Source organism: Burkholderia sp. Ap-955 (genome assembly GCF_011753045.1).
GTDB lineage: Bacteria > Pseudomonadota > Gammaproteobacteria > Burkholderiales > Burkholderiaceae > Burkholderia > Burkholderia lata_D.
In genome coordinates, this window is the sequence record NZ_VWWH01000023.1 from 1 (window position 1) to 57,671 (window position 57,671).

The 57,671-nt window shown below is 61.6% G+C and carries 39 protein-coding genes (1 of these 39 running past the window's edge); 11 read left to right on the top strand and 28 right to left on the bottom strand.

Translation table 11 applies throughout. The features are described from left to right. Positions 1–286 (bottom strand): cupin domain-containing protein (locus F3J15_RS15240; protein WP_166892147.1); only part of this gene is annotated, 286 nt, incomplete at its 3' end. Positions 287–415: 129 nt separating this feature from the next. Here F3J15_RS15240 and F3J15_RS15245 point away from each other — a divergent pair. The 3 genes from F3J15_RS15245 to cysC all read left to right on the top strand — a co-directional run bounded on the left by F3J15_RS15245 (position 416) and on the right by cysC (position 2,560). Further along, on the top strand, positions 416–745 hold the full coding sequence (locus F3J15_RS15245; protein WP_166892150.1) for a carboxymuconolactone decarboxylase family protein: 330 nt from the start codon (positions 416–418) through the stop codon (positions 743–745). Positions 746–960: 215 nt separating this feature from the next. Then, on the top strand, positions 961–1,794 hold the full coding sequence (locus tag F3J15_RS15250; RefSeq protein ID WP_166892275.1) for a class II glutamine amidotransferase: 834 nt from the start codon (positions 961–963) through the stop codon (positions 1,792–1,794). A 169-nt stretch (positions 1,795–1,963) separates the two neighbouring features. Then, on the top strand, positions 1,964–2,560 hold the full coding sequence (cysC, locus tag F3J15_RS15255) for an adenylyl-sulfate kinase (protein WP_166892153.1): 597 nt from the start codon (positions 1,964–1,966) through the stop codon (positions 2,558–2,560). 141 nt (positions 2,561–2,701) lie between these two features. Here the strand turns inward: cysC and F3J15_RS15260 are convergent, their stop codons facing one another. The 23 genes from F3J15_RS15260 to F3J15_RS15370 form a co-directional block, all read right to left on the bottom strand. Then, complete coding sequence (locus tag F3J15_RS15260; protein WP_166892156.1) at positions 2,702–3,376, bottom strand: GNAT family N-acetyltransferase; 675 nt, start codon at positions 3,374–3,376, stop codon at positions 2,702–2,704. Beyond that, positions 3,373–4,701 carry an aminotransferase class I/II-fold pyridoxal phosphate-dependent enzyme gene (locus tag F3J15_RS15265; protein WP_166892159.1) on the bottom strand — a complete coding sequence of 443 codons (1,329 nt, stop codon included), beginning with the start codon at positions 4,699–4,701 and terminating at the stop codon, positions 3,373–3,375. The genes F3J15_RS15260 and F3J15_RS15265 overlap by 4 nt, the downstream gene beginning before the upstream one ends. A gap of 65 nt (positions 4,702–4,766) precedes the next feature. After that, complete coding sequence (locus F3J15_RS15270) at positions 4,767–5,684, bottom strand: UDP-3-O-acyl N-acetylglycosamine deacetylase (RefSeq protein ID WP_166892162.1); 918 nt, start codon at positions 5,682–5,684, stop codon at positions 4,767–4,769. After that, entirely contained in the window at positions 5,681–13,318 is a 7,638-nt protein-coding gene (locus F3J15_RS15275) for a type I polyketide synthase (RefSeq protein WP_166892165.1), read from the bottom strand. Before F3J15_RS15275 ends, F3J15_RS15270 begins: the two co-directional genes overlap by 4 nt. Positions 13,319–13,321: 3 nt before the next feature. Beyond that, positions 13,322–14,851 carry an LTA synthase family protein gene (locus F3J15_RS15280; protein WP_166892168.1) on the bottom strand — a complete coding sequence of 510 codons (1,530 nt, stop codon included), beginning with the start codon at positions 14,849–14,851 and terminating at the stop codon, positions 13,322–13,324. Next, complete coding sequence (locus F3J15_RS15285) at positions 14,848–15,639, bottom strand: SDR family NAD(P)-dependent oxidoreductase (protein WP_166892171.1); 792 nt, start codon at positions 15,637–15,639, stop codon at positions 14,848–14,850. Before F3J15_RS15285 ends, F3J15_RS15280 begins: the two co-directional genes overlap by 4 nt. Beyond that, entirely contained in the window at positions 15,632–16,837 is a 1,206-nt protein-coding gene (locus tag F3J15_RS15290) for a capsular biosynthesis protein (protein WP_166892174.1), read from the bottom strand. The genes F3J15_RS15285 and F3J15_RS15290 overlap by 8 nt, the downstream gene beginning before the upstream one ends. Before the next feature lie 618 nt (positions 16,838–17,455). Continuing rightward, positions 17,456–18,841 carry a hypothetical protein gene (locus F3J15_RS15295; protein ID WP_240158839.1) on the bottom strand — a complete coding sequence of 462 codons (1,386 nt, stop codon included), beginning with the start codon at positions 18,839–18,841 and terminating at the stop codon, positions 17,456–17,458. Positions 18,842–20,100: 1,259 nt separating this feature from the next. Next, a complete protein-coding gene (locus F3J15_RS15300; RefSeq protein WP_205190819.1) occupies positions 20,101–21,060 on the bottom strand; it encodes a phytanoyl-CoA dioxygenase family protein in 960 nt (319 codons plus the stop codon). A 111-nt stretch (positions 21,061–21,171) separates the two neighbouring features. Then, positions 21,172–23,472, bottom strand: coding sequence for a glycosyltransferase family 2 protein (locus F3J15_RS15305; protein ID WP_166892177.1), 2,301 nt, complete (start codon positions 23,470–23,472; stop codon positions 21,172–21,174). Between the two features lie 309 nt (positions 23,473–23,781). Next, positions 23,782–26,046 carry a glycosyltransferase family 2 protein gene (locus F3J15_RS15310; RefSeq protein WP_166892179.1) on the bottom strand — a complete coding sequence of 755 codons (2,265 nt, stop codon included), beginning with the start codon at positions 26,044–26,046 and terminating at the stop codon, positions 23,782–23,784. A 20-nt stretch (positions 26,047–26,066) separates the two neighbouring features. Next, positions 26,067–26,609, bottom strand: coding sequence for a dTDP-4-dehydrorhamnose 3,5-epimerase (gene rfbC, locus F3J15_RS15315; protein WP_166892182.1), 543 nt, complete (start codon positions 26,607–26,609; stop codon positions 26,067–26,069). Further along, positions 26,606–27,490 (bottom strand): glucose-1-phosphate thymidylyltransferase RfbA, encoded by an 885-nt coding sequence (rfbA, locus tag F3J15_RS15320; protein WP_166892185.1) that lies wholly within the window; start codon positions 27,488–27,490, stop codon positions 26,606–26,608. Before rfbA ends, rfbC begins: the two co-directional genes overlap by 4 nt. A 15-nt stretch (positions 27,491–27,505) precedes the next feature. After that, positions 27,506–28,396 (bottom strand): dTDP-4-dehydrorhamnose reductase, encoded by an 891-nt coding sequence (gene rfbD, locus F3J15_RS15325; RefSeq protein ID WP_166892189.1) that lies wholly within the window; start codon positions 28,394–28,396, stop codon positions 27,506–27,508. Positions 28,397–28,398: 2 nt separating this feature from the next. Next, positions 28,399–29,457, bottom strand: a complete 1,059-nt coding sequence (gene rfbB / locus F3J15_RS15330) for a dTDP-glucose 4,6-dehydratase (RefSeq protein WP_166892192.1) — start codon at positions 29,455–29,457, stop codon at positions 28,399–28,401. A gap of 207 nt (positions 29,458–29,664) precedes the next feature. Beyond that, positions 29,665–30,594, bottom strand: coding sequence for a glycosyl transferase family 1 (locus tag F3J15_RS15335; protein ID WP_166892195.1), 930 nt, complete (start codon positions 30,592–30,594; stop codon positions 29,665–29,667). Between the two features lie 119 nt (positions 30,595–30,713). Continuing rightward, positions 30,714–34,982: a glycosyltransferase gene (locus F3J15_RS15340; protein ID WP_166892197.1), complete on the bottom strand. Its 4,269-nt coding sequence runs from the start codon at positions 34,980–34,982 to the stop codon at positions 30,714–30,716. Between the two features lie 1,091 nt (positions 34,983–36,073). Then, positions 36,074–38,293: a glycosyltransferase family 2 protein gene (locus F3J15_RS15345; RefSeq protein WP_166892200.1), complete on the bottom strand. Its 2,220-nt coding sequence runs from the start codon at positions 38,291–38,293 to the stop codon at positions 36,074–36,076. Further along, the gene (locus F3J15_RS15350; RefSeq protein WP_166892203.1) at positions 38,260–39,132 is read right to left on the bottom strand and encodes a hypothetical protein; all 873 of its coding nucleotides are present in this window, start codon (positions 39,130–39,132) and stop codon (positions 38,260–38,262) included. The genes F3J15_RS15345 and F3J15_RS15350 overlap by 34 nt, the downstream gene beginning before the upstream one ends. Before the next feature lie 313 nt (positions 39,133–39,445). Further along, entirely contained in the window at positions 39,446–40,099 is a 654-nt protein-coding gene (locus tag F3J15_RS15355; RefSeq protein ID WP_166892206.1) for an ABC transporter ATP-binding protein, read from the bottom strand. A gap of 8 nt (positions 40,100–40,107) precedes the next feature. After that, a complete protein-coding gene (locus F3J15_RS15360; protein WP_166892209.1) occupies positions 40,108–40,902 on the bottom strand; it encodes an ABC transporter permease in 795 nt (264 codons plus the stop codon). After that, positions 40,892–41,998: a hypothetical protein gene (locus F3J15_RS15365; protein WP_166892212.1), complete on the bottom strand. Its 1,107-nt coding sequence runs from the start codon at positions 41,996–41,998 to the stop codon at positions 40,892–40,894. Before F3J15_RS15365 ends, F3J15_RS15360 begins: the two co-directional genes overlap by 11 nt. A gap of 2 nt (positions 41,999–42,000) precedes the next feature. Continuing rightward, the gene (locus F3J15_RS15370) at positions 42,001–43,185 is read right to left on the bottom strand and encodes a polysaccharide biosynthesis/export family protein (protein ID WP_166892215.1); all 1,185 of its coding nucleotides are present in this window, start codon (positions 43,183–43,185) and stop codon (positions 42,001–42,003) included. Positions 43,186–43,637: 452 nt separating this feature from the next. Between F3J15_RS15370 and F3J15_RS15375 the strand changes: the two genes are divergently transcribed. The 4 genes from F3J15_RS15375 (at position 43,638) to F3J15_RS15390 (ending at position 49,446) form a co-directional block, all read left to right on the top strand. Continuing rightward, a complete protein-coding gene (locus F3J15_RS15375; RefSeq protein ID WP_166892218.1) occupies positions 43,638–44,789 on the top strand; it encodes a glycosyltransferase family 1 protein in 1,152 nt (383 codons plus the stop codon). Between the two features lie 27 nt (positions 44,790–44,816). After that, positions 44,817–46,829, top strand: a complete 2,013-nt coding sequence (locus F3J15_RS15380) for a capsular biosynthesis protein (protein WP_205190820.1) — start codon at positions 44,817–44,819, stop codon at positions 46,827–46,829. A gap of 254 nt (positions 46,830–47,083) precedes the next feature. Further along, positions 47,084–47,896 (top strand): mechanosensitive ion channel family protein, encoded by an 813-nt coding sequence (locus F3J15_RS15385; protein WP_166892224.1) that lies wholly within the window; start codon positions 47,084–47,086, stop codon positions 47,894–47,896. Between the two features lie 122 nt (positions 47,897–48,018). After that, on the top strand, positions 48,019–49,446 hold the full coding sequence (locus tag F3J15_RS15390; protein ID WP_166892227.1) for a mannose-1-phosphate guanylyltransferase/mannose-6-phosphate isomerase: 1,428 nt from the start codon (positions 48,019–48,021) through the stop codon (positions 49,444–49,446). Between the two features lie 157 nt (positions 49,447–49,603). Here F3J15_RS15390 and F3J15_RS15395 read toward each other — a convergent pair whose 3' ends face one another. Beyond that, the gene (locus tag F3J15_RS15395) at positions 49,604–50,287 is read right to left on the bottom strand and encodes a DedA family protein (protein ID WP_069247209.1); all 684 of its coding nucleotides are present in this window, start codon (positions 50,285–50,287) and stop codon (positions 49,604–49,606) included. 173 nt (positions 50,288–50,460) lie between these two features. On the opposite strand from F3J15_RS15395, the gene mutL reads away from it, so the two are divergent. Then, positions 50,461–52,452, top strand: coding sequence for a DNA mismatch repair endonuclease MutL (gene mutL / locus F3J15_RS15400; protein ID WP_166892231.1), 1,992 nt, complete (start codon positions 50,461–50,463; stop codon positions 52,450–52,452). Next, entirely contained in the window at positions 52,449–53,429 is a 981-nt protein-coding gene (gene miaA / locus F3J15_RS15405; RefSeq protein WP_166892234.1) for a tRNA (adenosine(37)-N6)-dimethylallyltransferase MiaA, read from the top strand. The genes mutL and miaA overlap by 4 nt, the downstream gene beginning before the upstream one ends. Positions 53,430–53,434: 5 nt before the next feature. Here miaA and tetR read toward each other — a convergent pair whose 3' ends face one another. Further along, positions 53,435–54,067 carry a tetracycline resistance transcriptional repressor TetR gene (gene tetR / locus F3J15_RS15410; protein WP_166892237.1) on the bottom strand — a complete coding sequence of 211 codons (633 nt, stop codon included), beginning with the start codon at positions 54,065–54,067 and terminating at the stop codon, positions 53,435–53,437. Positions 54,068–54,130: 63 nt separating this feature from the next. On the opposite strand from tetR, the gene tet reads away from it, so the two are divergent. Next, complete coding sequence (gene tet, locus F3J15_RS15415) at positions 54,131–55,324, top strand: Tet(A)/Tet(B)/Tet(C) family tetracycline efflux MFS transporter (protein ID WP_166892240.1); 1,194 nt, start codon at positions 54,131–54,133, stop codon at positions 55,322–55,324. A 22-nt stretch (positions 55,325–55,346) separates the two neighbouring features. Here the strand turns inward: tet and F3J15_RS15420 are convergent, their stop codons facing one another. After that, entirely contained in the window at positions 55,347–55,742 is a 396-nt protein-coding gene (locus tag F3J15_RS15420) for an SgcJ/EcaC family oxidoreductase (RefSeq protein WP_166892243.1), read from the bottom strand. A 111-nt stretch (positions 55,743–55,853) separates the two neighbouring features. Next, on the bottom strand, positions 55,854–56,909 hold the full coding sequence (gene purM / locus F3J15_RS15425) for a phosphoribosylformylglycinamidine cyclo-ligase (RefSeq protein ID WP_006484927.1): 1,056 nt from the start codon (positions 56,907–56,909) through the stop codon (positions 55,854–55,856). Between the two features lie 250 nt (positions 56,910–57,159). Here purM and hda point away from each other — a divergent pair, with 250 nt between their 5' ends. Further along, a protein-coding gene (gene hda, locus F3J15_RS15430) for a DnaA regulatory inactivator Hda (RefSeq protein WP_006484992.1) crosses the window boundary here: on the top strand, positions 57,160–57,671 show its 5' portion. The gene runs 223 nt beyond the window's last position; 512 of the gene's 735 nt are visible here — the first part of the coding sequence; it begins with the start codon at positions 57,160–57,162; its stop codon lies beyond the right edge, outside the window.

Below are 57,671 nucleotides of genomic sequence, written 5' to 3' on the forward strand. Positions count from 1 at the left end.
TGCCCTGTTCACGCAGCGCCGCAGCCGGCCGCGACCGGCCGGCCCCTGCGTCGAGCAGGTCGTGCGCGCCACCCGCGGGCAGCAGCACGAAATCGCCGTCGGCGAGCTGCAGCGTGCGCCCGTCCGCGGTACGCAGCCGGCAGGTTCCGGCCAGCACCAGGTGAAACGCCGCCTCGCCGGACGGCAGCGGGTCGTGCGGCATCGCGAACGGCCCGTCGAGCAGGCAGCGCACGTCGAGCTCGACATGGCTGCGGCCCAGCGACAGGAGTTGACTCAACGCATCCATGAGACGATCGCGCTAAAAATTGACACTCTAGCGTATCGAAACCCTCAGCGCGAGCGATCAGAATAGCCCTGCATCGCCCGAGATCGCGGCAGCCGCCGCCCTCCTCACCCCTACTCGAAAGGACGCATCATGCTGAACTGGAACGAATACCGGAAGGAACTCTCGACGCGCATCGGCGAGATCGCCAAGCTGTCGCCCGATACGCTGGTCGGCTACAAGGCGCTGTCAGGTGCCGGCGCCAAGACGGGCCATCTCGACGCGAAGACGCGCGAACTGATCGCGCTCGCGGTCGCCGTCACGACGCGCTGCGACGGCTGTATCGCCGTGCACACCGCGGAAGCGGCCAAGCATGGCGCGACCAAGGAGGAAGTGGCGGAAGCGCTCGGCGTCGCGATTGCGCTGAACGCGGGTGCGGCGCTCGTCTATTCGGCGCGTGTGATGGACGCGCTCGGCGAGTGAGCTTGACGGCCGCGGCGCTGCCGTCGCGTGGCGGCGCCCGGTCGGATTGGCCGCAGGCCACCCGGTTGCGCATCGCGCATCCGGGCAGGCAAGGCAATCGATGTATGACGATTGGCCGGCGTACCTGCCCGAATGACTGGCCGCGTGCGCCCAGGCACGGACGCGCCGCGAAGTCGGCTACCATGCGCGAACGATTCATCGTGAAGGAGCGCTCCATGTGCCGCTGGCTCGCCTATACGGGTAATCCGATTCATCTCGAGACCGTACTGTTCCGCGCGAAGCATTCGCTGATCGACCAGAGCCTGCATTCGGAGCTGGGGGCGACGACCACCAACGGCGACGGCTTCGGCATCGGCTGGTACGGGCGCCCCGACGAACTCCCGTTCCGCTACCGCTCCGTGCATCCCGCGTGGAACGACCGCAACCTGCGCGAAGCCGCACGCGCGATCCGCTCGCGGATGTTCATCGCGCACATCCGCGCGGCCACCGACACCCCCGTGCAGGAAACCAACTGTCACCCGTTCCGCCACGGCCGCTGGCTGTTCGCGCACAACGGGCTGATCCGCGACTTCCACAAGCTGCGCCGCGACCTGACGATGAAGGTCGATCCCGCGCTGTTCCCGACGCTCGAAGGCTCGACCGACTCCGAACTGATGTTCCGTCTCGCTCTGACCTACGGCCTCGAGCAGACGCCGCTGCCGGCGCTCGAGCGGATGGTCGGCGTGGTGGAAGAAACCGCCGGGCGGCATCGCGTGGCCGATCCACTCAACATGACGATCTGCGCGACTGACGGTGAACGGATCATCGCGGTGCGCTATTCGAGCGAACGGCAGTCGCGCTCACTGTTCCACAGCACGTCGTTCAAGCACCTGCACGAGCTGTATCCGCACAACCCGCGCATCGCCGAAGCCGGCGACGACGCGTTCATGGTCGTGTCCGAGCCGCTCGTCGACTTGAGGGGCGCGTGGGAGGAAGTACCGGAGAGCATGGCGATCGTCGCGCACGGCGCCGATGTGCAGCAGCGGCCGTTCAGTCCGCGGCACAAGTAGCGCATTGACACCGTTGACCTCATCTAGACGGCGGTATCAGACACACACGCACGAAGCAATTCGTTAAAAAAGGAAGGGATTACAAACTTTCCGTCGCGTTACAATCCGCCCCAGGAGTAAACCGAACCCAAGAAAGCAACTGCACGATCGCCCGCACCTCACATCGGAAATGCCCCAAGATTTCAAGAATTTGTCACCCACCACGCCGACGAACGGTCGCTCCACCAGTCCGGACGGAAAACAGGATCGCGCCTTCGTGGTGTGGCTGACCGGTATCTCCGGTGCAGGCAAATCGACGCTGGCGACTCTGCTGCAGGAACACCTCGATGACCGCGGACTGCGCACCTACCTGCTGGATGCTGACCGCCTGCGCGAGGGGCTGAACCGGGATCTCGGATTCAGCGATGCCGATCGCCATGAAAATATCCGACGAACCGCCGAGGTGGCGAGGCTACTGGTGGATGCCGGATTCGTCGTCATCGCCGCGCTGATCTCGCCATTCCAGGAGGCGCGCGCCAAGGCGCGTGCGCGCTTTGCGGCCGGTACGTTCATCGAGGTCTTTGTCGACGCTGCACTCGAAGTCGCAGAGGCTCGCGACCCGAAGGGACTCTACGCGTTGGCAAGGCAAGGCGCGATTCGCCAATTTACCGGCATCGATTCTGTCTATGAGCCGCCGCAGTCCCCTGACGTTCATGTCAGGACGGCCGAGGCAAGTCCCTCGGAGTGTGTGGACGCGATCATCCGGAAACTGCCGCTGGACGGCTGACGCCGTCGCGGTCGAACGTCGTCCCGCGTGCGTCGGTGCGCCATTCGCGCGAACGGCCAGCACGTCCGCACATGATGCCAACGTACTCCGCCAGCCGTTCAGCCCGCGACACAAGTAAGGCGGCAGGCACGATACTCGCCGTCAGGCGCGGCGAGAAAACCGCATCCGGATCGAATCGAGTTCGGCGGGCAGCCGGCGCGAACGGGCACGCGGGCGCGGTAGCGCGGTGAACCCCAGCCGTTCGTACAGCGCGCGGGCCCGCACGTTGCGCGTCAGCACGTCGAGAACGACGTCGCGGCTGCCATCGGCCGGCAACGCGCCGGTATCCAGCGCATCGCGAAACAATGCGCTGAAGATCCCCGTGCCGCGCTGTCGCTCGTCGGTCGCGCAATGCGCGACGAGGATCTGCGAACGCTTCGGCGCCGGAATTTCCGTTTCGAGGATCAGCCCGCGCAGCAACTGCCCGATCGTGCGGCGCACGCCGAAAAAGCGCGAGAGTGCCCACACGACATGCACGTCGTCGAATGTCGTCCGTTGCCCGTCGTGAATCGCCATCACCGCCAGCACCGCACCATCGTCGGCGACCGCGACACGATGCCGGCGCCACGAGAAGCGCCCGTAACGCGACCGGAACGCCTGCTGCAGGAACGCGACGCAGCGTGCGTCGCTTTCGCCGAGAAAGAACCCGAATTCCGCCACGCCGGATGCAAAGACGAGCGGCGCGCACGCCGCCGCATCACCCGCGTCCGCCGCACGAAACCGCACGCGCTCGCCGGCGCGCGGCACCGCTTGCGCGAATACGCCGGCCAGCGTCACGCGCTGCGCCCCGCGAGGCGCGACAACACGGCGACCGTCCGGCTGATCTGCTCCGGCTCGTGCGTCGAGCAAATGAAGAAGCGCAGGCGAGCGGCCTTTTCCTCGACGGCCGGATAGAAGATCGGCTGCACGTTGATCCCTTCGTCGAACATCGCATTGGCCCATTGCGCGGCCTTCAGCGAGCTCCCCGTGATCACCGGCACGACCGCGAACCCGGCGCTCGTGCCCGTGTTCAGCCCGGCGGCGCGCGCCTCGGTCAGGAACTGCCGCCCGCGCGCCTGCAGTTGCGCGACGCGCTCCGGCTCGGCCTGCAGCCGCTCGAGCGCAGCCAGCGACGCTTCGGCGAGCGTCGGTGCGAGCCCGACGCTGTACAGGAAGCCCGGCGCCAGGTGCCGCAGCATGTCGACCAGCGGCTGGCAGCCGGCGATGAAACCGCCGCAGCCGGCCAGCGTCTTGCTCATCGTGCCCATCCACATGTCGACCTGGTCGGGCGCGACGCCGCAATGCTCGCGGATGCCCTTGCCGGTCGCGCCGAGCACGCCGAGCGAATGCGCCTCGTCGACCAGCAGGAATGCACCGTGGCGCGTCTTCACGTCGACGAAGCGCTGCAGGTCGGGGAAATCGCCGTCCATGCTGTACAGCCCTTCGATCGCGATCAGGACGTGCCGGTATTCGCGGCGCACGCGCGACAGCAGTTCGTCGAGCGCCTGCCAGTCGTTGTGCGCGAAGCTCAGCCGCTTCGCGCCGCTCAACTGCGCGCCCTGCACGATGCTGTTGTGCGCGAGCGAATCGTGGACGACCAGATCGCCGGGGCCGAACAGCGCGCCGATCACAGTCACGTTCGTCGCGTGGCCGCTCACGAACGCAACGCAGTCGTCGGTCTCATAGAACGCCGCCAGCGCGCGCTCGAGGTCGCGCTGCACCGGGCGCTCGCCCGCGACCATCCGGCTCGCGGAGGCCGACGTGCCGTAACGGTCGATCGCGGCTTTCGCGCGCGACGACACGGCCGGATCGCCGGCCAGGCCGAGGTAGTTGTAGTTCGCGAAGTTCAGGTACTCGCGGCCGCCGATCTGCGTCGTCGCACCGGCCACGCCTTCATGCACGCGGAAAAACGGCGAGTCGACGCGCAGCTTCTCGCCCATCTCGCGCATGATCCGGACCTGCTGATACTGCGGCATCGATTCGAAGCGGCTGCGAGCCGATGCGGTCTGCGCGGCCAGCGTGCCGGGCGCGCCCGGTGCCGCGGCCGCATCGGTCGCGCGCTCCAGTTGCCGTTTCAGCGCTTTCGCCGCCAGTTGCTGGCGAAGATGCTCTCCCAGTGCCATTGCTTCCTTCGCTTGTATCTCGAAAAGGCGCTATGTTACGCCGCGCATCATGAAAAAGCGTGGTGTCACGCGTCGGGAAACTCGGCCCATTGCCACGCGTCGGGTTCGGCCAGCAGCGCGTCCACCAGCCGGAAATTCATCTCGTGGCTCGGCCGCAGCGCGCTCACGCGCGCCAGCAGCGGCGCGCCGGCCAGCGCGAGGTCGCCGACCAGGTCGAGCACGCGATGCCGGACGAACTCTTCCGGCAGCCGCATCCCGCCCAGCACGCGATTGCCGACGATGGACGCCGTGCACGACGGCCGCGCGCCGCGCAGGATCGGCACGCCGCGCAGATAACCGGCGACGATCGCGGGTACCGCCCACTTCACGCGGCCGTACGAGCGTGATGGTGCGATTTCGGTCGCAAATGCGGCCGGCGTCAGCGCCCCGTCCCAGTGCATGTCGCCGAAGCCGCGCAGGTCGTTGCGCACGCTCAGTTCGTAACGCGGCGCCGGTTCGATCCGCATTTCGCGCCGCTGGTCGCCCTCGCCGTCCGTGACGACGACGGGCCGCAGCACGCGGATGAAGCGTTTCGGCGCATCAAGCGCGACACGGCCGCACGCGCGGATGGCATCCACCCAAGGCGCGGCACTGCCGTCGAGAATCGGCACTTCTTCCGCATCGATCTCGACGATCGCGTGATCAATCTCGCACGCGAGCAGCGACGCGAGCAGATGCTCGATCGTGCGAACGCCGACGCCGTCGGCGTTGCGCAGCATCGTGCACAGCGGCTGCGCGCGGCGCAGCGCGGGATCGACCGGCAGCGTCGCGAGCGTGCGCCCCTGCGCGACGCGACGGAACGCGATGCCCGTCACGCCCTCTTCCGGACGCCCGGGCAGGATCCGCACGCCCACCCGGCGCCCCGTGTGCAGCCCGTGACCTTCGATCGCCAACGGACGTGCCAGCGTGCCCTGACGCGTTGCCCAGCCGGACGGCGCGTTCATCGCGCGACCTCCAGCGTCGGCGACGCCTGGCCCGCCACGGGCGCCTGCCGCGTATCGAGCATCGCGCGCGCTTCGCCGTCGATCGCATGCTTCGCAGCAAGCGCCGCGACGGCCTCCTGCGCAGCATCCGTCGCGGAACCGGCATCCGCATCGGTCGACGCGCCGATCGAATCGACGATACGTCCGGCCAGCGTCGTCACCGACGCGCCCTCGGCGATCGCCATCACCGACAGCTTGACCTCGAACGCTTCCTCGACCGCGAGGCCGAGCTCCATCCCCATCAGCGAATCCATGCCCATGTCGAGCACCGACTTGTCGAGCGCGATGCGATCCGGCGTCATGTGCAGGATTCGCGCGATCTGCCCCTGCAGCGTCCGGGCGACCAGCGCGATCGCTTCGTCGCGCGGCAATGCCAGCACTTCTTCCCGCAACTGCGTGCCGCCGTCGCGCGCATCGCCGCCCTTCGCGTGCGATTGCAGCAGCGAATACCGGCGCGCCTTCGCGGCAGGCATCCCGCGCGCCACGGCGTGCCAGTCGAGCCGGACCACGGCTTCGCCTGCCGCGCCCGCCACCAGTGCACGCTCGAGCGCGACCATCGCCTCGTCCGACGTGATCGACGCACCGCCGATCCGCGACTGCAACGCCTCGCGCGTATCCGCGTGGCGCGCGAGGAAGCCGACGTCCTCGAGCGGCCCCCATGCCATGAACGTGCCCGGCAATCCCGCCGCGCGACGATGTTCGACGAGCGCCTCGAGGAAAGTGTTGGCTGCCACGTAGTTCGATTGCCCCGGATTGCCGAGATAGGTCGTCGCCGACGAATAGACCACGAACAGGTCGAGCGGCAACGCGCGCGTCGCGCGATGCAGGTTCCACGCGCCGGCCACCTTCGGTGCGAGCACTGCGGCCATGCGCGCATCGTCGAGATTGCGCACGAGGCCGTCGTCGATCGACATCGCGGAATGCAGCACGCCCTTGAGCGGGCTGCCGCGCCGGACGATCGCATCGATCATCGCCTCGACCGCCGCTGCGTCGGTCACATCGCACGACACGACATCGACCGTGACGCCGAGCGTCATGCGCCAGCGCTCGACTTCCTCGCGTGCGGCGGCAGCGAGCTCGCCGGAACGGCTCGCCAGCGTCAGCCGGCGTGCGCCGCGCTCGACCATCCAGCGCGCGCTCGCGAAACCGAGCCCGCCCGTGCCGCCCACCACCAGGTACGTGCCATGCGGATCGAGCACGAGCGAACCCGCGCGCGTGACGCCGCGCGTCGGGGCCGGCGTGCCGGACGGATAGGTCACGAGCACCTTGCCGATCTGGCGTGCCTGCTGCATGTAGCGGAACGCATCTTCGGCCCGTTCGGCCGGAAACGCGCGATACGGCAGCGGATGCAGCACGCCTGCCTCGAAGAGCGCCATCACTTCGCCGAACAGGCGCGCGGTCAGCTCCGGGAGCGCCCCCATCAACTGGTCGGCGTCAATGCCGAAATAGCTGATGTTGTTGCGGAACGGCCGCAGCCCGATATGGCTGTTTTCGTAGAAGTCGCGCTTGCCGAGCTCGAGGAAACGACCGAACGGCCGCAGCGTATCGATGCTGCGCACCATCGCTTCGCCGGCAAGCGAATTCAGCACGATGTCGATGCCCTGGCCGCCCGTCAGCGCACGAATCTCGTCCGCGAACGCGAGGCTCCGCGAATCGAGCACGTGGTCCGCGCCGAGCAGGCGCACGAATTCGCGCTTCTCGTCGCTGCCGGCCGTCGCGAACACTTCCGCGCCGAAGTGGCGCGCGAGCTGGATCGCGGCGATCCCGACGCCACCCGCGCCGCCATGCACGAGCACGCGCTCGCCGCGACGCAGGCGCGCGAGTTCGACGAGTGCGTAGTACGCGGTGAAGAACGTGGTCGGCACGGTCGCCGCTTCCTCGAACGACAAGCGTTCGGGTTTCAGTGCGATCGCTTGCGCGCGCGTCCTGACGCGCGTCGCGAACGAGGCCGGTGCGAAGCCGAGCATCGCATCTCCCGGCGCGAATCCCGTCACCGCGTTGCCCACGCGGACGACGCGGCCGGACAGTTCCATCCCGATCGTCGCACCCGCGAAGCCGGTCTCGACCGCCTCATCGGACAAGAGCCCCATCGCATACATCACGTCGCGGAAATTGAGGCCGGTGGCAACGGGCTCGATCTCCACTTCGTCGTCACCCAGCGGGCTTTCCGGCAACGCGAACCATTCGAGGTTGCGCAACGAGCCCGGCGCGTCGAACGCGAGCACGGCCGCACGCGCGATCGCGCCATCGTTGCGGGCCGCGGCCTGCGCGGCCGTCAGCATGCGCGGCACCTGCCGCCCGTGGGCGCCCAGGACGACTTCTTCCTCGACCGCTGCGCCGGTCAGCTCGCGAATCAGCGCGTCGGGGATCCGGTCCGCCGCGCGATCGACGTCGATCAGGCGGCACGCGAGCTCGGGATGCTCGTTCGCCAGCACGCGACCGAGACCCCACAGCGTGGCCTGTTCCGGATGCGCATTCGCGGTCCCGGCGAATGGCGCGCCGCCACGCGTGACGACGGTCAACCGCGTGGCCGCGTTCGGCTGCGCGCCGAGCGCGCGAACGAGTGCAGCAAGGGCAATCACGCCGTTACGCTGCGCGGCCATCAGGCCATCCCCCGTCGCCGATTCCGCGAGCGGCGTTTCCGGCGCGCAGAACACGACATGCGCCGGCTGCCCGGCCGGCAACGACGCGATCGCATCGGCCGCGTGCGTGACGTCGACGATATCGGCCGGATAGCCCGCGCGCGCCAGCGCATCGGCCAGCCGCCCGCCGAAACTGCCGGCGGCATCCGGTGCGTGCATCACGAGCCATTGCTCGCTGCGTGCAAGCGTATCGAGATCGCTCGGCTCCTCGCCGCGTTGCGCGACAATGGCGCTCGCGGGGTTGCGCGCGATGACGAACGTCGGCGTGCCGTCCAGATCGAGCGATTGCTCGACGTGCCGCACGACATCGACGAAGCCCGCGCGTTCGAGTGCTGCGTCGAGATCCGCCGGCGCCAGCGGCGCGGGCGCATCGACTTCCGTCGACGAAGCCTGCGCGCCGGATACGATGTCGGAGAAACGGCCGCGACGCGATTCGGCCAGCAGCAGCAATCCGCCCGGCGCCAACCATGACCGCATCGCATTCAGCGCGTCGGCCACATCGTGACGGCCGCTCAACGCGCGGTTCGCGACGATCAGGTCGTAAGGACCGGCTTCGTCGGCCGCCAGCGACAGCCGCTCGCCCGACTGCAGCGCAACCGTGCGCACCGCCGCTTCCGCATCCGCGTCGAACCCGGCCAGTTGGCCGGCAGTCCCGGCGATCGTGTGATCGCAGCGTGCGGCCGCGAGATGCATGCCGAGCGTCTGCAGCACGTCGCCGTCCATCGCGCCCAGTTCGAGCACGCGCAACCGGCGTGCCGGTTGCCATGCGTCGACCGCCTGCTCGACGCTTGCGATCAGCAACGCGTGCACGTGCTGCCACGTGGGCGATGCGGCAAGGAGTTGTTCGACCAGGCTGTGCCCGGTCGGCGACAGCAGGCGTGCGCCGTCCTTCGCGCCGTTCAGCACGTCCGGCAACGCCGCGCCGCAATGCGCGAGCAGCGTCAGTTCGGCCACGTGCCCCGGCGATTCGGCCAGCAGCCCGCGCCACAGCTCGTCGAGCGGCGGCAACGCCGCGCACGCCGCGTCGTCGCGCACGAGCAGCGCGCCATCGCGATGAGCGAGACCGTCTTCGACCAGCATGTCGACAAGACGTGCGGCCAATGCCTCACGCCCGGCCGCCGGCTGCCATGCCCCGCCGAATGCGCCGAGCGCATCGAACGCGCGGAGCGCATAGAGGCTCGCCAGCACGTCGAGCAGCGGCAGAATTTCGGTCAGATGCTGCGTCCGGCGGCCGTCGTGCCCGGCCGCATCGAGCCGCGCGACAGACTGTGCGAGCAGCGCGTCGGGGGCCGGTAAACCGGCTGCATTGATGTCACCCGGCAGCGGCACTTCTTCAAGGCGGTAGACGAAGCGCGCGGGCAGGTTCTGCCGGCGGCCGACGAGATCGACACGCCGGAACCGGCATGCGCCGAGCCGCGCGACGATCGCGCCGCGCGCGTCGAGGAATTCGAAATGCGCGACGATCGAATGCGGGCTGTGGCGGTCGATCCGTACGAGCACCCGCTCGACCGTGTCGCCGCGCAGATAGTCGACCCGGCCGATCTGCACCGGCACGTAAGCCGGATGCTCGCCTTCGCGCGCGTGCGCCGCAAGCAGTGCGAACAGCGGGTGAAACCCGCTGTCCATCAGCGCCGGATGCAGCAGATAGGCGGACAATGCCCGCGCGTCGCCGCATGCGGCCGGCGCGGCCACGTCGGCCAGCGCCGCGCCGTCATCCGCGGCGACCCGCACGGTGCGGACCCAGCGGAATGCCGGACCGTAGCTGAGGCCGATGGCCGCCGTGTTTGCATACAGCGTGTCGCCGTCGGCAGCGGGCAGCGCGAGCAGGCGATCGAGCGCGCCCGACGGCACGACGCTCGCATCGCCGAGCGTGTTGCCGCTTTCCAGCATCCGCCCCGTCACGTTCAGCGTCCATGCACCGTCGGACATCCGGTCGCGCGTCTCGATCGTGAAGGTCGCGGTACGCGGCTCGATCACGAGCCGGAACAGCTTTGCCTGCTGCGGCTGGAATACCACCGGCGTGCGGATCTCGACGTTTTCGAGTGCCGCATCCGGCGTATCGAAGAAGGTGCGTGCCGCGGCGAGCGCCATTTCCACGTAGCCCGCACCCGGGAACGCCACGCCGCCGTCGACGACGTGATCGGCCAGCATCGGCAGCTTCGCCGGATCGAGCTGGTTTTCCCACGCGAATGCGTGCTCGTGCAGGCGATAGCCGAGCAGCGGATGCTCGCGGCGACGATTGACGAGGCCGTAGCCTTCGACGGTCGGCGTCAGCCAGAAGCGGTCGCGCTGCCACGGATAGGACGGCAATGCAGCGCGCGATTCGCCCGGCGCGAAGCGGTCGGGATCGACGCTCGCGCCGTGCGCGATCGCCGCGAGAATCGCTTGCCGCAGCGTCGCCGCGCTGCCGTGATCGCGCTTGAGCGTCGGCAGCGCCACGCCGGTCGCGCCGGCGGCCGCGAATGCCTGCTTCACGTATGTGCGCAGGATCGAATGCGGCGAGACCTCGACGAACAGCCGGACGCCCTGCTCGATCAGATGTGCGATACCGTCGCCGAAGCGCACCGGCTCGCGAATGTTGCGCCACCAGTAGCGGGCATCGAGCTCGGTGCCGGCCAGCGCGCCGCCGGTCACGGTGGACACGAACGTGCCGTTGCCCGGCTGCGGCCGCAGGCTCGCCAGCTCGGCCAGCACGACCGGCTCGATGCGGTCCATGTGGCTGCTGTGGAACGCGTAGTCGAGATCCAGCATCTGGAAGAACTTGCCGCTGCCGCGCAGCGCGGCCTCCAGCGCCTGCAAGCCCTGCAGCTCGCCCGCGAGTGTCACCGCGTCGGGGCTGTTGATGCCCGCGATCTCGACGCGCCGCGCCAGCCCGTGGCGCGCGATCAGTTCACGCGCCGCCGCATCGCCGATGCCGACGGCCGCCATCCGGCCGCTGCCGCGCGTCATCGCCTGCGCGCGGCTGCGGATCTTGATCACGCGAACCGCGTCGGCGAGCGACAGCGCGCCCGTCACCCACGCCGCGGCAATCTCGCCGACGCTATGGCCGATCGCCGCGTCGTAACGCATCCCGCGCGCGTCGATCACGCGAATCATGCCGACCTGGATCGCGAACAGCAGCGGCTGCGCGTTCTCCGTCGCGGCGAGCCATTCGGCGCCCGCGCCGGCCAGCCATTCCGCGCTCGGGCCGCCGCGCATCACGTCGACGAGCGACGGGCTGCCATCGGCGCACCACAGCGCGTCGACTTCGTCGAGCGCCGCGCGGAACACGGCGTTCTCCGCATAGAGTTCGTTGCCCATCCCGACCCACTGGCAGCCGTTGCCAGAGAAGACAAGCGCGGTGCGCACTGCGTCGGCCGGCGCCTGACCGGTTGCCACGCAGGCCGGCAGGCCTTCCTGTGCCGGCTGGGCCAGCGCCGCGAGCGCCGTGCGCCCTTCGGCCAGGTCGGCCGGCGCGACGATCGCGCGGTGCTCGAGCCATTGGCGACGACGTGCGGCCGCGGCGGCGAGCGCCTGCCAGTCGCCGCCGTTGTCGAGCGCCACCAGATAGCGGCCGGCGAGCGCGCTGAGCGCGTTCGCGCTGCGCGCGGTCAGGACGAGCGGAGACAGTTGCGCTTGCGTCGGCTCAGGCTTGGGCGCGGCCGTCGACGCCTCGTTTGCAGCCGGCGCCTCGGTCAGCACGACGTGTGCGTTCGTTCCGCCGAAGCCGAACGAGTTGACGCCGACCGTCAGCGGCGCGTCGCCCGTGTCGAGCGGCATGTAGCGGTCGACGACGCGCAGACGCCCGCCGTCGAAATCGATCCCAGGATTGGGCGTGACGAAATGCAGCGAGCGCGGTACCGCGCGGTGCTTCAGGCACAGCACGGCCTTCAGCAGCCCGGCCATGCCGGATGCCGTCTCGAGATGGCCGATGTTGGTCTTGACCGAACCGATGAGCAGCGGACGATCCGCCGGGCGCCCACCCGACACCACGTCGATCAGCGCACGCGCTTCGATCGGATCGCCGACCGCCGTGCCGGTGCCGTGCGCTTCGAGATAGGCCAGCGATTGCGGATCGATGCCCGCGCGCGCGTACACGCTGCGCAGCAGCGACGCCTGTGCGGCCGCACCCGGCACGCTGATGCCGCCCGGCGAGTGGCCGACCGAATTCACACCGGAGCCGGCGATCACCGCATGGATCGTGTCGCCATCGGCGAGCGCGCGATCGAGCGGCTTGAGCAGGACGAACGCGCCGCCTTCCGAGCGGACATAACCGTCGCCGGTCGCATCGAACGCGCGGCAACGGCCGCGCGGCGACAGCATCGACGCCTTGGAGAAGCTGACGAAACCGAATGGGTGCAGCAGCAGGTTGACGCCGCCTGCGAGCGCCACGTCGGCTTCGCCGGACTGCAGCGCCTTGACGGCCTGGTGGAGTGCGACGAGCGACGACGAGCAGGCCGTGTCGACGGACATGCTCGGGCCGCGCAGGTCGAACAGGTAGGACACGCGGTTCGACGCGATGCTCAGGGTGTTGCCGGTCGCCGAATACGGATCGATCACGTTCAGATCGTCCATGTTGCGGTTGCCGTAGTCCATGCTGGCGGCGCCGACGAAGACGCCGCAGTTGCTGCCGCGCATGTCGGCCGGGCGCACGCCCGCGTCCTCGAATGCTTCCCATGCGAGTTCGAGCAGCAGGCGCTGCTGGGGGTCCATCTGGGCCGCTTCGCGCGGGGAAATGCCGAAGAACGCTGCATCGAAGCCAGCGACGTTGTCGACGACGCCGGCCGAGAACGTGTAGCTCTTGCCCGGCTCGCGCTTGGACGGGTGCTGGTAGAAATCGGTGCCGAAGCGGTCGGCGGGGATTTCGGTGACGGCGTCGCGTTCGTCGCGCAGGAGTTGCCAGAAGTCGCCAGGGTTGTTTGCGCCCCCGGGAAACCGACACGCTATCCCAATTATTGCAATCTTACTGTTCATCTTTTATGTCGCTTTCTCGGATGCGCACGGCTCTTCCGTGCGATTTCCGTCGTCTTGTACCACATGCGTCAATACCGTCCCCAGCTCTTCGGCAGCCAGATTCCGGCATTCGGGAGCAACTGCGCCGTAATTCCGCCAAATGAAGTAGTCGCTGCGTTGTGGAGAAACGCCCAACTTATGGAACACGTGAGACAGAGCGGGAACGTGGTCGCCATAGAAACAAACGATCGTTTCACGATCGCTGGCGCGCAAATGATCGAGCAAGCGCCCGATCATAGCGTCGGCGTTTTCAATATGGCGCAGGTATGCTGTCAGATCACGCCAGGAAGTGCTCTCGCCCAGAGTATGCCTTGAAGACGATTCCCCAGGCAAAACCTGCTCCAAATGCAGCGGGCCGTGATTTTCCATCGTCATCGCGAACACGAATTGCGGCTTGTCGCGTGCAGCTTCCAGTTCGGCAAGCACGGCGTCCAGCACGGCGGCGTCGGAAATGTACGGGCCCGCTCGCGGCGTATCGGCGAAGTGTTCTATATCGAGGAACTTGTCGAATCCGAGTAACGGGAATACGCGGTTACGACCAAAGAAATCAGCGTAGTACGGATGAATCGCAGCCGTGCCGTAACCAGCCTGCCCGAACCAGCGTGCAATCGATGCGCACGACCGACGCGCAAAAGCATAGGGATAAAAGCGCGCGTAGCCGAGCTGTTCATATGCCAGGCCGGTCAGCATCGCGAATTCGGTGCGCATCGTATTTGCGCCCCACGCCGGCACCGAAAGCTCGCCGTAACAGACCGCCTCGCTTCTTGCCCGATCAAAATGGGAAAGCACGGTGGGAGTGATCGCCGGTGAAATTCGCCGCACATCGAACAGCGACTCGCTCTGGATCACGATGACGTCAGGGCGCAGCGCCGGCGTACCGGTCGCGAACGGTCCCGCTTCGACCGCGCGCCGGAACGCTTCGAAAGTCGCGGGCCGCATGCCGTTCAGCAAGTATGCGATGAAGACTGCGAAAAAACCGTGACGGCGCTGATCTTCCTCTGCGTCGAGCGCCAATGGCAGGCGAGCTGCAATGTATCGCGCCAGTAAGAATGTGAACGCAACCACGACCGCCAGCGCGAGCACCGGACGCGGCGTGACGGGCGCCTCGGCGAGATAGCCGGCGACGACCAATACGATCCCTACGCCGATCGCAACGATCTTGCCGGCGCTCAGGAACGGCAGATAGAGCCGCGGATGCGAGAACAACTGGCTGAAGAGGCTGAGGTCGGTAAAAACGAACGGTTCGCGCAGGGATTCATATTTTGCGTTGCTCACGACCGCAACGAGCCCGACCAGCGCAACCGCGACGGACGACGAGAAGATTGGACGCGCAGTGACGAGCAACATCAGCGACGCAAGGAACACGACCGAAAGCACATGCAAAAGCAGCGCATCAGCGCGACGCCGCAATGGCGCGCGCGGAACTGCGATCCGGTCCGGCAGAAACGACGCGCCGGCCGCAACGGCGAACGCGAGCCAGATTGCGCCCGTCAATTTACGTCTTCCTTGCCGGGCAGATACGAAAGCTTGTCGAGAATCGCATCGGCCAGCGTGATGGGCAGCAGGGCCAGGATGCGCATGCCGAATGCAAGCAGGCCCGGGAACGCGATTTCCGCACGCCCGATATCGAGCTTTCTACGAATATATGCGGCAGCCTGATCAGCAGTCCACATGAAAGGCTTGTCGCCCGGGAACACGTCGCTCATCGACGTTTTGACGAAGCCAGGAAGAATGACCGAGACACCGACGCCATCGCGCTTCAGAAGCGGGCGGACGGAATCGGCGTAGGCCTTGATCGCCGATTTGCTCGCGCAGTATGCGGGCGAGATAGCCATGCCGCGAAGGGCTGCCAGAGAGCTGACTGCGGCGATGCGGCCATGCTTGCGGATGCGCATGCGTTCGACAATCGGGAGGACGGTGTGCATCGCACCGTAGAAATTCGTGTCGACGACACTGGTAATACGGTCGAGATCTTCCCAATCGGATGCGGAGGACAGCGTACTCGCGACGCCGGCGTTGGCGATGAGCAGGTCGATCGGATACTGATCGTCGAAGCGATGCAGCCACACACGAATCGGATCGACCTCCCGGACGTCGACGATGCCGACGATCACTTTCGCGCCGCGCGCCCTGCACGCCGCCGCGGTCAATTCGAGCTGCGCTTCGCTCCGGCCAACGATGCCGAGTATGACATCGGGCTGCGCGTATGCGAGCGCAAGAGCGCGACCGATGCCCGAGCTCGCGCCGGTGACAACGACGTGCCGAACCGACGCCTTAGCCATCCGCACGCTCTAGCCGGGCGACCGCGCCGGCAATAGCCATCGCAATACCGGTTCGGGTGTAGAAATCGCCGTTGATCTGGGTGTGATGCATCACGTAGTCGAGGAACGCGTGATAGAGATCCATATCTGGCGGCACGCCTTCAAGCCAAAAGTCATCGAGATCACCCTGCCAGGTCAGGCCGCTGAAATTGTAGATAGCCGAGCCAAGTGCAACCAGCGGCCGCTTGTGATGCAGCGCGGACAAGCCGACCGTGCTGTTGATCACCACGACCCCGCGCGCATGTTCAAGCAATGTCGGAAGATGGCCGGCATCGATGAAACGAATCCGATTCTCCATGCCTGCGGCACGCGCAATTTTAAGCGAAAAATTCCGATACTCGATCAGGCCGGTATCCAGTGGGTGATTTTTGATCACCAACAACGCATCTTGCGGCGCGTATCGCGCAAAAGACTCCACAACATGGCTGATCGCTGCTCGAATTCCATCGAAAGACGAATGCACGACGATTTGCGCATCCGAATTCAATTGCAGCGGAAACAGGTAGTAACTCCGTCCACTGTCGAGCAACTCGCGCGTAACCATCTCCGCTTCGCGTCGATGCTTGCGCTGCATAAGCATCCGAACGGCCAGCCCCGAATATTCGAAGAAGCCGTTTTTCGGTCGGTGGCTGCGATACTTCGGAAACCGGGGCCAGCATACCGTGTTCGCAAAACGATACGTGATGTCGTGGAACGCACGCTCGTACAGGTTGTAGCCCGTGGCCTCCCACTGCTTGGCGGGGGGCGTTACGCTGCGTTGCTGCAGGTACCATGCGGGGTCGCGCGGCAGCAACGAGCGCCCGTTGACACCGTGACGCTCCAGCGTGATCCAGTGCGGTCGAACGTAGCCTTCCTCGAACACGTGGACACGCAGGCCGTGCGCCGTCGAGACTGCCAGCATCTCGCGATGGATGTCGCGGCAGTCGCCGAACATGATGACGTCGGTGATTCCTTCTTGCCGCACGATATTGTCATACCATTGCGGCAAATTCCCAACCTCACCGCTGTAATTTAAAACGGTGCCCGCCCCGCCATACAGTAAGTCCCCGCCACAAAAATTGACGCGGTAGACGGCAAACCCCTTGTCCTGGAGCGCGCGTGAGAGCCGGTGAAAAAAAAACGAGGCTGTGCCTTGCAGCACGAGAAACGAGCGCGGCATCTAGGTTATTGAATGGAAGCCCGAAGAAGCACGAAATACTTGCGTGATAAGTTGGTAAGACTTGTGTAATAAACACAAGCTTTCGTGCCAGACTTAGTGGCTGAATGAGGCGACAATGACCGCCGGAGGTGTGGAGGATACCGCATTGCATTACAAATGCGAAATATCTGTCGTCGTCAAAAAAACGACATATGGCGCTCATCAAAACCGATTCGTGCACGCGTCACATTTGTGTGAGAGGGGCCCGCTCGACATCGCGTCGAATTCACACCAGCGGCCCCTCCACGGCGTGAGCCCGCTACGTCGCCCCCTGACGCATCGCATGACCGCGCGCTTGCGGCCCCGCACTTTGCTGAATCCGGGCGCAAACAGGACCGCATCGACACCACTACGGACACGGCACTGGGCTCCGCTACGCCGGGCAATAAGCATATAGCCAGCTCATTCGTCAGGGCCCGGTGGGCACCGCCTCACGCGCCCGCCGTTCGCCACATCCTCTGCATCAGACCGTTGATGATTCAGTGGTTGCGAGCATCACTTCCAAGGGAGTCGCATACGCGCACTCCACTCAGTCGCCTCCGTCTGCAACCCGATCGAACATTGCGTACGACGCCTTACTTACTGTTCACGGAGCTCGCTATGCTGCGTCAGCTCACGATTGCTGCGCCCCGTCAATCGGCCACAAAATCGCTTGATCTTCCCGATTCGGCGAATTATCGGCCGCCAAGCCCTGGCCAGCGGAAGCACATCACGCAAAGCCATCGGCCCGCCTTCCAACCGCAACTCATTGAAAAGTCGTGCTTGTTGAACACGCAGTTCATCATGCTGGCGCGAAAGCTCTTCGTAAGATTTCTGCAAATTCGCCAGCGCCAGAATATTGGTCGCGTTTTCGGCAAGAGCCGCATCTCGCGCTTCGGCAAGCGCCGTCAGTTCCTGCCCGTGGCACTCGTTTGCAATACGTGCGTTTTCGATCTCGCGAGCCAGTATGAGATCTCGCTCCGCCACAACATTATCGAAAGACAAACGAAGGGCATCCCGGTCATGCACCAAACCGTCCCGCTCCTGAGCCAGGCCATTTCGCTCGTGAATCAAGTTGTCACGCTCGTGAACCAACCGGTCGCGCTCGGTATGAATGGCGAGACGGCGACTGGCCCGATCTCTGTACACGTTGAACATGACTTCCGAGATCAGATCATCACCCAATCTCATCAGCCCCATTAACTTGTACGCCGCATAGTCATAAAACTCGTCGATCGGGTGGAACTTACCCTCGCCAAACGGCACATCAAAAGATGTGACCGAGAAACGTCCGTTTAAATCGAGAACATTCAACCTTCCCAGCAGACTGTCAATCTTCTTCCAAAGAAGGTCAACCCACCAATTGATTTCCGTCGCACTGGGATCACCCAGTCCGGTTACTCCATCGTGGGTGATTTTATTGATGCAAGCCCGCCGCTTCATAATTACAAGCGGAAGACCAATTTCGCCAGCCAATTCAATCAGTTCCTTGAGATAATGAAAATAAATCTCAAGATAATGATAGCTCCCCGGCGAAATCTTGACCCATCCCGCTTCCACGAACCCCTCGGGCCACTTCCAGTCCGGCGCCAGTCCTATCGTCTCCATGTCGGAAATGATACAACCGTCTTTTTCGTAATAATCGTTGTTAAAATCGCTGGTCGGATCGAAAATCAAAAACTTGTAGCCACCCGTTTTGAGTTTTCGCAACGCCTGCTTCGTCAACTCAAAATTTATTCGCTCGGACAATTGGTGGTCATGCGACTCAAAATAAGTGCGCCCGTCCACTTTCTTCGACATCAAGCAAGGCACACTCACACGCCACAGATGCGTGACATCCGCGAGCCGATTCATTCTTCCGGCGAGAACCTCGGTAACGCATCCCCCGATGCTCAAAATTTTCGGCTTCCGCAAAGCCGAGACCGGAACACGCCCGCCTTCGGTGATGTCGGTTCCAACCACTCGGAAAATTTCACTGATGCTCATGATCTCTCGATTGTCACGATCGCGCGGGCCAAAGCCGTACGCCGCGATTGCCCCGTTCGGTTGCTACCGCAATCCGACCGTCCGACAAACCGCGCTATCTACAGACTTATGATTTGACTGTGAGGAGCTTTACAATTTACATACATTCTCCCGACAATGAAATGTTTCTCTACAAAAATAAAAGAAACGTAACAAAGTACGGCCCCCATCGTTGCAATCCAGCCACGCAAGATGACATCCCCGCCAGCCAGACTTGACAGGCACTAGTCCATCCGACAACGGGATGAACATGCTCAAATTCAGGATTTCCTGCATAGCCCATCGGCTTATACATGCCTTCGCGCGTTCAGTGTCGCTCACAGAAGCCACATTTTTTTACATTTGATTACAGAGCGCCTGCAGCGCGTGCTCGGATTGCCGTGACTCCCGCTTTTGGCGCGCGCTGCGACACCCAAAGGCCATCCCCGCCGGATCGAAATCGAATTTTCCGCCCCGAACCAGAGCAACCTGGCGACTCCGGAAAAGCGACTGCAGACATTGACGGAACGATTGACGGTCACGTCAGCGGCGTGCCGGAATGGGAGCGAGACGATGTCAGTGCGGCCGATCACGCAGGGCCGCGAAATACGCGGAACGGGATTCGACGACGCGCCAGTGGGGGCTTGTGCTGTCGCCTTACGACGCGCATTGCTCAATGCCCCCAAACCAGCGGGGCGACGTTCAAGTAAACGCCTTGAGGCTGTGCGGAATGTACTGATACAGCCACGGGAGCGAGAAGTGAAGGTTGGGTAAGCGGGTCCGTGCGGGTAGCGGGCAACGCGTCGAGCCGCTGCGCGTGCGACGGGGCATGTCGCGAATCAGAAGGGGGATGTGATCACCGGGAGTTGCACGCGCCAGCGGGCGGGTTGACTCACTCACCCGGTGACAGCGCTCTGCTCAAACGGGCAAATGCTATAGGTGGACATCGGCAGCAACGCCAACCCCGATTGGCAATCCGGCCACTTCGCAATGAATCGTCGAAACGGCTTGCCCGTGCCACCGGCAGCACAACGACGGCACCTTGTCGAGCACCTCGCCATCGCAATGCGTATCTGCCGCTGTTGTGCCACCAGTTCCACGATGCCGAGGAATAGGCGCCTACGCGCCGCCGGCCCATCTGTCGACGCCCGGCGATCCCCATTTCATGGACTTCTCGTCAAATCCGGCGCTATTACCGGTTGTGAGAAACCATTTTCAATCACACGATCATATAAATGGGGTCAAGATGAAGTCATCCACTTGCGCAATCTCGCCGCCAGGGTTCTCGACTCACGCGGCGCGGTGCGAGCAGACGCTGCGACCTCCTCGCCCAGATAGGAATTGGGCTTTCGCGACCCATCGACGATACTGACCAGATCGCGAAGCTGCAGGCGTCCCAAGTATTCATCGGAAAACGCGGGCGTATAGTAAACACAATCGTCAAAGAAATAGTGCGTCACTTGTGACCAGCGCGTCATCGCAGAGTTGACTTGCGGACTGCCCCCGTGCAGCAGATTGGCACACCAGATCAGCGCCTGCCCCTTTCGCGCCTCGAAGGTCTTGGTAGTGCCCCCCTTAGCCTCCACCATGGCATCCCAGATTTCCTGATAGGGTAATTGTGCCGACTCGCTGGATACCCCAAATCCGCGCCTACCGGCAGCTGCATTATCGATCATGGGCCAGTTATGCGATCCCGGAACCAGCTGAAGCGGCCCGGCTTCGGGAGAAATGTCTTCCAGTGCGACCCATACGCCACACATGAAACGCTGAGGGATCGACGAAAAATGCACCGCATCGGTATGCATCTTTTGCTGCGTACCGACTCGGAAATTGAGCGTCTGGAAAGGAAATGCAGTTCGGCCATACATGCGTCCGAGCAAATCCAGCATTTGACGGTTGGTGGCAATCGCCTTGACATCCGGGTCGTTTATCCACGCGTCCTGAATGCGACCGGCAGCATAGAATACGCCATCGCTCCCCAATCCCGTGTCGGCAAACCGCGAAGTCAGACGTTCCCGAATTCGTGCAATCCTTGCCTCGAGATCAGGATCGGGAAAGTCGATCACGGCATAACCGTTACGGTTCAGCGCAACCGCGATCTCAAGTTCGTCAGGCGCCAGTTCCGCTTCTGCAATCTCCGTATCGAAAAGTGGCGACTCAATCAATGGAATGCCAGGCAGCAGGCGCTTTTTTATATCCACGAATATTCCCTCCGCGTTACTTTATTCAGTTCACTCCGAGATACCCTAAAGGGGCCACGGGACAGTACAATTCCGTACAACCCCATGAAGCACGATGTTCCCGCAAAAAACTCATACACCCCGGATCTTCCACGGAGCATACATTCTCGGAAAATCGGAAATGGTGAAATCCTCTCGATCAAGCGTCAAATTCCGATTGTAATACGGATCATCCGACTGATCGGTACTCCACCGGGAAAGCATGAAACTCTTCTCCCGATTAAACCTGGCACGCTTCTCAGCAGACATTTGATCGTCCCCCCTGCTGTAGGATTCGAAGTGGTGCAGGACTGCATATGGCGTCCACACTATCCTGTAACCCGCCTCGCGTACACGGAGACACAAATCCACATCATTGAATGCAACTGGGAGATTTTCTTCATCAAAGCCACCGACCGCACGAAATATCTCCCGACGCATGACCAGGCATGCTCCCGTGACCGCCGAGAAATTTTGCACAAGAGCCGCTCTTCCTGCATACCCCGGGTGCGTCGCTGGATATAACCGGTGCGCATGGCTCGCGAAGCCGCCAATGCCCGTCACTACGCCTGCATGCTGGACGAATCCGTCGGCGTACAGGAGCTTTGCCCCCACGGCGCCAATATCCGGGCGCAGTGCATGCGAAACCATCTCCGTCAGCCAATCGGGCTCGATTGCCTCCACATCGTCATTGAGAAAGCACAACACGTCACCAGACGCATATTTTTCCGCAAAATTATTGATTGATGAATAATTAAAAGGAAAATCATATCCCAATACAGTGACATTACCCCTCAGCGACAACGACCGTAGAAAATCAATTGTCTCGCGATCCTTGCTTTGATTGTCCACGACAACGATTTCCACATTCTCATAGTCGGTTTCATCAAATATGCTGAGGATGCATTTTTTCAGCAACGGACCACCGTCTCGGGTCGGTATGATGACTGAAACCTTGGGGGCAGGCATGGTTATCGGATATCGCACCCGATAGGTTCCGGTCAATTCACCCCGCGAAACACTCACTCCAGGCTGATCTTTGAAAAATTCGGAAAGCGCCCTTTCCCTCGCGTTGCATACATCACCTTCCGCATCCGGATCAACCAAACCAGACTTACTGCATCCACGAAAATGATAGAGCACGCGCGGGATATGGCAAATCTGAGACGACGCACTGCTTTTCACACACCTGAGCGTAAGATCACAATCCTGCCCGCCCTCATACTCGACCCGGAACCCACCTATCTCGCGCACGAGCGACGTTCTATACGTAGCCGAACGAGAGATCATGTCGCGAGAAAAAAACAAATCCGGATTCCACGAACTCTTGAAGCAAACGTTATCCCGATTATCGTTCTCATCAATTTCATCGTTATCCGAATATATGATATTCAGATTGTCCGCCTCATTGATCTTCAAGGCAATGAGATAGAGTGCATGAGGCGAAAGTACGTCACCTTGACCGAGAATCGTGGAAAATTCTCCAGTCGCCAGCTCCAGAGCGCCATTCTCAGCGACTGACACATATCCACCAGAATCCAGCAAGATAACCTTTACCCGATCATCTTTTTCCGAAACGGACTTCAAATATGAAGCAATTTCCGATTCCGCGGCGCCATCAACAGCAATACACAGTTCCCAATTCTCGTAAATCTGCACCAAAACCGACTGGACAGTCGATTCCAGATACCTCATGGACACTCCACGCACCGGAACCAGAATGGAAATCAATGGCCGCTTCGCAAACGAACCCATGTGCCGACGAATCGAGACAATATCAAATTCACTAAGCGTATCGAATTTTTCTACGTACGACCTGTAATCGAGAGGAGCAGAATGAAATCGCAGCCTTGCACACTCCGCATACGCCCCCTTCAGGTCAACCAACAAGCGCCTCCACGTTATATTGTATTTTCTCGCGCGATCGGTATCTTTGAATTTAATTATATCCCCAATGGTCCACTCGACCATTCTGGCAATTCTCTCCAGGCATGATATTTCTGTTATCCGCAGAAACTCCAGCCTGACCGCGCCCTCGCCCCGCATCGGCGACAGACGCAAGCGGCGTGTATTACGCGGAATCTTGATGATCTCCTTGATATTCCCAGAGCGGGCCGCGGGAATGACAAACGATTCCGCATCTGAAAAGCCCGATCCGGTATCGACGTAAAGCCGAGCCACCAGGTGCGCGCCACGCCGAATCATCCTGGACTCGACATAGACCCAGCCGAGTGGAATGGGCTTGCCCTCGTCCTCCGGCTCAAGGTCAAACACAGGATGGTCTCCCATCGACGTCCAGTCGGTCGACGTCGTTCCCGACAAAGCGAGGTCCCGGACCGGGTTGACCTTGAATCGAACGGTTCGACGAACTATCGACAGGAGAAAATCTTTCATATGGACCGAAAATGGATGAATCCGGATCGACGGCATGACGAGCCAACACGAGAAAACGGCTCAGCCCGCGGAAGAATTGTTGACGAAGGCGCAAGACGATCCGCCCAAACAGGCTGCAGGTAAAGACTCGGGGCTCGCCGCCCCGAATAGCGGAGCCACGGCGCACCCTGAGGCGCCACTCGCTAGCGTACACGCACTGTCATGCAATCGTTCCCTGCCCCACGCTTGCAGGAGCGGCCGACGATCAGTTGAATCAGTTCACGGTAAGCGTTGAACCGGTCGCTAGCCAGCGATCTGCACTCAATGCCCTCAAGATTTCACCGCTCCGGGCGCATGGAGCGCGAGACGCCTGAGAGACGCGACACGCGGCGGCCACGCGAGCTGACAATCGAATCGATCGAGGGACAGGTTCGGGTTATAAGCCGGATCATTCGCGATGAGGTCATGCCAGTGATCACGCATGTACTCGATTTCTCGAGTGGCCCGTGCCATCTTCTCCTCGGTATCGTCGCGGCCGCGCGTGGCGGATTCGTGGTGATACAACACGGCATGTGGCGTCCAGACCACCGTATAACCCGCCTGACGGACCCGCAAGCAGAAATCAACGTCGTTGAATGCAACGGCGAGATCACGTTCGTTCAATCCGCCCAGTTGCCGATACAGGGATCGCCTGACGACGAGGCATGCACCGGTGACGGCAGACAAGGACTGCGTGGTTACCGCGCGCGCCATGTAGCCCGGCTCGTCGCGGTCCAGCCCGCGATGCAGGTGATCGGCGCAGCCGCTGAGCCCGACGATGACACCCGCATGCTGAACGGTTCCGTTCGAAAACAGCAATTTGACACCAACGACGCCGACCTCCGGACGCAACGCGTGCCCCATCACCTCGTCGAGCCAGTCACCATCGATGATTTCCACGTCGTTGTTGACGAGTGCGACGAACTCGCCCCGCGCCAATTCGACCGCTCGGTTATTGAGCGCAGAATAGTTGAACGGACGATCGTCCCGATGGATGCGTACGCCGTGATCAATCGAAAGCCGCTCCATGTAATCAAGGGTTTCCGGATCGTCGGATCCGTTGTCGACGATGATGATTTCGAAGGCACGATAGCAAGTCTTCTCGATGATCGAATTGACGCAACGACTGAGCAACGCAAACCCGTTGCGAGTCGGAATGATCAGCGAGACGAGCGGCGCCTTTTCCGGTAACGGATATCGTATGTGACGGGCATGCTCCGTTGACGAAACCGTTGCCCGAATACCCGCCCGCGACAGGTGACGTACGACCGCCATCCGGCCCGCATCGCGCACATCGTGTTGCGCATCCGGATCTTGAATTGCTTCCGTATGAGCACGTACGTGGTAGAGCACACGCGGAATGTGCAGGATCCTGTCTCGACTGGTATGCGCGAGACAGCGAAGCGTCATGTCGTAACACGACGCGGCCCCGTGGCGATGGTCCCGCCCGCCAGATGACGTGAAAACTTCCGGCCGGTAAACACCAAGACCAGCAAATAGATCCGACGAGAGCATCAGATCCTCGCTCCAGTCGCTCTTGAAGCGTGGACTGTGGCGAACGCCGTCGATGTCGATGCTGTCTTCATCCGCGTAAATCAGGTCGACATCGGGGTGCCGGTTGATCGCGTCTGCCACGACGTAGAGGCCATGCTGAGGAAGCACGTCGTACTGTCCGATGAACATGACCCAACGACCGCTTTCGGCGAGCGCTCGATCAAGCGCCGAATGCGCTTCGGCTGTAGAGCGATCCGAAATGACGCGGATGCGCGTATCGGCAAGCAAGTCCCGGGGAATCAGTGCAGTGCGATCGGAGTCGGAACGTCGATCAACGATCACAAGTTGCCAGTGCGGGTAAATCTGCGCGGTGATCGAGCGGATTGCCGTTTCCCAATGCGGTGACGCGGCACCGGACACCTCCATGCCGATCGCGAACAGCGGGCCGCTGGCAAAGTAGTGCAGATTGTCACGCATCACGCGGCACGTGTCGGGACTCGGCGTATCGAAATGGCGGATCCAGTCTGGGTATCCGACCAAGAGTTCCGACTCGTCGAACAGGCAACAGTAATCGCGCCATGCTTGTGCCATGTCGACGCGACCGTGGCCGACGTCAGTCAGATCGTAATCATCGCCGCACGGTTTGTACCGTGGGTGTAGCGCACCGAGCTTGGTCATGATGCGCGAGTGCGCAAATCGCGTCGTGACCCTGACAAGGCGGAATGCCTCGATTCGATCGACAGACTGATCGTCGCAATCAATCTCGATTTCGATCTTTCCGCGCGCCGGGAGATGGACAAGCCGCTTGCTCACCTGCCGCGCGCTGAGCTCCATCGCGAGCGTGGCAGACGATGCACCACCGGGCAGCCGCAACCGCGCTCGCAGTTGCGCAGCATGACCGCTCACGCGAAGCTCGATCATGTACCAACCCGGTAGCAACTGGACGTTGACCCAATACGCCCGGGATCCCGGTCGATCTGCCGACACGGGCGATACATTATCGGACCGATCGACCAGGAAAGGCGTCCCCCAAGTCAGGCGCAGGGCATTGAAGTCAAACATGGACTTGCGCGAGAAGCGACTCAAAAGTACTCGGCATCCTTGAATACAGGTGCCGCCCCATCCTTGCCGGACACCAACGCTTCACCGGTGATGGGCCATTCGATCGCGAGCGTCGGATCGTCCCAGCGGATCGCTCGTTCTGCGTCCGGATACCAGTAATCGGTGGTTTTGTACAAAAACTCCGCCGCTTCGGACATGACGACAAAGCCATGCGCAAAACCTTCCGGAATCCACAGCTGGCGCTTGTTCTCCGTGGACAGAACCACCCCGACCCACTGTCCGAACGTCGGCGACGCGCGACGAATGTCGACCGCGACATCGAACACTTCCCCGGCGACTACCCGAACCAGCTTTCCCTGCGCGTGATCAATCTGGTAGTGCAGGCCGCGAACGACGTTCTTCGCGGATTTCGAGTGATTGTCCTGCACAAATTCGACGGAATGCCCAACCGCTTCCTCGAACACGCGATGGTTGAAACTCTCGAAGAAGAAACCCCGCGCATCCCCGAATACTTTCGGTTCAAAAATCTTTACGTCGGGAATGGCAGTCGCTATTACGTTCACCGGGTTTTTCCTTCTTTCAGAATGTTCTGCAGGTACCGGCCGTAGCCGTTTTTACTGAGCGGTTTCGCGAGACGTTCGAGCTGTTCGTCGTCGATATAGCCGAAGCGATATGCAATCTCTTCAACACATGCGATCTTCAGGCCTTGTCGATGCTCCATCGTGGCGATGAAGTGCGACGCCTCCAGCATCGAATCGTGCGTGCCGGTATCGAGCCAGGCAAAACCGCGTCCCATGGTCTGCACGTTGAGCAGGCCATCCTTCAGGTACAGCGCGTTGAGATCGGTGATCTCCAGCTCGCCGCGTCGCGACGGCTTCAACGACTTCGCAAAGTCCACCACCTGCTCGTCATAGAAATAGAGCCCGGTCACCGCGTAATGCGATTTCGGAACCTCGGGCTTTTCTTCGATACTGATCGCTTTGCCCGCCGGGTCGAACTCGACTACACCATACCGTTCAGGATCCTGGACATGGTAGGCGAAGACCTGCGCGCCCGAGGTCTTGTCGGCTGCCCCCTTCAACAAACCGCCAAGATCATGACCGTAGAAGATGTTGTCGCCAAGAATCAGCGCCGAAGGGGCGCCATCGATAAAGGATTCGCCCAGCAGGAACGCCTGGGCAAGCCCGTCCGGGCTAGGTTGTACCTTGTACTGCAAACGAATCCCCCATTGGGATCCGTCACCCAGCAACTGCTCGAAGCGCGGCGTATCCTGCGGTGTCGAAATGATCAGAATATCCTGAATCCCCGCCAGCATCAGCGTGCTCAACGGATAATAGATCATCGGCTTGTCGTAAATCGGCAGCAATTGCTTGCTGACTGCCTGTGTCGCCGGATAGAGACGGGTGCCCGACCCTCCGGCGAGAATAATGCCTTTGCGCTTCATGCTTGTTTTTCCGTGTCAGCCGTGCAGTTGCTCGAAGACGTAATCAACGCCATTTCGCCAATCGGGGAGCGATATCCCGAACGTCGACATCAACTTGCTGCTATCGAGGCGAGAATTCATGGGCCGCTTTGCCGGAAGCGGATACTCATGCGTCGCAATTGGCACGATATCGGTCGAGCGCAACTTTAGATCAAGGCCTCGCGCTTCCGCAAGTGCCACAACGTAACGCGCATACTCGCACCAATTCGTCTCGCCGGACGCCGCGAGGTGATATGTGCCGAACGCAAAGTGTTCGCGATCCGCGAAATAGCGCGCGACGAGGTGGGCCGTCACATCGGCGATCAACGCCGCCGAAGTGGGCGCGCCCGTCTGATCGGCCACGATACGAAGTTGGTCTCGCTCCCGGGCGAGGCGCAGGATCGTCTTGAGGAAATTGCCACCATGCGCGCCTACGACCCAGCTCGTTCGAAGAATCAGGTGCCGCGCGAAGGCCTGCCGAACCGCAATTTCGCCGTCACACTTGGTCGTCCCGTAGATCGATTGAGGATTGACCGGCGCATCTTCGCGATACGGCATCGCGCCCGTGCCTTCGAATACATAATCGGTCGAATAGTGAACGAGCGGCACATTTCGAGTCGCCCCCCATTGAGCCATCACGCCGGGTGCTCCCGCATTGACTGCCCGGGCCTGCTCCGGCTCGCTCTCGGCCTTGTCCACTGCCGTATAGGCGGCGGGATTCACGATCAGGTCCGGTTGATGACGATCCAGCGCCGCGACAAGGCTTGCGGGATCAGCCAGGTCCACGTCGCGCCGAGTCAGCGCAATCACCTCTCCGAGCGGCGCAAGCGCGCGTTGCAATTCGAAGCCGACCTGCCCGTTCGAACCAGTAATCAGGATACGCGCCATGGTTATTCCCCGTAGTGGCGTTCGATCCACGTACGATACTGGCCACTTGTGACGTTCGTCACCCAGGCCTGATTCGTCAGGTACCACTCGACCGTCTTGCGGATACCGGTGTCAAAAGTTTCAGCGGGTTTCCAGCCAAGCTCGCGCTCAAGCTTGCGAGCATCGATTGCGTAACGGCGATCGTGGCCCGGTCGATCCTGCACGAAGCTGATCTGCTCCGCATACGACTTGCCATCATCACGCGGATGCAGTTCATCGAGGATCGCGCAGATCGTATGCACAACTTCGATGTTCGGTTTTTCGTTCCAGCCACCAACGTTATAAGTTTCGCCAAGCGCACCATTCGCCAGGACGGTGCGGATCGCCGAGCAATGATCTTTGACGTAGAGCCAGTCACGGATCTGCTGGCCATCGCCATAAATCGGTAGCGGCTTGCCGGCGAGTGCGTTCAGGATGATCAGCGGGATCAGTTTCTCGGGAAAATGATACGGACCATAGTTGTTCGAACAATTGGTCGTCACCACCGGCAACCCATACGTATGGTGCCACGCGCGCACCAGGTGATCCGATGCGGCTTTGCTCGCCGAATACGGGCTGTTCGGTTCATACGTGTTGGTTTCAGTGAAAGGCGGATCATTCGCGTCGAGCGTGCCGAACACTTCGTCAGTGGAAACATGCAGGAAGCGGAATGCGCGGCGCTCTTCTTCCGCGAGTTCCGACCAGTAGGCGCGCACCGACTCGAGAAGATTGAACGTTCCGACAATATTCGTCTGAATGAAATCGCCGGGGCCATGGATTGAGCGGTCGACATGCGACTCGGCTGCAAAATTGATAACCGCACGCGGCCGATGCTCGGAAAGCAACCGCGAAACCAGCTGTCGATCGCCAATGTCACCCCGAACAACGTGATGCCGCGAATCACCTTCCAGTGACTTCAGCGTGTCAAGATTTCCGGCGTAAGTCAATTTATCGAGGTTGATGACAGGCTCATCGGAACCGGCAAGCCAGTCAAGGATAAAATTTCCGCCGATGAAACCGGCCCCGCCCGTAACGAGTATCATATGTACTCCGCACAATTCCAAAAAGTCATTTTAAATTCAGCTTGCGACCACCTCATTTCCACGTCGCCGAGGTCACAAGTCGCACAACAGCAGAGGCCGCGCGAAGTCTAATTCCGTATCGCTTGCAAGACGACAAAGAGCACGTTTTTGAAAGACCAGCGTGCCGGCACCCAGACGCGTCTTCCTGGCCGTACTCTTCATGTCGGTTTATTCCGCCTTGGCCGCCCGGAGATCGCTCATCTCCTGCTCCAGACGCCACTCGTAACGCAACAGCGGCGCGATGTCCTCGAGATAAACCTTTGCGTCCAGAAACGCGCTTTGCCAGGCCGGCGAATCCGGAAACCCGGATGCCGCCTCGCTAAGCGCCGAATACAACGCCTTGACCTGCCGGGGCGCAGAATTGACCAACTGAAGATCATTAACGGTGTAGCGAGTGTGCCGCAACTTGTCGTCGAGGAAAGCAGATTCAAACTCTTCGAGCCGGGACTCGATCAATGGCAAATCGAAGAAATCCGATATGTTCTCAAGCTCCTGGCGCGGCATATCCATGAGGCGATCGTAGTCGATCAGTACCCGCCGCACGTCCTGCGTCAGGTCGAGTGCCGACACGACATAGGCGAGCCAGAGGATATAAGACTTCTCGACCGGGAAACCGTCTCTCCGCGCAAGCGACTGCACGACACTGATCGGATTTCGTACCGCAATCAGATAGAGAACTCTTATGCCGATGCAAGCAAAGACCGGTTTCCAGAACGGCAGCAACCGCGCCAGACGCGGATCCTTGACCGACAGGATCTGGTTCTCTCGGCATTTGGCGCGCAACAAATCGATGGCCCGAACCCGAAACCGGTCAAGTTGCTCGGGCTGAAGAAGGCCGAGATCGATGGGCGCCATCGAATGCCAATCTCCTCCGGCTGCATGCAGCAATTCGACATTGAGTGCAACGACGTCGAGATCCTCGAAAAAACCCTTGTCGTTGTTACCGGGAAGGGCAGGCATCAGGTTGCTTCCGAATTCCGCTCCAAGCACAGCGGTGGCCCGCGTCAGGGTGCTGGTGCCACTCCGGTGCATACCGAGAACGACGATGAGAGTCGGCGGACAGGAGTCGCCAGAATTATAAGCAGTCAATTGCGCCATAGATTTAGGTGCCATACCAGCATAACAAAACAATTTCGGGTGGAACAATAATCACGATGATTTAAAAATCATCTCAAAATTGCACCATAAAACAATTTGCGGATAATCATAAATCGACGTCAAAAGTACCACGACCTGGACAGCGGCTGAGCAACCAGATCCATTCTGTTCTGCGCCAGCCCCGGATGAGATGCAGGATCGTTATCGAGCCATCGCGCCCATCTCGAGAGGAACAACGCCACCTCCGCACCATTCGGAATCGTTTCACCACGTGATGCTTTCTCGGCATGAGTGAATTGCGCGTCCGGATTGTAGACGATACGGTAGCCAAGGTTTCGAATCCGCAAACAAAGATCGACGTCATTGAATTCAAGGCTGAATCGCTCATCGAAGCCGTTCAACTGGCTAAGTATGGATCGCCGCGTCGCAAACACGGCGCCTGTCACGACCGACCATTCGCGCTGCGCCACGGCCCAGTTCTGATAGGTTTTGGCATCGGCCGGCCATCCGAGCCAGGCGTGGGCAATCGTGCGAAGTGTCGGGAACATGCCGACGTGCTGGATATGGCCGTTCTCGAAATAGAGACGTGCACCGACACCGCCGACGCGTTCGTCAACGGCAAAGGTAAGTAGCGCGGCAAGCCAATCCGCACCGGCCGGCACGACGTCATCATTCATGAAGATGATCTGTTCGTCCGTTGCCGTCCGCCATAGCCGATTCATCTTTGCAGCATAGTTGAACGGCTCGCCGGCAGCACGGACCGTCTCGATTCGTTTCAGCTTGAACGGCCATGTTCGACTCATCCAGTCGGGAGGTCCCGCGATGTCGTCTCCGACGATAACCGTCAGACGGTCCATGGCCCACCGAACCTCGGAAATCCCCTCCAGCAATTGCTCGATGTAGCTGCGGTCCGCTCCGACCCGAGCGATGCGGCATGTGGGGATGACGATGGTCACCGGGGGATAGCCGATATCCGCGAAGCGGCGGCGCTGGAACAGCAAATTGCTCGCAGGTTCGCTTGTAAGCGCGATATCGGCAAACTCCTCGAGTGATGACAGCGCGGCGAGTCGCGAACCGTTGTTCGCGGCAGGACGCCGGCCCTCGAAGCCGAGCAGGACCTTGGGAATTCGACTGATTGCCCCTCCCGCTTCAGCGACACGAAGTACAACGTCATAAAGCACCGCCGTTCCGCGCTGCACATTCAATCCGCCGATTGTCGTCAGCGTTTTTCGCCGGATTGCGACTGGTGCGCCAATGTAGTCCTGCGCGACAAGCAGCGTCGGATTGAAATCCGGCTTCAACCGAAGGCGATCCAGCGGATCCTCGCCCCCGGCGACATCGTCGGCATAGAACAGGACGACATCGGGGCGGTTGGTCGCGGCACTTAGAAACGCCTGTTTGGCATCAGGAGAGATGCGAGCCTCACCCGGGGCAAAAATCAGCCAGTCATCAGGATCGCCATCGGCGAGCGTCACCCCGGCCCACGAGAGATCGCCAGCCAGGGGAACAGGAACCAGACCATCGCCTGGAGCAAAGTCAGCGAAGCGTCGAGCCGAGGCGAGGTTGACGGAAATTGTCGGTGGCGCCGGCGGGGTGTTTACAACCACATGACTGAACGGGCTGGCAGTATTCGCTGTAGAAGCTGCAATCGATGCAGCAAAGCTCGCCTCGACCGCACGTGCCACCGTGTCATACGACAGAAGCCGCGCGATATTCTCCCGAGCGGCCGCGTTCATCGTGCGATCCCCTTTCGCAATTGCCGTCGCGGCCTTGACGAGCGCCGCCGCCAAAGCGCTTTCATCTACCTTGCCCCAACCATGGCCGGCCAGATAGTGGCCGTGGTCTTCTTCAAGTACCCACGGCGTGGCCTGCACGGGATAGCCGCAGTCCGAATTAACGAAGTCCCGCGTACCGCCAAAATCCGTCGCAACCACAGGCTTGCCGAGTGCCATGGCTTCCGCAACCGTCAGACCGAACCCTTCCGAACAATGAGGTGACGCATAGATATCCGCGGCAGCCATCAGACTGGTGACTTCGTCCGCGTGAAGCGAGACCTCCAGCAGCTTCACTCCGGGCGTGCTCGTAGCCAATGAGTGAAGCGCCTTGCCGGCGTCCGGACGGTCGTAAAGATGCTTTGTCTTGAGAACGAGATTCCAGCCCTGCTTTGCCAGGCCGGATTCCCTGAAGGCACGTATCAACCCCTCGGGATTCTTACGCACCAGGTAGCTGGCCGCGTCGAAAATGTAAAGAATGACGCGATTCCCCGGGTCGATTCCGAATCGCCGGAGAATCGAATCACGACCCGAAGCAATCCGCGTCGGCACGCGAACCGGATGATGGATGACGTCGACGGGTACCTTGACTTCAGCTGAAAAGATGTCGGCACAATATCGGCTCGGTGCCCAGATGCGATCGACCGAGTGCAACTCCTTCTGCCAGGCCGGCGGAATGCGATCGGTTTCCCAGACCCAATACCCGATCCGCTGCTTGGCAGACTGAATGATCTCGCGCTGCTCGTCCGTCAGGACCTCCCAGGAATCCGGATTGAGATGAACGATCGCAATATCAGGATTCCCCACGAAATCCAGCGTTTCGACAGCCGGGCAAATGAGCCTGTGAACATGAAAGGGCTTGGTCACCGGATAGACGTTGAGCTGAATCTTCGTGTGCCTCAACGTACAGAGCATTTCCCGGCTCGCTGCCCCCAGACCGTTCTCATAGTTCCAGGGGCCGAAATAAGCCACGCGCAACGGATGGTCGTCCCGAATCGCGCGATACTCGCTGGCGTTGACGAGCAACGCATCGCCGGCCTCGGCAGGCTGAGGCACCATGTCCGCGGCACGGAGTGACGCACGAACGAGATTGACGTCAAAACCGGCACCCGCGAGTACCTGTGGCCAGGTCTCGTGTATCTCGCGAAGCATTTCGGGCTGATCCGTTGCTTCGGCAAACCGTTTGAGCAATATCTCGATCTTGATGAACGGGAAGCCCTGATCGATCAGTTCACGCCAGCTGAAAAACGTCGGATTGACTGGAGACGATCCCGTGAACAGTGCACTCGCCGTTAGCCCGGCGTTTCGCATCTGTGTCGCGAAGGGCATTTCATAGGCGCGAATCGCATCGTCTTCGTTATCGATCCGCCGGATGTCACGTATGAAATGCTGAAATGCCCACGAACTGAGCGCCCTGGGTTTGACGCCCATGAAATGGCTCTGGACGTGCCAGCCATGTTCGTGACTGGCAGTCAGTCCGACGATATCGGACGGGCAAGCGCGGACGCGGTCCATCATTTCGACGAACGTTGTCCTATCCGCGGTAGGGACAACGCTGTCGTTGGTCATGACCAGCAAACTGGCACCGAACAGGCTGGGACAAAGTTGAAAGGCATGCGCCCAGGCGCCAAAATCGTAGCCGACATTGTCGCGAACGACGATGCCATCTGCGGCAGCAATCTCCTCGTCGCGCAACTCCAGCGGCCGATAGACGACAACGACGAGCAGAACCTTCAAACCCGCCCCTTGCAACTGCTGTATATACGGCAGCACATGTGGCTTCAAGCGCCCTGCCGGAGCGTGGGTAACAAGAAGCGCCGCCTCGCCACGAGGCGCCACGCACATTTCCTTCACGATTACGCTTCGCGCTTCCGCCACCAGGCCACCGTAAAGCTGGCGCGCGTTGGTTGCCCGTCCTTCCCGTCGCCCGAGTTTTATGTAGTGAACTAGAGGATTCAACCCTGTACCGGATACATCGGAATAGGTGGAAAGGTAGAAATTCGTATCGAACTTCGGACCGGGATTTCTATTTTCACGATGTCCATTGACTACATAATGCAATAACGGATCAACTCCTCCGTCCTGGACATCCGGATACGTCATGCAATACCAGTCGGGGTCGAATATTCCTTCGACCTTGTTTCGTTCGCTCCGAATTTCCTCCTCGCCGACTCCCAACCACCCTGCCAGGTCCTCTCTTTCTTCAGAGCCACGCGGCGTAGAATTCACGAGATCAGGCTGCGCCCCTTGCACCCGCCCGGCATGATTGGCTCGTGCACGCGCCTTTCGATGAGCGGGCATCACGCCAAGCTCGGAATCGAACAGTGCGAGTCGCCAGCCGCCGAGACGACGCGATTTGCGAAAACGGGCGACCGCGACCGAAAGGCCGGGCACGCTCTCCCAATCCGACCTCACCTCTGCCGATCGGATCAATTGATCCAGGATCGACATACGAGAATGGCCCTTGCGCAGACGGCCGGAATAATAGGCCAGCCCGGCCGCATCCACCGCCCGCTTGAACAGCAATTTGAATGCGAGGCCGACAAACAACTCGTCACGCGCCTCCATTAGATGATCTATTGAGACGAGATATCCTTCGTCGCCCGTGCTACTCATCTTAGTCACCTAACATTCCCATTAGATTGAATCAACAAACTTGCCATTCATCGATAGACATTTCATTTGGACATTTCGCCGATTCGGAGTTCAAGCTGATTGCATCGCTCGATATCGCGCGTCGCCCCGGTCATCAGTTGCCGTTGGACTTCTTGAATCAGCCGCCACGCGGGGGACTGTCGAGCGACGATATCGTCCTTCGAACGTCGGAAGCTGTCGAGGCAACGATCGCGTCGAAATACGAGTCGGCGCCGCCGCGGAATGCTCGCCCCGGCGCGTTGACGACCTTTGTTCCTGCTCCGGCTGCCCCCCGCGCCCGATCGCTCGCGGCGCCATGAAACGACCGCAGAGCAGTACAGACTTGCGTGGAAAAATATCCAGGAAGGGGCACATGGCCAACACCAATTCGTTCGTTGTGGAACGGTCGCCTCCTGCACGGCCGCGGGCATCGTAGAAGGCGGTCACCGGACGAACCTGCGACGACGAAATGGTAAATGAACTTTGTGGCGGCCCATAGGCCAGCCACAGAGCACGTGGCAAAGTGCCGGTGATTGAACCGGATACGTTCGGCAATGCGACCTGCGCCGAGACACGCGAATGCGGCTGGACGAGAAATGCAGCGGAAAGGTGATGCCCGGCCATCGGGCATCGTGCGCTCGAGGCGGTACAGGGAAATTCGCGGGGACACCCGGCGCTCACCGCCCAACGGACCGACGCAGGAATTCGCCGGTCGATAGCGCCCCGTTTCATATCGTCAAGAACCCTTCTTGCCATCGCATGACATGACGCGAGGGCTTGGCGATGGACGTCGCACATTTGCTCAATCTGTTCCCCAGAGCAAACACGGCAATCGCGGGAAATCTGCTGCGGGGTGCTCATGGTAACAATCCGTCACGCGATTGAAAAATACAGGAAGCGACGCTCGCTTTCGAGCCCGAATGACCTCAACGATCGTCGCTTCGCAGTTTCATCTACCAGACCCGACGCAATCTCATTTGCACCCCGCCCGTTGACTTGCTGCCCGGCGCTTCCCCGGAGCGAGTTGACGACGTCGTGCACGAGGCGCGTACCCCCGCACGACATCATTCGAATCACGCCTTTACGGTGTCGGCTTTTTCGAGAAGATTTCTCGAAATGAACCACAGTCCGTCGACGTATTTCTTCTTCGCCTCGATAATTCCTGCGCAATCGGATTGAGCCAGACCAAGTTGGGCAGCATCCATCACGACGGCTTTCTCGACGTGCCGAATCGAATACAGATAGTCCTTCACGGAAGAAAATCTCACGATGCCGAAATTCTGATACAAGGCCTCGGCTTCCTCCGTCCCTCTCTTGAACGATTCCGCGGGGTTGCTCGTATAGTCGTGGGAATGGAATACGACGGCACTCGGGCAGTACGCTCGGGAATATCCGGCATCCAGCAATCGTTTCGCGATCCCTTGGTCTTCCGCGAACTCTACGCTCGGAAAGCGATAGTGCCTCAACAAATCACCCCGATAGGCGGCGTTGTTGTCACTGTTGAAGCACAGTCCAGCCCTGAAGAATTGATCGTTTTGATATCGATCCCCCCAACGCCTTCTGTCCGTCAGAATGCCGAACTGCATTCCAATATTCGCGAAATGCTGAGAAAGATCGTAATCGTAAATCGGATGGTGTTGCGGATAAGCTCGATGCGCCCCAAACGAGTAACCGCAGTCCGGCAGCATGGCAAGCGGAGACACCAGCGATTCTAGCCAATATTCAGATGCTGGAAGCGCATCCTGGGTCAGATACGCGTAATAGTCCGCATGATGCAGGGCGGCCCCAAGATTGCGGGTATCACCGTGCTGGAAATCCGCCACGTCGATTGCATGAACCTTCGCCAGGCCAAGACGCTCGATTTTTTCGATAACCGGAGAGACGTTCCCGTCCTTTCGCGTATCGACAATCTGGATTTCGGTGTTGTAGGACGTCAACTGGCCTCGAATCGCCTCGATCACCCCTTCAAAATCCATATCCGGATAATAGGTGGGTATGACGACACCGACATCTTTTTTCACGACGACAGCCGGGCCGCCGCGATGATCCGGGCTCAGTTTTTGATCAAGCCAGCCCGACAGCTTCTCGAATTCGCTTTCCCACGAAATTGAACGCGCGAAGTTCGTGTACTCCCCGCGGAGCTCATCGAATTTCGCCTGATCAAGATTCTTGAGCAGCGCGAGGATTTTCCCGACGACAGCTTCGCTCGTAGGCGCGACGGAGATCGCCCCATGAATGTCGGTAGTTTTTTGCGTCGACTCGGATCTCGGCTGAATGACAATGGTTCCAGCCGCCGCCAGTTCCACCGGCAGAATCGAATAGTTGGTCGCCGAAGCCGCGAGACCGAATTTCGCCCGCTGAAATAGCTCCGCCATCTGTTGAACGCTCAGAATCCCTGCATTCGTGACGGCAGCCGACACGCGAGGCCCGGGCTCGTCATCGCCAAAAATTACGACCTCCCCCATGCCCAGCCTGGAGAGTTGATTCGCCACATCGATCATCAAATCCGAACAGCGCCGATTCGTATGCCCGCGAACGTAGATGGCGGCCAGGATATCGCGCTCTTCCAGCTTCGGATCTTTTTTCTGAAAAACCGGCTCCGCGCACAATTCAAAGTGCGTATGGTCACCTTCCTGATCAGAAATCAACGATTCGAGCCAATTCCCGGCGCACACGAAGTCCAGCCCCATCTTGAACGTGTATTCGGCACGAAGTGCATCCGTGCCAGCCGGCAAGAAAAGACTTTCTCTGTCCTGGAGAAAATACAGCCGGACGTTCGACTGCACGTTCTCGGCAACGGTATACACAGTCGTCCAGGCCGTCGCGATCAGGAACTCGTCCTGGATCGACTTGAACCCGCTCTCCATCAGACGGAACGAGACATTCGTGCTCGGAAAATGACCGATATACTCCGCATACAGCGCATCGATTTGAGCGCTATTGGTGGCATCATCGACCCAGAACACCGACTTCCACCCCAGTCGCGCCAACGTCCTGGCGCATCTGAAAATGGTCGTGTGCCCGCCACCGCCCTTCGAGAACAGTGGAATGACCCAGTTCAGCGTTTTCGTACCGGCAGATTTCGCGGATTTTTCATACGTGGCTTCCGCGTAACCGGTTTCGCCTTCGAGCAGGTGCGACTGTTGTTTGCCGTGGACCGGCTCGCCCAACCCCAGCCAATGACAGACCCACTCGATCGCCGAGTGGAAGTTCAGCCGTCGTGCCCCGGCGGCAACTTCTTTCGACGGGAAATGCCCCGTCAACAGACCAATTGAAAGAAAATGCTCAAGCACGGAATGCGGCCAGCGCTCGAGGCTCGACGAGTATTTTTCCTTGAATAACCCGGATCAAAAAATCTGGACGGCTGAGCACGTTCGGACTCCCCAAACACCATATAGTGCTCAAAGGGATCCACACCAGCATTCTTCAGGTCCGGTCGATTCTCGAGATAGAACTCGGAATTGAACTGGAAGAATTTTCGTGCAGCATCAATCTCCGCCGAGGAATAAATCTTCCGTGTTTTTTCGAATGAGATATCTGCCCGGGAAAACTCACGCTGCTCCGCATGGCCATGCGACACATAATGCAGCAACGGATCGGTCAACGTATGAGCGACATCCGGATTGAATTTCCAGTAACTAATTGGAGAGAATTCGGCATTCGGGGCAAGCAAATTGATTCGACCAATGTCCTGATAATGCTTGACCGGCTGCAGGCCATCCGCCAGATGATAGGTCTTTGCGTACCAGTCTGCATTGAACTCGACAAAGGCGCTTACCTCGGAGAACCCTTTCTCCCGGTAGCTTCTCTGTTCCGCGATGCCATACTGCAAATAGTGCAGCATCGCATGCCAGCGGGTCCACGACTGCGGGAGATCGCTGTTCAGCAGGATGTATTTCTTCCAATCAAAATCATTCGGAATATTCGACACATTCAGATTGAGCGACTCGGTCAGATCCGAGAAAGACGAGTGCGTTTTTTTGCCGCTACTGCGCGACCGAACCCCAAAAATATTGCGGACGTGTCTCGTGAGGTTATTGCTGGCACGCCAGTGATTAACGATCTCGCCATCGCTCAGATCTTTGATTTCCGGATACCAGTCACGATAAAATTCAAAATCCACTCGCTTCACGAACTTTACTCCCGCAATTTATTTATAAAAGCCTGAAATAGCGACAAAGCGTCCTACTGCTTTCTACGAGGACGCCCGCTCAACGTTGCCGCATCCGTTCCAATTTTCGTGCGAAAAGGCATTCCGGACCGAACGATCGCTTACGAATCCGACGCAGCCTTACAATGTCAGATCAATTCCTTTGCAAATAGCCAAGCCACATCCAACAATGCATTCAATCAACTGCTGAACATAATGTAACGCACTCTTCCCTCGCAAGAATCAGCGAATACATTTCAGGCGGCCGCCTACAACAAGCCACTTTCCCGCGACATTAAAGCGATTCGTAAATCTGAATCGCCTCATCAACCGTCTCACAGGCCTTCAGCACGCCGTCATCAAGCACCGCAGCATGGCTGCAGTGATTCCGAATAAGATCAGTCTGGTGTGCAACGATAATCATCGCCCGATCACCACGTTTCTCGAACAGTTCGACATTGCACTTCTGGTGAAAGCGATGATCGCCTACGGACATCCCCTCGTCGATCAAGAAACAATCGAATTCGATCGACATCGAGATAGCAAAAGCCAGCCTCGAAGCCATCCCGGAAGAATATGACTTGACCGGCTCGTCGAGATACGCACCGAGCTCGGCGAAATCCTCGACCAAGTTGAGCGCCTTTCGATAGTCGACGTTGTATACGCGAGAGATCAGACGTACATTGTCCTTACCCGTCAGGCTGCCCTGGAACGTGCCGCCGAATGCCAGCGGCCACGATACGGACATCGTCTTGAGGACCTCACCGGAATGCGGTTTGTCCGAGCCGCTGATAATACGAATCAACGTCGATTTCCCGGCACCGTTGCGCCCAAGAATACCCCACCGCTCTCCCGCCTGCACCCGGAGGTTGACGCCTCTGAGCACTTCCCGATGCGAACGCCCGTGATGGATCGAGTAGCGTTTGGTGACATTACGCAGTTCAATCATGTTCTACCTCAGTTCAACTGCACACGCCGGATAGCGACGTGGGCAATCGAAAGTGCAAAGAGCGTAAAAAATGCCAGCACGGCTACGGTGTAGTCGAGGTAAAACATCGTCGGCATACGATCCCCGTAATATCCGTAGTGAAAATACTCCACGGCATCAATCAAAGGGAAATAGGTCATCAACTCGCCAATTTTCGGAGGCAAAACATACGTAGGTATAAAGACCCCGGAGAATGGAATCATCAGGTACAGAATGATGTGCGAGACCCGCTCTATAGCCTCGCTCAATTCCGACAATGCCGCCATGGTCATGACGAAATTGAACGAAAACCAGACGACCAGCAGATACCCAAGAATCATGCTGAGCAAATCAGCCGGAAACTGGCAAATGCCAATTACAACCAGCACTACGTACAGCACAAGGAACGAAGCAGCCGCCCCTGCAAACTCAAGAATGATCCGAGAATACAAAATATCAATGGGACGAATCGGCTTGTGATGCAGCAATGCACGATTGAATTCGATGGCCTTCATCACCCGGCCTGTCGTGTTCCGCCAAAGAAGCAAGGTCGGGTAACTGACAGCCAGATATTCAGCCACCGAATACCGGGTTGTCGTTTCGGTATGGCTAAAGATAACCATCACCCCGATAACGAACATAGCCGGCTCGGCCATTATCCACAGCACGCCGAGCCCCTCTCGGCCGAAGCGCGTGATCATTTCGCGCATCACCAGCGCCCAGATCACTCGGATCTGGATACGCAATTGCTCCGAGAATGTCGGGGGACGGTGATCAACGCTCATAGTGTTCTTTCACTCCACCGATCACGATGGTCAGCACGCCCCACAGAACCAGGCCAAGCAGGAACGTCGCGAGAATCGCTCGCGCACGGCGCGGGTTCATCGCGTGATCCGGCAAGCTGGGTTCCGAGATCCGCTCAAGGTAGAGTTGCTTTCGCTCGGCTTCGACACGCGCCTGATCCAGTAACGTTATGGCGCCCGCAAGAATCTTGTCGGCTACGTCCTTTTCCAACGTGAGACGCTGAAATTCCGCTGCCTTACTGGCCAACGAGGCGCCCTGTGAGCCGGCAACGTGCTGGCTCACCTGGTCGATTGCCTGTTGCAGCAACTTGGCACGATCCCGCAAAGTCGGCAGCCCCGGGTTGGCCGGCGACAGTCGCTCCATCTGAGCGATCTGCACTCGGGTGGCAATCAGATCGTCCTGCAGTTTCCCGACCTGCTGCAGCGGAATGGTGGACTGGCGCTCGGGATCGATTACGCCCGCGTTGTTCCGATATCGCGCCAACGCCAATGTGGCGATACGGTCATTTTCCTTGGCAACGTCGACGTCATGTTGAGCAGTATTGATCAGGTCCGCCCTGGCTCGCGCATTCATCTGGTTGACGATCCGCTCACCCAACTCCAGGAGACGTTTGTTCATGCTCCAGGCGAGACGTGCGTCATACGCATTGGTGCTCAACGTCACAATCGGAGAATCGGCATCGACTTTCGCATCGACGATTTTCTTGCCATAGTAAAGATAAAACTCCTCCATACTATCGTACAAACCGAGGATGGAAAATCGATTCACAAAATCGATCGAACCTTTTTGAAATTCCGACCTTATGTGCTGCTCGCGATCCAGAACCATCATCGCATCGCGCGAGAGAATGTATTTCTGAACCGTATACGCACTCCCTTCCGGCTGAGAAAATCCCCCGACACCTTTCAGCAACCCACCTAATCCAGTGACGCTGGATTGCTGCGGGCTGCGAATCAGGAAGCTGCTGACGGAAGTGTATTCATCGCTCGCAATGATGCCAAAATAAATAATCGCAATACTGGTAGGTATGATGACCGTTATCAAAAACAAACGATTAATGCGCTTCAGAAATTTCATAGTTATTTGAACGACTGAACACCAGACACGATCGGATAGGCCACGGAGAACACCAGGTTCAGCACCTTCTGCAGTTCCGCCACCGGCGCATTGGAGACGTAGAGGACGTCCTTGTTGTCCATCATGAAGCTCTGCGCCACGAAGAACGAATCCGGGTCTTTCAAATTGATGTGGTAGATGACGGGGACTTTGCCGTTTGCCGTCGTCCGTACCGGCTGGTTGGGCCACTTGAGTGCCTGCTGATCTTCCAGCCGGAAAATGAACACGCCCTGTGCGTCTGAACGCGAGTCCTGCAGACCACCCGCTCGCGCCAATGCCTGCGCGAGCGTAATTCCCTGCGCCTCGAAATTGATTTCCTCGTTCTTGCCCGTCGCACCAAACGCAGTAAAGCTGTAGGGCTGAAACATTGCCGTGACGACGTCACCCGCCTTGAGCGGCACGTTCTGGCGCGGATCGCGAATTACGGTTTCTAGCGGCTCCAACGCGACGGTTTCGCCGCGCGTCACCTGGATCATGGTCTTGCTGATCGGCTGCTTCACGCCACCGGCTGCGGCAAGCGCGTCGAGCACGCGTTCTCCGCGCGCGCTCAGTTGCATGCGCGTGCTGCTCGATACGTCTCCCACCACAGTGACATATGAGGTTTCGTTCCGCGCCAGTTGCACCAGAACCTGCGGGTCATGCGCGATATTCTTGAGACGCGTCGCGATATAGGCTTGCAACTGGCTTGGCGAACGGCCTGTTGCCTTGATGGCACCAACGAACGGTACATGGATATTGCCGTTGCCATCGATCACCTGCGTCGGCAACTTGGTCAGCCGCGCGCCGGTCGGTACGCCGCTGGGCGTCGGGGCATCACTCGTACCACCTCCAAACAGAGTCGCAGGCGGGGCCTCCCAGATCGACACCTCGACCACGTCGCCCACACCCAACTGTTGCTGGAATGCCGAGTTGTCGCCTAAAGCCGCTGCAAAGTCCGTACTTTTGCGGCCCGCATAGAGTTGCCGCGCCACCTGATCGGTCACATCGACGACCTGAATTCCTTGCGTACTAACTTGATTTGTGCCGGCACCGCTGGCATTAATCTCGGAACGACTCGGTCCGGACGTGGGAATGGCCCCGCACGCAGCCAATCCAATGGTGCCGCCGATGGCAGCAGCCAACCATACACTGCGATTTAAACTCTGCATTTAACAATCCAGTCATTCAAAGGCCGCCGGATTTTACCGCACAATGTAAGAAGTACCGGAGAACTTACCGGCGTGACGTGTCCGAAACGCCGATAGGCAACCTCGAGGTTCCCTCGGCTTCTCGCAGTCCAGCGCCCCTGTTTTCGCGCAGCCAATCCTCTTCCCACGCTAAAGCGTGGGCCGGTTTGGCGTAAACAGGGACGGGTTCAATGGTCCATTGCGGCCGCGCGCAAGGCTGCGAGCGGATCGGTAAATCTGACATCAAGCTTCAGTTATTTGGCACGCTCGGCATTTGGGTTGATCGACAGACGCGGACGCGAGACGCACACGCGCAAATTGTCCCGTCATGCGAGATGCCATAGAATTACCCGGCGGAATTGTTGCATGAGCCATCAAGCTTCGGCAAACGGAAACATTTTTCATTTCCGCGCGCACAACCACATTGCACCTGCGTGACAAAAATACTTCTAGACGTCACTCGTCTTGCCACCCGATTTTATGATGGCCTGATCCCCACCGGGGTAGACAGAGTAGGACTGGCTTACATCCGTAAATATGGCGACCGTGCACGCGCAGTCCTGAGTGATCGCGGTTTTTCCACCGTTTTGACGGAAAAAGACTCGCAGAGGATGTTCTCGCTGCTGCTGTCGTCCGATCGCGACCGATGGGCGCTGCGTAGAATAATTGCTTCTGCGTTGCTAAACCGACTTCGATCGGCGAAATTCGATCGCGCAATTTTGTTGCATACAAGTCACAACGGGATGGAGTTCACCCGTTACTACCGGGCGATGGCGCAACGCAACGCGCACTCGGTCTTCATGGTCCACGATCTCATTCCGCTAACCCACGCGGAGTATTGCCGTCCTGGTGTGGACGCATCGCATCGTGCTCGTATCCATACTGCACTCCGACATGCGAGCGGCCTGATCAGCAATTCACAGGCGACCTACGACGAACTGGCGAACGAAGCCCGGCAAGCGTCGCTACCGCTCCCGCCAGTCGTCGTCGCTCCGCTCGCACCCGCCGTGGAACCGCATCCGCCGAGCCCGGCTCCGATCGATGCCCCCTACTTCGTGATGCTCAGCACGATCGAACCGCGCAAGAACCACTGGTTCATCCTGCACGTCTGGCGGCGCCTGGTCGAACAGATGGGGGAAGCCGCCCCCAAGCTCGTGGTCATCGGCCGGCGCGGCTGGGAATGCGAGAACGTCGTCGATATGCTGGAGCGCTGCGCAACGATTCGCGGTGCGGTTATCGAAGAATCGGATTGCAGCGACGAACGACTGCATGCGTGGTTGCAGCATGCACGCGCGCTCGTCTTCCCGTCGTTCGCCGAAGGCTACGGGATGCCGCTCGTCGAAGCGCTTATGTTGGGCGTTCCGGTGCTCGCCAGTGACTTGGGGGTCTTTCACGAGATCGCGTCGGACATTCCCGATTATCTCGACCCGCTCGACGGGCCGGGATGGCTTGCACGGATTCGCGAGTACGCTCGCCCGGACAGCAGCGAGCGTGCGAATCAGCTCACGCGGATCGGGCGCTTTCGAGCACCGACCTGGGCCGAGCACTTCGAACGTATTGATGGCTTCCTCGATTCGCTCCGGTAAATGACTCCGGCACCCACTGAGCACTCGATGACTTCCGAACTCCGGTCATTCGACGCAAGTGCAATCGCACGCGGCAAACGCATGATCGGCTGGCTGACCGGAAAGTCGCCGTTCGTGTGGATCGACTCTTGGCTTGGCGTCGCGCTTGCCCGAACTTCTGCATCCATCGGACGTACCGTGTACCCGGTATGTCCGGGCCCCGTCTTCGTCCGCCACGCAACACATACGCCACCTCTTTCGTGTTTCCAGATTCCATCGGATCTGGTTGCGCGCGGCGGGCTGGTCGCCGCACTCGAGCGCGTGCTCGAGGCCACGCACATCACCGACGCTGACGAGCGATGCCACGACCTGATGCGCCGAGTGCTCGACAGCGACGCGTTGCACGTTCGGCATCAGGTGACCGAATTGCCGGAGGCATGGCTCGAATCCGGCAGTGCCAAGCGCGTTGTGCTGATTGATGAACGCGAAACGTCGTATGTCGACATTTGTACGCCGGCAAGGCTCCGCGACCGAAACTTTGGTGCGATGGTGGATGCGGCATGTGCTGCGCACCCCGATGCAGACCTCTGGGTCTTGCGCTCCGCCGATGCAGGTGCTGGCAACTGGCTTTCGACGAAAACGCAACTGCACGGGAATGCAAGGATTCTCGACGTCGCGCATTCCTTGCGGGACGTGCTGCGGCGCGCCGACGCCGTCCATGTCGTGGGAGCATCTGAAGGGATGGCGGCGCTTCTGGCCGGCGTCCCGGTTCACGTGTTCGGCACCCCCTACTACGCAGGCTGGGGACTGACGCAGGACCACACCGCCATGCCAGAGCGCCGTGCGCGCCCCTCGGTAGTCGCGTTATTCGATGCCGCTTTCCTGCAGCTCGCGCGCTACCTTGACCCAGCACGCGGCACACAAGGCACGCTCGATACTGCACTCGACTGCATCGAGCTGCAGCACGCCGTAGCGGACCGATATAGGGATCTCGGCCAAGTGGCCGGCGTGCGCTTCCAATGGTGGAAGCGGCCTTACGCCACGCCCTACCTGTCGGCGGGAGGTGGAACGTTGCGCTGGATCGTGGATCCGCGCGACGCCCACACCGACGAACACGCGGCAATATGGGGGGGACGATCGGCCGAAGGCCTGCCCGCCGGCGTCGCCCATGTCCGGATCGAAGACGGCTTTATCCATTCGACAGGACTCGGCTCCGACATGTCGCCACCGTGCAGCCAGGTCATCGACCGCCGCGGCCTGTATTTCGACGCGAGTCGTCCGAGCGACCTGGCTGTCATCCTTAACCAGACCACGTTCGACGAAGCGGAATTACGGCGCGCGGCAGCGCTCAGGCAGGACATCGTGCGGCTCGGGCTCACGAAATACAATCTCGGCCGCCAGGCGCCTACGTGGCACATCCCTCATGACAAGCGTGTCGTACTCGTCGCCGGCCAGGTTGCGGACGATGCGTCGATCCGACTGGGAACCGGCACGATAGCCACATCGGAAGCCTTGTTAAAGGAAGTGCGTGCTCGCCGACCGGACGCATTCATCATTTACAAACCTCATCCGGACGTACTGTCCGGCAATCGCGCCGGGCTCGTCGACGCAGAACACCTCGCGGACATCGTCGACGCGGACGCGGATCTCATTTCGCTGATCGACGTGACGGACGAGTTGCATACGCTCTCGTCGCTTGCCGGTTTCGACGCCTTGATGCGCGGGAAGGAAGTCTATACCTATGGCCTGCCCTTTTATGCTGGCTGGGGATTGACGCACGATGCGCTGGAACAGCCGTGGCGCGAACGCCGACTATCGCTTGACATGCTGACGGCGGGGGTACTGCTCCGTTACGCCATTTATTGGGACTGGCAGCTCTCGCTGTTCACGACACCAGAAGCAATCGCCCGGCAACTCGCGCCGGACGCAGCTCGGCCGCTCGAGAAAATACGCGGAAACCGCGCCCGCCCACTCGTCAAGGCAATACGCTGGACGCGCAACGCAATACGTTATCTCGGGTGGCAGGGGCGGCAATATCTTCGTGATCGAACGATGCGTTGAAGAGGATCGACACGTTCGCGGCCCGACGATTGATAGTCGCTCACGGGAGCGTCGCGCACTTGCCATTCGAACCGGTTCAGATGCCATTTGCACGAGGGTGGCTTCCCAACGGGCAGCACGCGCACGCGTCCCGCCCGTTTTTCATTACGTCAAGCAATGTCAGGCAGGTTGCCCGCCCCTCACCGGTCAGGTTATAAAAGCGCCACCCATCCGGTGCATGCGCCGCCCTTTCTACCCCTGACTTCGGAGAACGCATGATCGATCTCGCCACAGCCCAGCAATTCCTGATGACCCGCGGCCTCGACTTCGGCCTCAACCTCCTCGCCGCGATCGTGTTGTGGTTCATCGGCCGCTGGGCGATCCGCATCGGCACGCGCCTGCTCGGCAAGGTCGTGCGCCGCAGCGGCAAGGTCGACCCGACACTGACCGACTACCTGACCTCCGTCGTCGGCGTGCTGCTGACGATCCTGCTGATCCTCGCGATCCTGCAGATCTTCGGCGTGCAGACGACCTCGTTCGCCGCCCTGCTCGCCGGCCTCGGCCTCGCGATCGGCACCGCCTGGGGCGGCCTGCTCGCGCACTTCGCCGCCGGCGTGTTCATGCAGGTGCTGCGCCCGTTCAAGATCGGCGACGTGATCAGCGCTGGCGGCGTCACGGGCACGGTCAAGGAGCTCGGCCTGTTCGGCACGACGATCGTCACCGCCGACAACATCGTGACGATCGTCGGCAACAACAAGATCTTCTCGGACAACATCGCGAACTACAGTGCCACGCTGCACCGCCGCGTCGACCTGACCGCGAAGATCGCGAACGGCGTCGATGCGGTCGACGCGATCAACCGCCTGAAAACGTCGATCCAGCAGATCCCGAACGTGCTGACCACCCCTGCGCCGGACGTCGGCGTGCTGCAGTTCACGCCGGAAGGCCCGCTTCTGTTCGTGCGCCCGTCCACGGCACCCGAGAACTACTGGCAGGTGTATTGCGACACCAACCGCGTGATCATCGAGACGTTCCGCGACGCGCAATACCCGACACCCGAAACCCCGATCTCGCATCGCAACGCATAACGGCGGCACCGGACGAAAAAAAGCGTGGCACCCCGCCACGCTTTTTGATTACCACGCTTTGTTAGAATGACTCCCCCGGCAACCGAGCCATCACCCATTCGCCCTACCCCGGACATCCCCGCATGAGTCTCCATCCGATCCTCCTATGCGGCGGCAACGGCAGCCGGCTGTGGCCGATGTCCCGCAGCAACTACCCGAAGCAGTATCTGAAGCTGGCGGGAGAACAAACCCTTGTCCAGCAGACCGTCCTTCGCGCGAGCGAAGTGCCGGGGGTCGCGCCTCCAGTCATTGTCGCGAACCACGCGCATCGTTTCATGATTGCGGAGCAACTTCAGCACACCGGTATCAAGCCACGGGCGATCGTGCTGGAGCCGCTCGGCCGCAACACTGCACCAGCGATTGCCGTCGCGGCACGCATCGCGTTGCGCGACGATCCGGACGCGTTGCTTCTGGTGTTGCCGTCGGACCACATCGTCCAGAATCTGCCGGCATTTATCACGGCCGTCGACACCGCAGCCACGGTCGCAAAGCGCGGACATCTCGTCACATTCGGGATTCCCCCCAACGAGCCGCATACCGGATACGGTTATATCCGCCGCGGCGAAGCGCTTGAAACCGTCGACGGCGCTCACGCCGTCGACGCATTTGTCGAAAAGCCCGACCGTGAACGTGCTGCGGAATTCGTCAATGACGGCCGCTATTACTGGAACAGCGGCATGTTCCTGCTGAATGCATCGGTCTATCTCGACGAGATCGCGCAACATGCCCCCGACATCGCCCGACATGCAGCACAGGCACTTGATCATGCGCAGCAGGACTATGATTTTCTGCGTCTCGATATCGAAGCATTCGGCGCTTGTCCGGACATCTCCATCGACTATGCCGTCATGGAAAAGACGAAACGCGCCGCCGTGGTCGCGGCTCCCGAACTCGGCTGGAGCGATGTCGGTTCGTGGAACGCACTCGCCGACATTGCCGCGCGCGACGACCAAAACAATACTGTTTCCGGCGACATCTATACGCACGCTGTCGCAAACTCCTACATCCGTGCGGAACACCGGATGGTTGCCGCGATCGGCGTCCGGGATGTCGTTGTGGTCGAAACTGCGGATGCCGTCCTGGTCGCGCATCGCGATCACGTCCAGGACGTCAAGAAGGTTGTCGAACAACTGAATCGTTCGGGACGGCTCGAATCAGTCACGCACCGTCGTGTCCCGCGGCCGTGGGGCTCCTACGAAAGCATTGATGCTGGCGATCGCTTTCAGGTCAAGCGGATCATCGTCGCTCCCGGAGCACAACTGAGCCTGCAGATGCATCATCACCGTGCCGAACATTGGATTGTCGTGAAAGGCACAGCGCTTGTGACGAATGGCGATGCAGAAATCATCCTTACCGAGAATCAGTCGACGTACATCCCCCTCGGCACCCCACATCGGCTCAGAAACCCGGGCAAGATTCCGCTCGAACTGATCGAAGTCCAATCGGGCTCGTATCTCGGCGAGGACGACATCGTCCGCTTCGAAGACACCTACGGCCGCGCAGCGTCGTAACTACGACATTTCCCGGCTCACAGTGCAGCCGGCCTCTATCTCACGCCCGCCCCCCGATCTCGCATCGCAACGCGTAACGGCGGCACCGGACGAAAAAAAAGCGTGGCACCCGCCACGCTTTTTTTACTGCACCGAACAGAAAACGAACCGCTCCCGCTCAACGCCCGCCCGTCTTCTGCGCGTTATCCGACCGCCGCCCGCGCACCAGCTTCCACACCGCACCCAGCGCAACCGGCACGACCGCCGCCCCGATCCCGACCAGCACGATCACGTTCAGGTACTGGCGGATGAACGGAATGTTGCCGAAGAAATAGCCGAGCAGCACGAGCAGCAGCACCCACACGAGCGCGCCGATCACGTTGAAGAGCTGGAAGCGCGCGACGCTCATCGACGACGCACCCGCGACGAACGGCGCGAACGTCCGCACGACCGGAATGAAGCGCGCGAGCACGATCGTCTTGCCGCCGTGCTTGTCGTAGAACGAGTGGGTCTTCTGCAACGCGGCGCGATCGAGGAAGCGCTCGAGCACCGGGATATGCGTATTGAACACCTTCGGGCCGACCCAGCGGCCGATCAGGTAGTTCACGGTATTGCCGGAAATCGCCGCGACCAGCAGCAGCACGATCAGCAGGCCGACATTCATTTCGCCCGTCGCCGCGAACGCGCCGCCGATGAACAGCAGCGAATCACCGGGCAGGAACGGAAACACGACGAGCCCCGTCTCGCAGAACACGATCAGGAACAGCACGAGATAGACCCACGCGCCGTACTGCCGGATGAAATCGCCGAGGAAGGCGTCGATATGCAGGACAAGGTTGACGAAATGAAGCAGCGTATCCAAATGCGATTCCTCGAAGGCGATAGGGCCGGAACGGCCGAAAAAGGCTGAAGCGCCCACCGGTCAAGGCCGGGCGTGTTACGGACCCATGATACCGAAACTACCTTAAGGCTCCGTGAAAAAACGTAACCGCCGGTCGCCCCGGCACGCATTCGCCGCCTCGCTATAATTCGGCCATGTCCGATATCACCGAAACGGCCGCGGGCGCCGCGCCCGCCCCTGCTCCGCGCCCGCTGCGCGCGATCCAGCCCCTGCCCGACCAGCTGATCAGCCAGATCGCCGCCGGCGAGGTCGTCGAACGCCCGGCGTCGGTCGTCAAGGAACTGCTCGAAAACGCGATGGACGCCGGCGCCAGCACGCTGCGCATCGTGCTGGAAGAAGGCGGCGTCAAGCGCATCTCGATCACCGACGACGGCTGCGGGATTCCGCCGGACGAGCTGGCGCTCGCACTGATGCGCCATGCCACCAGCAAGATCCGCTCGCTCGAGGAGCTCGAGGCGGTCGCGACGCTCGGGTTCCGCGGCGAAGCGCTCGCGTCGATCGCGTCGGTCGCCGAGATGTCGATCACGAGCCGGACGGCCGATGCCGCGCATGCGATGAAGATCGACGCGCAGACGGGCGTGCTGTCGCCTGCCGCCGGCGCGGCCGGCACGACGATCGAGGTGCGCGAGCTGTACTTCAACACGCCCGCGCGGCGCAAATTCCTGAAAAGCGAGCAGACCGAGTTCGGCCACTGCCTGGAAATGATTCGCCGCGCGGCGCTCGCGCGGCCGGACGTCGCGATCTCGGTGCTGCACAACGGCAAGGCAGTCGAGCACTGGAATGCGACCGAACCGGCGCAGCGCGTCGCGAAGATCCTCGGCGACAGCTTCGCGACCGCACACCTGCCGCTCGACGAGCAGGCAGGCCCGCTCGCGGTCTACGGCTGCGCCGGCCTGCCGACCGCGAGCCGCGGTCGCGCCGACCAGCAATACTTCTTCGTCAACGGCCGCTTCGTGCGCGACAAGCTGCTGACGCACGCGGTACGAGCGGCCTACGAGGACGTGCTGCACGGCGACCGCTATCCGTCGTATGTGCTGTTTCTTGACCTGCCGCCCGAAGCCGTCGACGTGAACGTGCACCCGTCGAAGATCGAGGTGCGCTTCCGCGATTCGCGCTCGATCCACCAGTACGTGTTCCATGCGGTCCAGCGCGCGCTGGCGCGCCACGCGGGCGCGTCGCCGGAAACCACGGCGGGCGGCCATGCCGCGCAACTCTCGCCGGCACCGCGCGGGCCCGCGTCGTTCCTGGACACACCGCTCGGCCAGAGCCAGGGCCATGCAACCGGCAGCGGCGGTAGCGGCTTCTCGTCGCCGTCATCTTCATCGTCGTCGGGCAATACGTGGATGCGTCAGGCGCGAATGACCCAGGGCACGCTGCCCGTCGCGCAGCCGCTCGCACTCTATGACGCACTGTTCGGCCGCAAGGACACGGGCGCGGGCACGCCGGACGGCACGACGACCCTCGCCCGCGATTCAGCCGACGCGCCGGTCGCGCCACTGCCGGGCTTCCTGGCTGCGCCGATCGCCGCCACCGCGCACGACGAGCAGCCGCTCGGCTTCGCGCTGGGCCAGATCCACGGCATTTACGTGCTCGCGCAGAATGCGCACGGCCTCGTGATCGTCGACATGCACGCGGCGCACGAACGGATCCTGTACGAACAGTTCAAGAACGCGCTCGCCGACCGCTCGGTCGCGGTGCAGGCGCTGCTGCTGCCGATCTCGATGACGGCCACGCCGGTCGAGATCGGCACGGTCGAGGAAGAGCGCGACACGCTCGAATCGCTCGGCTTCGACCTGGCGGTGCTGTCGCCGACGACGCTCGCGATCCGCGCGGTCCCGGCGCTGCTGAAGGATGCCGACCTGCAGTCGCTCGCGCGCGCGGTGCTCGCCGACCTGCACGCGTTCGGCGGCTCGCGCGTGCTCACCGAGCGTCAGCACGAACTCCTCGGCACGCTCGCGTGCCACCACGCGGTGCGCGCGAACCGGCGCCTGACGCTCGACGAGATGAACGCGCTGCTGCGGCAGATGGAAGCGACCGAACGCGCGGACCAGTGCAATCACGGTCGGCCGACGTGGTATCAGCTCACGCTGAACGATCTCGACCGCCTTTTCATGCGCGGCCAATGAGCGCAGCACCGCACGCCAACCCCAGCCCGACGACGATCGCCTGCCTGCTCGGCCCCACCGCATCGGGCAAGACGGCCGCGGCGCTGGCGCTCGCCGCGCGCCGCCCGATCGAGATCGTCAGCGTCGATTCGGCGCTCGTCTACCGCGACATGGATATCGGCACCGCGAAGCCTTCGCGTGACGAGCGCGCGAGCGTGCCGCATCACCTGATCGACATCATCGATCCGGCCGACGCGTATTCGGCCGCGAGCTTCCGCGCGGACACGCTGCGCCTGATCGGCGAGATCGCCGCGCGCGGCCGCACGCCGCTGCTCGCGGGCGGCACGATGCTGTACTACAAGGCGCTGACGCAGGGGCTCAACGACCTGCCGGGCGCGGATCCGGACGTGCGCGCGACACTCGATGCCGAAGCCGCGCGCGATGGCTGGCCCGCGTTGCACGCGCGGCTCGCGCAAGTCGATCCCGACACGGCCGCGCGGCTCGCACCGAACGATTCGCAGCGGATCCAGCGTGCGCTCGAAGTGTTCATGCTGAGCGGGCAGCCGATGTCGGTGCTGCTCGCCGCGCCGCGCCGCACGGACGATGCGGCCGCCGCTTACCGCTTCGTGCCGGTCGCGCTCGAACCGTCGGATCGCGCGGTATTGCACAAGCGGATCGCGCAACGCTTCGACGCGATGCTCGACGCCGGCTTCATCGACGAAGTCGAGCGGCTGCGTCGCCGGGAGGACCTCCATCCCGACCTGCCGTCGATGCGCTGCGTCGGCTACCGGCAGGCGTGGGAATTCCTCGACGGCGACACCGACTACCGGACGATGCGCGACAAGGGGATCTTCGCGACGCGCCAGCTCTGCAAGCGCCAGATCACCTGGCTGCGCGCGATGCCGGAGCGGATCGTCGTCGACTGCATCGCGCCGGACTCGACGGCCCGCGCACTCGACGCGCTCGAACGCGTGCTCGACGGCAGCACGCCGGCCTGACCGCGTCAGCCGCGCCCGCGCGCCGCCAGGCGCGCGCGGGCGCCATCGACTATCCACGCGACACCACGCTCGAACGCCTCATCGCCGCTGCGCTCGCGCAGCGCGGCCCAACCCTTCGCGAGCAGCGGGTACTCGGCCGCGTCCGGTAGCGGCGCATCGGCGTCGCCGTCCGGTTCCGCCTGCTCTTCCAGCACCCATCCAACCACGAAGCGGCCCAGCGCATACATCACGTCGACCGCCTCGTCCGGTGCGAAACCCGCGTCGCCGAGCAGCGCGACCTTGCGTTCGATCGAGCCGAAGTGCAGCGCACGCGGCCGCGTACCGGCATGCAGGCGCGCGCCGTCGCGATACGCCAGCAGCGCACGACGGAAACTGCGCGCGTTGTCTAAAAGCCACGCATCCCACGCTTCGCCCGGCCGCGGCAGCGACGCATCGTGACGCTCGAGCATGATCGCCTCGGCCATCGCATCGAGCAGCTCGCCCTTGTTCTTGAAGTGCCAGTAAAGCGTCGGCGACTGCACGCCGAGCCGCTCGGCGAGCTTCCGCGTCGACAGCCCGTCGATGCCGACTTCATCGAGCAGGTCGAGCGCCGCGCGCAATACCGTGTCGCGCGTCAGCCGCGCCCCTGTGTCCTTCATCTCTATCACCGATAGGGAAAGCTATGGAATAATTGCCACTCTATCACCGATAGAGTCACACTCTTGAATCCATCCCTGATTGCCATCCTGGCCACGGTCCTGCTCGACGCGATCGGCGTCGGGATCGTGATGCCGATCCTGCCCGGGCTGCTGCGCTCGCTCGCCGACGCAGGCAGCACCGATACCCATTACGGGATCCTGCTCGCGCTGTACGCGTTCGCGCAGTTCCTGTGCGCCCCGCTGCTCGGCGCGCTGAGCGACCGCTTCGGCCGCCGGCCCGTCCTGCTCGTGTCGCTCGCGGGCGCCGCGCTCGACTACCTGCTGATGGCGCTCGCGCCGACCCTCGCGTGGCTTTACGTCGGGCGGCTGATCGCGGGCATCACCGGCGCGAACGTCGCGGTCGCGACTGCCTATGTCACCGACGTCACGGCCGAACCCGATCGCGCACGACGCTTCGGCCAGCTCGGCGCGATGATGGGCATCGGCTTCATCGCGGGCCCGCTGATCGGCGGCCTGCTCGGTGCGCTGCACCTGCGCGCGCCGTTCGTCGCCGCCGCCGTGCTCAACGCGCTCAATCTCGTGCTCGTCTGGCGCGCGCTGCCGGAATCGCGGCCGCGTTCAGCCCGCGAAGGCCATCCGGTTGGCGCGCTCAATCCGTTCGCCAGCCTGCGCCGGCTGATCGGCGCGCCCGCGCTCGCACCGCTGATCGGCATTTACGTGATCGTCGCGCTGGTGTCGCAGGCACCGGCGACGCTGTGGATCCTGTACGGCCAGGAGCATTTCGGCTGGTCGACGCCGATCGCGGGGCTGTCGCTGGCAGGCTACGGCGCGTGTCACGCGCTCGCGCAGGCCTTCGCGATCGGCCCGCTGATCGCGCGGCTCGGCGAGCGCCGTGCGCTCGCACTGGGTCTCGCGGGCGATGCGCTCGGGCTCGCGGCAATTGCGTTCGCGACCGCCGCGTGGGTGCCGTTCGCGCTGCTGCCGCTGTTCGCGGCAGGCGGCATGACGCTGCCGGCCCTGCAGGCGATGCTCGCGCGGCAGGTCGACGATGCGCGCCAGGGCGAACTGCAGGGTGCGCTCGCGAGCGTGGCGAGCCTGATCGGCGTCGCGGGGCCGCTGGTCGTCACCGCGACCTATGCGGCGAGCCGCGCGACGTGGCCGGGGCTCGTCTGGGCCGCGGCCGCGCTGCTCTATCTGCTCGTCCCGCCGTTGCTGGCCGGTGCGCGGCCGGCGGGCGCGACACGGCCGTCCGCATGAGCGTCAGCGGGCACCGTCGTGCTCAATGCGCAAGCGTCACGAGATTTGCGTCGCGCACGAGCTGCCAGCGGCCATCGGCCTTGCGGAAGATCGTCAGCGTATGGCCCGAACGGCGGATCGTCTCGCCGCCCGGCGGGGTCGCCTCGATCTCGATGAAATTGCGCATGTACGCCCAGTCGCCCAGCACGCGCAGTTCGTCGATCCGGTAACGGCCGTCGATCGTCGGCGCGTGACCGCCCCCGGCGTTCGCGTCGCGCGACGCGGCCGCAAACGCCGCCTTGTCGAACGGCGGCTTGCCGGCCACCATGAAGATCGCGTCGTCGGCGATCAGATCGAGCACGGTCGCCAGGTCGCCGCGCCGGCTCGACACGAACCAGTTGTCCACGAGTTCGCGGATGGCGCGTTCGTCTTCGGTCATCGTCGTCTCTCCTTCATCGGCGCGCGCCCGTACGCCACGCAACGCCCGAAAAAAAACCGCCCGGATCGACTCCGGGCGGCTTTCCTTGCTGCATCTGCTGCAGACAGTGCGTCAGACCACGACCGTCTGCGCCTCGCCTTCGCGGGTCGCACGCACGGTGCCGATCTTCCACACCTGTTCGCCGGCGGCGGTCAGGTCGGCGATCGCTGCGTCGGCATCGGCCGCCGAAACGATCACGGCCATGCCGATGCCGCAGTTGAACACGCGGTGCATTTCCGCATCGGCGACACCACCGTGCTCCTGCAGCCACTTGAACAGCGGCGGCAGCGGCCACGCGTTCTGGTCGAGCTCGGCGGTGAGGCCCTCGCGCAGCACGCGCGGAATGTTCTCGACGAGACCGCCACCCGTGATGTGCGCCATGCCCTTCACCGACAGCTTCTGCATCAGCGCGAGCAGCGGCTTCACGTAGATGCGGGTCGGCGCCATCAGCGCGTCGGCCAGCGAACGGCCATGGAAATCGGCCGACAGGTCGGGGTTCGCGCGCTCGATGATCTTGCGCACGAGCGAGAAGCCGTTCGAGTGGATGCCGCTCGATGCGAGGCCCAGCACCACGTCGCCTTCGGCGATCGTGCTGCCGTCGATGATCTTGCTCTTCTCGACCGCGCCGACCGCGAAGCCGGCCAGGTCGTATTCGCCGTCCGGGTACATGCCCGGCATTTCGGCCGTTTCACCGCCGATCAGCGCGCAGCCCGACAGTTCGCAACCCTGCGCGATGCCCTTGACGACCGTTGCAGCGGTGTCGACGTCGAGCTTGCCGCACGCGAAGTAGTCGAGGAAGAACAGCGGCTCGGCGCCCTGCACGAGGATGTCGTTCACGCTCATCGCGACGAGATCCTGGCCGACGGTGTCGTGTTTGTTCAGATGAAATGCCAGCTTGAGCTTGGTGCCCACGCCGTCGGTGCCCGATACGAGCACGGGCTCCTTGTACTTCTTCGGCACTTCGAACAGCGCGCCGAACCCGCCGATGCCGCCGAGCACGCCGTCGCGCAGGGTTTTCTTCGCAAAAGGCTTGATCTTGTCGATGAGTGCGTCGCCCGCGTCGATGTCGACACCTGCGTCGCGATAGGACAGACCCTGAGCGTCGGGAGCGGATTTCGGAGGATTCATGGGGGAATGCGAGAAGGTCGGTAAAATGCGATTTTACCCGAAGCCGGCCCGTTGGCCGGAATTCCCAGCACCGAATCGTCAGGGATTGCATCTTGGTCAACACGTCCCCGTTTTCATCGCCGAGCGAACCGCGCCGAAACCGGCGTGGCGCCGTGCGTGCGGCCGCGCGTGAAGCCCGTGAAGACGCAAGCCCCGGCGCGTGCCCGGCGTACGGCGCGCGTATTTTCAACCGACCCGCATTGTGACTGTTGTGTCTCGTCAACTGACGCTCGATCTCGGCACGCCGCCGCCCGCCACGTTCGACAACTTCATCATGAACGAGGAGAACGACGAGCTCATCTCGCGCCTGCAGAAGCTCGACCTCGCGCTCGCGGCGGGCCCCGTGCCGGATCGGTCGTTCTACATCTGGGGCGAGCCCGGCTGCGGCCGCACCCATCTGCTGCAGGCGCTCGTGAGCGACGCGTCGTACGGCTATGCGCGCTACCTGACGCCGCAGAGCCCGCTCGGCGCGTTCACGTTCGACCCGCGCATCGGCATCTACGCGATCGACGACTGCGACCGGATGAGCGACACGCAGCAGGTCGCGCTGTTCAACCTGTTCAACGAAGTGCGCGCGCACCCGTCGAGCGCGTTCGTCGCGGCGGGCCCCGCGGCGCCGCTCGCGCTCGACGTGCGCGAGGATCTCCGCACGCGCCTCGGCTGGGGGCTCGTGTTCCACCTGTCGCCGCCGTCCGACGCCGGCAAGATCGCCGTGCTCAAGCT

Excerpts from the sequence above, each read along its gene's own strand:
- rfbD (WP_166892189.1), bottom strand. The coding sequence starts at position 28,396 with ATGGCGCGTATCCTGATTACTGGTTCGAACGGGCAGGTCGGCTTCGAA.
- F3J15_RS15270 (WP_166892162.1), bottom strand. The coding sequence starts at position 5,684 with ATGAACGCGCCGTCCGGCTGGGCAACGCGTCAGGGCACGCTGGCACGT.
- F3J15_RS15310 (WP_166892179.1), bottom strand. The coding sequence starts at position 26,046 with ATGTTTGACTTCAATGCCCTGCGCCTGACTTGGGGGACGCCTTTCCTG.
- F3J15_RS15385 (WP_166892224.1), top strand. The coding sequence starts at position 47,084 with ATGATCGATCTCGCCACAGCCCAGCAATTCCTGATGACCCGCGGCCTC.
- F3J15_RS15335 (WP_166892195.1), bottom strand. The coding sequence starts at position 30,594 with ATGGCGCAATTGACTGCTTATAATTCTGGCGACTCCTGTCCGCCGACT.
- F3J15_RS15305 (WP_166892177.1), bottom strand. The coding sequence starts at position 23,472 with ATGAAAGATTTTCTCCTGTCGATAGTTCGTCGAACCGTTCGATTCAAG.
- rfbB (WP_166892192.1), bottom strand. The coding sequence starts at position 29,457 with ATGATACTCGTTACGGGCGGGGCCGGTTTCATCGGCGGAAATTTTATC.
- F3J15_RS15265 (WP_166892159.1), bottom strand. The coding sequence starts at position 4,701 with ATGGCACTGGGAGAGCATCTTCGCCAGCAACTGGCGGCGAAAGCGCTG.
- miaA (WP_166892234.1), top strand. The coding sequence starts at position 52,449 with ATGAGCGCAGCACCGCACGCCAACCCCAGCCCGACGACGATCGCCTGC.
- rfbA (WP_166892185.1), bottom strand. The coding sequence starts at position 27,490 with ATGAAGCGCAAAGGCATTATTCTCGCCGGAGGGTCGGGCACCCGTCTC.
- purM (WP_006484927.1), bottom strand. The coding sequence starts at position 56,909 with ATGAATCCTCCGAAATCCGCTCCCGACGCTCAGGGTCTGTCCTATCGC.
- tetR (WP_166892237.1), bottom strand. The coding sequence starts at position 54,067 with ATGAAGGACACAGGGGCGCGGCTGACGCGCGACACGGTATTGCGCGCG.
- cysC (WP_166892153.1), top strand. The coding sequence starts at position 1,964 with ATGCCCCAAGATTTCAAGAATTTGTCACCCACCACGCCGACGAACGGT.
- F3J15_RS15370 (WP_166892215.1), bottom strand. The coding sequence starts at position 43,185 with ATGCAGAGTTTAAATCGCAGTGTATGGTTGGCTGCTGCCATCGGCGGC.
- F3J15_RS15390 (WP_166892227.1), top strand. The coding sequence starts at position 48,019 with ATGAGTCTCCATCCGATCCTCCTATGCGGCGGCAACGGCAGCCGGCTG.
- F3J15_RS15380 (WP_205190820.1), top strand. The coding sequence starts at position 44,817 with ATGACTTCCGAACTCCGGTCATTCGACGCAAGTGCAATCGCACGCGGC.
- mutL (WP_166892231.1), top strand. The coding sequence starts at position 50,461 with ATGTCCGATATCACCGAAACGGCCGCGGGCGCCGCGCCCGCCCCTGCT.
- F3J15_RS15355 (WP_166892206.1), bottom strand. The coding sequence starts at position 40,099 with ATGATTGAACTGCGTAATGTCACCAAACGCTACTCGATCCATCACGGG.
- F3J15_RS15250 (WP_166892275.1), top strand. The coding sequence starts at position 961 with ATGTGCCGCTGGCTCGCCTATACGGGTAATCCGATTCATCTCGAGACC.
- F3J15_RS15360 (WP_166892209.1), bottom strand. The coding sequence starts at position 40,902 with ATGAGCGTTGATCACCGTCCCCCGACATTCTCGGAGCAATTGCGTATC.
- F3J15_RS15365 (WP_166892212.1), bottom strand. The coding sequence starts at position 41,998 with ATGAAATTTCTGAAGCGCATTAATCGTTTGTTTTTGATAACGGTCATC.
- F3J15_RS15420 (WP_166892243.1), bottom strand. The coding sequence starts at position 55,742 with ATGACCGAAGACGAACGCGCCATCCGCGAACTCGTGGACAACTGGTTC.
- F3J15_RS15285 (WP_166892171.1), bottom strand. The coding sequence starts at position 15,639 with ATGGCTAAGGCGTCGGTTCGGCACGTCGTTGTCACCGGCGCGAGCTCG.
- F3J15_RS15275 (WP_166892165.1), bottom strand. The coding sequence starts at position 13,318 with ATGAACAGTAAGATTGCAATAATTGGGATAGCGTGTCGGTTTCCCGGG.
- F3J15_RS15295 (WP_240158839.1), bottom strand. The coding sequence starts at position 18,841 with ATGAGCATCAGTGAAATTTTCCGAGTGGTTGGAACCGACATCACCGAA.
- F3J15_RS15290 (WP_166892174.1), bottom strand. The coding sequence starts at position 16,837 with ATGCCGCGCTCGTTTCTCGTGCTGCAAGGCACAGCCTCGTTTTTTTTT.
- F3J15_RS15340 (WP_166892197.1), bottom strand. The coding sequence starts at position 34,982 with ATGAGTAGCACGGGCGACGAAGGATATCTCGTCTCAATAGATCATCTA.
- F3J15_RS15245 (WP_166892150.1), top strand. The coding sequence starts at position 416 with ATGCTGAACTGGAACGAATACCGGAAGGAACTCTCGACGCGCATCGGC.